The sequence below is a fragment of the Ruegeria sp. BHSB196 genome (assembly GCF_059613135.1).
This window is the reverse complement of sequence record NZ_JBXWRY010000022.1, coordinates 1-56,108: the sequence shown is the minus strand read 5'-3', so window position 1 is coordinate 56,108 and position 56,108 is coordinate 1. Positions and strand designations below refer to the sequence as shown.

The window sequence follows — 56,108 nt, the reverse complement described above, 5'->3', positions numbered from 1 at the left end:
AGGCGCTGATCCGCGCCGCCAACGGCCGCCCGCTGACCGTCATGTTCCCCTTCGTGGCCCAGGCCGAGGAATTCCGCGCCGCCCGGTGGGAGGTCGAAAAGACCATCGCACGGGAAAAGCGGCTCGGGCACGTGCTCCCGGAGTCGCTCGAAGTCGGCGCGATGCTCGAAACCCCCTCGTTGGCCTTCGCGCCCCAGAAATTCTTCGAAGAGGTCGATTTCATCTCGGTCGGCGGCAACGACCTGAAACAGTTCTTCTTCGCCGCCGACCGCGAGAACGAACTGGTGCGCCGCCGCTACGACACGCTGAACGTCAGCTTCCTGACCTTCATCGAACGCATCGTCGAGCGGTGCAACCTCTCGAACACGCCGCTCAGCTTCTGCGGCGAGGACGCCGGCCGCCCGATCGAGGCAGTCTGCCTCGCGGCCATGGGCATCCGCTGCCTGTCGATGCGCCCGGCCTCCATCGGCCCGGTCAAGAGCCTGCTGTTGCGCTCCGACCTCGGAGAAATCCGCAAGATCATCTCGGATGTCCGCCATCGCGGCGAACAAAGCGTGCGTCCGGCGGTGATGGAGTGGCTGCGAAACAAGCTCTGACACAACCCACCCCGGTTCCGGGCCGCCCGACATGTCCGAGACGTGCGCCTTCGGCGCGCTCTTTTTCTTTTTTTGTTGAGGGACGCTGTCCCTCAAACTCCCTGGGGTATTTGAAACCAGAAAGAAGCAGGAAAGAGACCGCTGCTTCTTTCTGGTTGAAAATACCCCGGGGTGAATTGCCCGCAGGGCAAGAGGGGCAGCGCCCCTTCGGGCGCGGAGTGCACCGTTCGCTAGCGGTTCGGCGATATGCGCTCCAGAAGCCACCGGCGAAACAGGCGGGATGGCGGGCGCAGCAGCGCGCGGTCGTCATAGACCAGGTGGTAGGATTCCCGCCCCGCGACTTCGACATCGGGCAGGCACCGGACCAGACCCGACCGCTGCATGATCCGGTCGCTGGCAGGCGCGCGGGCCAGAGCGACCCCCAGCCCTTCGGCCGCCAGCGACGCGGCCATGATCGTGTCGTCCACGAAAAGGAACTGCCCCGCACCCGGCGACAACCGCAGGGCCTCGAAGAGCTGTGGCCAGCCCGCGCGATGCGCGGAAACGTCGATCAGACGATGCTGCAGCAAGTCATCGGGCCGCGCGATCGTGCCGGCGAGATCGGGCCGTGCCACCGGATAGATGGTCTCGGACAGCAGGAAATCGCTCTCGGCCCCGAATTGCGCCGGATTGCCGAAGACGATCTGGAGATCGGCGAACTGGTTGGCGAAGTCCACCGCGTCGCTGCCGGTGTTCAGCACCAGGCTGACCGTGGGATGCGCCCGCAGGAACTCTCCCAGCCCCGGCGCCAGAATGCCCTGGGCAAAAAGCAGGACCGACTGCACGTAGAGCCGGCTTTCGCGGCTCTGCCCGAACAGCCCCGAGGTCGCGGTTTCCAGCATCAGCAAGGATTGCTGCACGCTGGGCAGATAGGCCCGTCCGGCCTCGGTCAGCGTCACCGCATGGGCGTGGCGCCGGAACAGCGGCGTTCCCAGCTGCGTCTCAAGCGCCTTGACCTGCTGGCTGACCGCCGCCGGCGACATGTTCAGCTGCGCCGCCGCGCGGGCAAAACTCTCGGTGCGCGCCGCGGCCTCGAAGACGCGCAACCAGTTGAGAGTGGGGATGCGAGACGCCATGCGATCAGGCTAAGCAAAACTTGCCCTGACCGGCAAGACTTACCGTTCTGACCCGTCCCAGACTGCGGTTACGGTCGCCAAAACCATTCAGGACGGAGCCGGCGATGACCACACCCCTGACCCTGACCGATGGCCGCCTGTCGGCCGGGCACGTCGCCCGGTATTGGGACGACGGGTTCCTGCACCCCGTCGACGTCATGACCGAGGCCGAGGCGCTGACCCATCGCGCCGAGCTGGAACGGATCGAGTCGGAATGGCGCGCCGCCGATCTGCCGCTGCCGCTCAACATGTACAAGCGGGTCAATTCCCACGTCGTCATGCCGCTGGCCGCCCGCATCGCGCTCGACCCGCGGATCCTCGATGTGGTCGAGGGCGTTCTTGGGCCCGATCTTCTGGTCTGGTCGGCCGAGTTCTTCATCAAGGAGCCGCACACCACCCACATCGTCGGCATGCATCAGGATCTGACCTATTGGGGCCTCGGCGAGACCCCGGACCAGGTGACCGCCTGGCTGGCCCTGTCGCCGGCCACGGTGGCCAGCGGCTGCATGGATTTCGTGCGCGGCAGCCACAAGAACCCCATCCTGCCGCACAACGACACGTTTTCCGAAACCAACCTGCTGTCGCGCGGGCAGGAAATCGCGGTCGACGTGGCCGAGAGCGACAAGACCCATATCGAGCTTTCGCCCGGCCAGATGTCGCTGCATCACGGCCTGACCATCCACGGCTCGGGGCCCAACCGCTCGGACGACAGGCGGATCGGCCTTGCGATCCGCTATCTCAACCCCAACGCCCGCCAGCAGGTGGCCGAGCGCGATTATGCCATGCCGGCCCGGGGTCGGGACGGCACCGGCAACTTCATCCACGTCGATCCGCCCAAGGCGCCTTTTGCTCCCGAGGCATTGACGCTCTATGACCGCATCCGCGCCGATCAGAGCAAGGCGCTGGCGCAGGGCGCGACCAGCGCGGTGCCATTGTACGACGCGCGCGGTTAGCGCAGGGACCGGCTCCGCGCGCCGGCTCGGGCCCGCCCATGCCGGAGCCCGGCAAGACCCCCCGTTCCGCCCGGTCGCGGCTTGGCGCCGCGCCTGCGCCTGCGGCGCAGATTGGGTATTTGTGACCAGAAAGAAGCAGGTCGAAGCGCCCCTGCCACGCGGCCGTCCATCCTCGGCGGGACAATCCTGCCACGGGTCAGGGGCGGCTTCTTCCTGGTGCGGTCATCGGCTCCCCAGCCTGTACCGCAAGGGCAGGGTGCCCCGATTCCGGTTAAGAAACCGTTGCGGCTTCTTTCTGGTCGAAAATACCCAAATCCCGCCGCCGACGCCCGCGCCGCCGCTCGGGGGCAAAGAAAACGCCCCTGCCGCCTTTTCCTTCGCGCCGGCATTGGGTAATTGGAGCCTCGATTGACGAAGGGATCATCACGATGGCGATGGATAAGACGTTCAACGCGGCCGAGGCCGAAGCGCGCCTCTACACGGCCTGGGAAGAGGCCGGTGCCTTCAAGGCGGGCGCGAACCGTTCGCGCGACGAAAGCTTCTGCATCATGATCCCGCCGCCCAACGTGACCGGCGCGCTGCATGTGGGCCACGCCTTCAACAACACCCTGCAGGACATCCTGATCCGCTGGCACCGGATGCGCGGCTTCGACACGCTGTGGCAGCCCGGACAGGACCACGCCGGCATCGCCACCCAGCTCCAGGTGGAAAGGATGCTGGCGGCGACCGGCAACAAGGGCCGACGGGAATTGGGGCGCGAGGCGTTTCTGGAAAAGGTCTGGGAATGGAAGGGCCAGTACGGTGGCACCATCGTCGAACAGCTCAAGCGCCTCGGCTCCTCCTGCGACTGGTCGCGCAACGCCTTCACCATGGCCGGCGCGCCGGGGGATCCGCGCACGGGGCATGAAAACTCGCCCAATTTCCACGATGCGGTGATCCGCGTCTTCGTGGACATGTATGAAAAGGGCTACATCTATCGCGGCAAGCGGCTGGTGAACTGGGATCCGCATTTCGAGACTGCGATCTCGGATCTGGAGGTCGAGAATATCGAGGTCGCGGGCCACATGTGGCACTTCAAGTACCCGCTGGCCGGGGGCGAGACCTATACCTATGTCGAAAAGGACGAGGATGGGAACATCGTGCTGGAGGAAGAGCGCGACTACATCTCCATCGCCACCACCCGCCCCGAGACCATGCTGGGCGACGGCGCGGTGGCCGTGCACCCCTCGGACGAACGCTATGCGCCCATCGTCGGCAAGCTTTGCGAAATCCCGGTGGGCCCCAAGGAGCATCGCCGCCAGATCCCGATCATCACCGATGAATACCCCGACCCGGATTTCGGATCGGGCGCGGTGAAGATCACCGGCGCGCATGATTTCAACGATTATGCCGTCGCCAAGCGCGGCAACATCCCGCTCTACCGCCTGATGGACACGCGCGGCCACATGCGGGCCGATGGCGCGCCCTATGCCGACGAGGCCGCCAAGGCGCAGGACTACGCCCGCGGACGCGCGTTCACCGAGAACGAGATCGACGCGATCAACCTGGTGCCCGACCATCTGCGCGGGCTGGACCGGTTCGAGGCGCGCGCCAGGGTGGTCGAGGAGATCACCGCCGAAGGTCTGGCCGTGATGACCCGCGCGGACGACCCGCGCCTGGGATCGACCGCGCTGAAGCCCGATGCCGAGGGCGCCGACGCGCTGGTGCCGCTGGTCGAGAGCAAACCGATCATGCAGCCCTTCGGCGACCGCTCGAAGGTGGTGATCGAGCCGATGCTGACCGACCAGTGGTTCGTCGATGCCGAAAAGGTCGTCGGCCCCGCGCTGGACGCGGTGCGCGACGGCCGGGTCAGGATCATCCCTGAATCGGGCGAAAAGACCTATTACCACTGGCTGGAAAACATCGAGCCCTGGTGCATCAGCCGCCAGTTGTGGTGGGGGCATCAGATTCCGGTCTGGTACGGGCTGGACCTGTCGGCCGAGGATTTCAAGGATGACGAAAACGACGGCGAGCTGGACCTGGTCGAGCTGGGCCGGCTGCTGAACGAAGGCGGCATGCTGCACCGGGGGGCGGTTATGGAATGCGCCGCCAGCTTCGAGGATGTCACCGCGAAATTCCTGGACGACAATGCCGACATCCCCAGCCCGCTCAGCCACGCCTCCGTGATCGAGGTGGCCGACAAGCACGCGGCGATCCACGCCTTTGCCGAAAGCCTGGCGCAATACGCGGTGGATCAGGATCCGACCAAGCTGGTCTACCCGGTCTGGCGCGACCCCGACGTTCTCGACACCTGGTTCTCCTCCGGCCTCTGGCCCATCGGCACGCTGGGCTGGCCGGAACAGACCGAGGAGTTGAAGCGCTATTACCCGACCGATGTGCTCGTCACCGGTTTCGACATCCTGTTCTTCTGGGTCGCCCGGATGATGATGATGCAGCTGGCCGTGGTGGATCAGATCCCGTTCCACACCGTCTATCTGCACCAGCTCGTCCGCGACGAGAAGGGCAAGAAGATGTCCAAGACCACCGGCAACGTCATCGACCCGCTGGAGATCGTGGACGAATTCGGCGCCGACGCGCTGCGCTTCACCAACGCCTCGATGGCGGCGATCGGCGGCGTGCTGAAACTGTCGCGCGAGCGGATCACCGGCTATCGCAATTTCGGCACCAAGCTGTGGAACGCCGTCCGCTTTGCCGAGATGAACGGCGTCTACGATGGTACAAACCGGACGATCGGCGATCTGGCGCAGGTACAAAACGCACAAAACGCGGTGAACCGCTGGATCATCGGCGAAACCGCCCGCGTCCGCGAAGAGGTCGACGCCGCGCTGGACAGCTACCGCTTCAACGACGCGGCGGGTGCGCTCTACGCCTTCGTCTGGGGCAAGGTCTGCGACTGGTACGTGGAACTCAGCAAGCCTCTGCTGCAGGGCGAAGATGCCGACGCCAAGGCGGAAACCCAGGCCACCATGCGCTGGGTGATGGATCAGTGCATGATCCTGCTGCACCCGATCATGCCCTTCATCACCGAGGAATTGTGGGGCCTGACCGCCGAGCGGCCCAAGATGCTGATCCACGCCGACTGGCCGGACTACAAGGCGGCCGATCTGGTCGATCCCGACGCGGATCGCGAGATGAACTGGGTGATCACGGTGATCGAGAACACCCGCTCGGCCCGCGCCCAGATGCGGGTGCCCGCGGGGCTTTATGTGCCTATGATCGTTACAGAAATCGACGATCACGGTCAGGCGGCCTGGGACCGCAACGAGGCCCTGATCAAGCGGCTGGCGCGGATCGACAGCCTGACCCGGGCCGAGGCGCTGCCCAAGGGCACGATCTCGATCTCCGCGCCGGGCGCCGCGTTCGGCCTGCCGCTGGCCGACATCATCGACATCGGGGCGGAAAAGGAGCGGCTCGAAAAGGCCAAGGGCAAGCTGGCCAAGGAGTTGGGCGGCCTGCGCGGGCGCCTGAACAACCCGAAATTCGTGGCCTCGGCCCCGGAGGACGTGGTGGAGGAAGCCAAGGCCAACCTGGCCGCCCGTGAAGAGGAAGAGGCCAGGATCGACGAGGCGCTGGCGCGTCTGGCCGAGATCGCCTGATCTTCCCTGCTTTCCAGACCAAGGGCTCCTGACCCCGCCGCCCACGGACCGGCGGGGTTTTCGGTTCCAGGCCAATCATTTGCCCTGTTCACAACAGCGCGCGGTTGCTAGCAAGTGCGGAACGAAGCCCCGAGGAGCCGATGGCGCAGACCTTTCCCCCCATGCAAACCGTCTCGACCGGGCTCGTCGTCGCGGTCGTGGGGTTCTTCAGCTCGTTCCCGATCGTATTGCAGGGGCTGGGCGCCATGGGGGCCTCACCGCAGGAGGCAGCCTCGGGCCTGATGACCGCCGCCATCGTCATGGGGCTGACCGCCATCGGGCTGAGCCTGTTCTACCGGCAGCCGATCAGCGTCGCCTGGTCGACGCCCGGCGCCGCGCTGCTGGCGGTGTCCGCGCTTCCGACCGCGGGATTTTCCGGCGCGGTCGGTGCGTTTCTGTGCGCCGGCGCGCTTACGGTGCTGGCCGGGCTCTGGCGTCCGCTGGGCCGTCTGGCCGCCGCGATTCCCACGACGCTGGCGCAGGCCATGCTGGGCGGCGTGTTGCTGCCGCTCTGCATCACGCCGTTCCGGGCCGCGGTGGACCTGCCCGGGCAGGCGCTGCCCGTCATCCTGACCTGGTTCATCGCGGGACGGATCAACCGGTTCTTCGCGGTTCCGGCCGCCGTCGTGGCCGCCGCCATCGTTGTGGTCGTGGCGTCAGGCGAGGCGCCGCTACGCCCCGACCGCCTGCTGGCCGCGCCGGTCTGGACGGTCCCGAGCTTTTCGCTGTCGACGGCCATCAGCATCGGCATACCGCTCTTCATCGTCACCATGGCCACCCAGAACATCCCCGGCGTGGCGATCCTGCGCAGCCATGGCTATGTGCCGAAATCGGGGCGCTTGTTCTCGTCGGTCGGCGTGGCCAGCCTGGTGTCCGCGCCCTTCGGTGCGCCGGCGACCTGCCTGGCGGCGATCACCTCGGCCATGTGCGCGAACGAGGACAGTCACCCAGACCCGGCACAACGCTATTGGTCCGCGGTCATGGCCGGCGTGTTCTACTGTCTCCTCGGTCTGTTTGCCGTGGCCATCACCGGCTTTGCCGCCCATGCCGACCCGCTGCTGATGGGCACCCTGACCGGCGTCGCACTGATCGGCGTCATGGCAAACGCCACTTTCGCGGCGCTCGAAGTGCCCGCCGAGCGCGAGGCGGCGATCCTGACCTTTGCCATCACCGCATCGGGGATCACGGTGTTCGGCCTTGGCGCGGCGGTATGGGGCCTGCTGGCGGGCGGGCTGGTTCACGTGATTTCGAACCGGACACGGTGACATCTTTCGCGCGGACACTTCAGCACGTAGAATGAACCTATGCGAAGATCCTTTGACAGACTGGTCGAGCGCCAGGTTCACAAGGCGCAGTCCCAAGGTCAGCTTGAGGGGCTGGAGGGGGCGGGAAAGCCGTTGCCGGACAGGTCAGGCGAGGCGCAAACCGATCCTGCCCTGGCCGCCGGCCACCGAATCATGGCGCAGGCAGGCGTGTTGCCCGAGGAATTTCGGATCAAGAAGGAACTGGATGAGGCGCGCCAACACTATGCAACGCTGACGGATCCGGCAGAACGAAAGGCCGCCATGGCGCGCCTGGCCGAAATCGAAATGCGTTACAACATGGCCCGCGACGCGAGGCGTGCCTTTCTTCGCTGATCACTTGAAGACCGGCTTGCGCCCCTGCATCTGGGCGGCGATCACTTCCATCTGGTCGGGCTTGCCGATCAGCTTGACCTGTTCGGCGGATTCCTCGATCAGCACCTCCTCGCGCGCCTTGGTTTCGGCCACGTCGATCAGGCGCTTGGCGGCCCGGATGGCCGAGGGGCTTTGGCCGGCGATCTCCTCGGCCTGGGCAACGGCCTCGGCCAGAGGATCGTCCGACAATTTCGTGACCAGCCCCCACTCGGCGGCCTGCTGCGCGCTGATCGGCCGGGCGGTGTAGGTCAGCAGGCGCAGAACGTCGGACCGGACCAGGTGCGGCAGCAGGACCATGCCGCCCATGTCCGGAATGATGCCCCATTTCATCTCCATCACCGCCCATCTGCTGTCGGGATGGGCGATGCGGATATCCGCGCCCAGCGCGATCTGCAGGCCGCCGCCATAGGCCACGCCCTGCACCGCGCAGATCACCGGCACCGGCACCCGACGCCAGACCATGGCCAGTTCCTGCATCTCGTTGGTGTCGCCATGGCTGCGCCCCATCAGCCACTCGGTGGGGTCCACATGCGCCATCTTGGCAAAGCTCGCCATGTCGAGACCGGCGCAGAAGCTCTTGCCCTCGCCCGACAGCACCACCACGCGGGCGTCCGAGGCCGCGACCTCCTGACCGGCGGACAGGATGGCCTTGACCATCGCATCGTCCAGCGCGTTCATCTTGTCGCCGCGGGTCAGGGTGACGTGAGCGATGTGATCCTTGTATTCGACTGATACGCGCGCCATGCGAACCTCCTGTTTCCGGTTTTTCTCATCTTGACCGGAACGCGATCGGGCTTCCACCGCAACGTCGGGGCAGATCAGGGAAGATCCGCAACCGGCATCCTGCCGAACCAGGGCGAGTCCAAGGTCATCACATAGAACCGATCGCCGACGATCCTGCCGCCGGTGGTGATCCCCAGACGCCCGTCGGGATCCTGCACCGTACGCAGAATGGTCCCGTCGCCGTCGAACTGAACCAGCATCCCGCGATGGATGGGAGCGGGGCGCACCATCGGGCCGAGCCGCCAGACCACCTTGCGCAGGAACGGATAGGGCATCAGCTTTTCCGACGGAACCCGGGGGCTGGCGAAGGCGACCCAGTAGGTGCCATCGCCCTGCGCTTCGAGGTTGTCGGGATAGCCGGGCAGGTTGTCCAGAAACACTTCGCGCTGTCCGGCCTTGTCGCCTGCGAGCCAGAGCTTGTGGATGCGCGCCCGGCCGGTTTCCGCGATCAGCAGAAAGTCCTCGTCCGGAGACAGCGCGACGCCGTTGGTATAGACGAACCCGTCGGCCACCTTTTCAACCGTCCCGTCCGGGGTCCGGCGCGCGACATAGCCGGTGTCGGACTGTTCCCAGATGGTCAGGATCGAGGTCGGCTTGGTCCCGCCCAGGGTCTCGGGATCGAACCGGTCCGAGGAGTTCGAGAAATAGACCGTGCCGTCCCGCCCCACGTCGAGCTGATTGGCATAGACGACCGGTGCGCCGTCGATGTCCTCGACCACCGTTTCCAGGCTGCCGGGCCCGGTCCAGCGCATGAGTCCCCGAAAGCTGTCCGCGATGTACAGGGCCCCGTCCGGCCCGGCCTTGAGGCCCAGCGGGCGGCCGCCGAGACGGTCGATCTCGACCGGTTCGGCGCCGTCGATGCGGTAGAGCACGCCGGACAGGCTGGTGGTATAGACCGTGCCATCCGGCATGACGGCCAGATCCTCCGGCCCGCTTTCGCCGTCGGGCAACGGGATGAGCTGTGTCTTGTCCAGAGTCCAGTTCTCGGCAAAGTCCCCGGTGAAGCCGGGCGGTTCAGGAGGTGTGTAGGCGACCGGATTGACAGGCACCGGCCAGAACAGCAGATAACCCAGGCCGGCCAGCAGCAGGATCAGCAGTATGCGCATGTATGTCCCCCTTGTTTCTCCGCGGCACCCTGCGATCCGGCGCAACAACTTGCAAGTCTTGCCGGGCCTCATGACTTGCGGTTATCTGCGCGCATGAAAGCTCCTCGATACACCCCGCTGGCCCGCTCGCTTCCCGCCACGGTGCCGTTCGTCGGCCCCGAAACCCAGGAACGGCAGCGCGGGGCGCCATTTGTGGCCCGGATCGGTGCGAACGAAAACGTCTTTGGCCCGTCCCCGAAAGCGGTCGAAGCCATGGCGCGGGCGGCCGGCGACCTCTGGATGTACGGCGATCCCGAGAACCACGATTTGCGCGCGGCCCTGGCCGACCATCACGGGGTGCGGCCCGAGAACATCGTGGTCGGCGAAGGAATCGACGGGCTGCTCGGTTATCTCGTGCGCCTCATGGTCGGTCCCGGCGATGCCGTCGTGACTTCCGAAGGGGCTTATCCGACCTTCAACTACCACGTCGCGGGCTTTGGCGGCGTGCTGCACAAGGTGCCTTATGTCGCGGATCGCGAAGACCCGGCGTCGCTGTTTGCCAAATCCGCCGAAGTCGGCGCGAAGCTGGTCTATCTCGCCAACCCGGACAACCCGATGGGCACCTGGCACACCGGCGCCGAGATCGTCGCCGCGCTGAAGGCGCTGCCCGAGGAAACTCTGCTGGTGCTGGACGAGGCCTATGTGGAATGCGCGCCGGATGGCACGGCGGCGCCAGTCGATGCCGACGATCCCCGCCTGGTCCGGATGCGGACCTTTTCCAAGGTCTACGGCATGGCGGGCGCGCGGGTCGGATATGCCATCGGCGCGCCCGACCTGATTTCGGCCTTCAACAAGGTGCGCAACCATTTCGGCATGAACCGGGCCGCGCAGACCGGGGCGCTGGCGGCTCTGGCCGATCAGGACTGGCTGAGGCAGGTGCGCGGCCGGATCGCCGACGCCCGCGACCGCATTGCCGGGATCGCGCGGCAAAACGGTCTGGAACCGCTGCCTTCGGCCACCAATTTCGTCGCGATCGACTGCGGTCGGGACGGCCCCCATGCGCAGGCGGTGCTTGCGTCGCTGGTCGAGCAAGGCGTTTTCGTGCGGATGCCCTTCGCCGCGCCACAGAACCGCTGCATCCGCGTCAGTTGCGGGACCGACGCGCATCTGGACGCGCTGGCAGCGGCCTTGCCAAAGGCTCTGTCCGCCGCCGGAGGGTGATCGCGCCGGATTTACCTGACTTTCGCGCCGAAACCGCTAGGATACCGGGGAAGGAGCTGTCAGGAGGGGCCGATGCGCGACCCAAAGATCGGAACGGCGCCGGATTACACGACCGCGGCCCTCACCATGCTGGGGGTAAACCTGTTGTGGATCTTCATCACCATCTGGGCGATCTGGGGATTTCTGGCCGCTCTCGGGCTGGCCCTGGTCCTGAATCACGGGATCACCCGGCTGTCGCGCAGAACGGGCTGAACGGATCGGGTCAGCCCCGACCGGCGAGAACGCGGGCGGCGGCCGCCAGTGCGCCGTGGCCATGCGGGATGTCGAGCGCCGCCAGCCCCGCCTCGACGCCGCCCAGCAGCGCCATCACCATCTGACCGTTCACATGCCCCATGTGACCGAACCGGAAGAACCTGTCGCGGTCCGAGCCATCCGGCGCGGCCATTCCCAGGCCGATCCCTAGAATCAGCCCAAGATGGGCCTCGGCCCAGTTCCGCAGCGCCGTGCCCTGGCCGTCGGCCAGGTGCAGCGCGGTGACGGCATGGCTGCGATGGTCGCGATCCGCCACGTTCAGGCGGAACACGCCGTCTTCGGCCCAGATCTCGCAGGCCGTCCAGATCGCCTCGGCCAGCCTCTGGTGCCGCGCCCAGACATTTTCGAGGCCCTCTGCCTCGATCATGTCCAGCGCGGTTCCGAGGCCGTAGAGGTGATGGGTGGGGGCGGTGCCGCCGAAATACTGATAGAACACCTCCGGATCGACCCGCGGCGACCAGTCCCAATAGCGCGAAACACGCGGCATCGCGGCGCGTTTGGTCCGGGCCTTGTCGTTGAAAAAGACAAAGGCGACACCCGGCGGCACCATCAGCCCCTTCTGGCTGGCCGCCACCATGACATCCACGCCCCAGGCATCCATCTCGAACCGTTCGCAAGCCAGCGACGCAATGCAATCGGCCATCAGCAGCGCCGGGTGCCCCAGTTCGTCCAGCACCTGACGCAGGGCGGGGATGTCGTTGCGGACCGAGCTGGACGTATCGACATGCACCGCCAGAACCGCCTTGATCCGGTGCGCGGTATCGGCGCGCAGCGCCTCGGCGATCCGGTCCATGTCCCACGGCGCGGACTTGCCGAAATCGATCAGTTCGACCTCGGCCCCCAGCCCCCTGGCGATCTCGGCCCAGCCATGGGTGAACAGCCCCGAGGCCGGCGCCAGAACCGCCTCGCTCGGGGCGATCACGTTGGACAGGGCGGCTTCCCACGCGCCGTGCCCGTTGGCGATGTAGATCGCCACCTGGTGCCGTGTCTTCGCGACACCGCGCAAGCCGTCGATGATCCGCGGCACCATATCGACCAATTCACCCGCATAGATGTTGGGCGCGGGACGGTGCATGGCCTGCAGGACCGCGTCGGGGATGACGGAAGGGCCCGGAATGGCCAGGTATTCCCGGCCCTGCGCCAGTTTGAGAGTGTCTTGCATCTGGTGTGCTCGCGTTCGCTTCGCGCCCACACTACCGGCCCCCCGCTGACGGTCAATGCCGCGATCACCGCCGTGGCGATGGCGCGTCCTGGCCGGTCAATCGGGACGCCTGCCGCGCAAGCTCCTCGATCCCCGCCCAGTCGCCTGCAGTGACCATCGCCCGTGGCGCGACCCAACTGCCGCCCGCACAGACCACGTTGGAAAGCGACAGATATTCCGCCGCATTGGCCGGTGACACGCCGCCGGTCGGGCAAAAGGAGATCTGTGGCAGCGGCGCGCCGATTGCCCGAAGGGCCGCCGCGCCGCCGGACGCCTCGGCCGGAAAAAACTTGAGCATGTCAAAGCCCTGCTCCAACAGCCGCATCGCCTCGGTCGCCGTCGCCGCGCCGGGCAGCAGCGGCAGGTCTTCGGCCGCGCAGGCCTCGATCAATGCCCGGGTCGCGCCCGGAGACACGCCGAACCGTGCCCCCGCCGCCTTTGCCGCGCGTACATCGTCCGGCGTCACCAGCGTTCCGGCCCCGACCACGCCGCCCGGAACCTCGGCCATCGTGCGGATCGCGTCCAGCGCCGCGGGCGTCCTCAACGTCACTTCCAATGCAGGCAAACCGCCGGCCACGAGCGCCTCGGCCAGCGGTCTGGCCTGCGAAGCATCCTCGATCACCAGAACCGGGACAATCGGGGCCAGCGCACAGATTTCCCGGGTACGGGTCGATTTCGACGTCATGGATTACCCTCCGAACACGCTGGCGCCCGACTCTGCCGACCCGACCGCCGACCGGAAGGTTGCAAACAGTTCCCGCCCGACGCCATGGTGATGCGCGGACAGGTCCGCAGTGACCGCAGGCCGCTCCAGCACGCCCTCGGTCAGGATCTCGAGCACGCCGGCCTCGGCATCCACCCGGACCAGGTCGCCATCCTGCAGACGTGCGATCGGCCCGCCGTCCAACGCCTCGGGGCAGACATGGATTGCCGCCGGAACCTTGCCCGACGCGCCGGACATGCGGCCATCGGTGACCAGGGCGACTTTCTGGCCGCGCCCCTGCAACACCGAGAGAATCGGCGTCAGCGAGTGCAGTTCCGGCATCCCGTTGGCTTTCGGTCCCTGAAACCGAACAACCACGACGACATCGCCGGTCAGCTCGCCCGCCTTGAACGCGGCCTTGACCGCGTCCTGGTCGTGAAAGACGCGAACCGGGGCTTCGACGCGGCGATGCTCGGGCGCGACCGCAGACACCTTCATCACCGCCGTGCCTAGCGAGCCGGTCAGCCGCGACAGCCCGCCGGTCGGCTGAAACGGCTCGGATGCGGGCCGCAGGATCTTTTCGTTCAGGCTGCGCCCCGCCCCCGGCTGCCAGACCAGTTCTCCTTCGATCAGCTTGGGTTCCTGCGTGTAGGTTTTCAGACCGCGCCCCGCCACGGTCAGCGTGTCGGGATGCAGCAGGCCCGCCGCCAACAAGGTGTCGATGGCATAGCCCAGACCCCCGGCGGCGTGGAAATGGTTCACATCCGCCAACCCGTTGGGATAGATGCGCGCGATCAGCGGCACCACTTCGGAAATGTCCGCAAAATCGCGCAGGTCGAGGACGATGCCGCCCGCCCGCGCCATCGCCACCAGGTGAATGAGCAGATTGGTCGATCCGCCGGTCGCCATCAGACCCACGATGCCGTTCACATAGGCGCGCTCGTCCAGAACCTGACACACCGGCGTGTAGGCGTTGCCGAGTGCGCTCAGCGACAGCGCCCGCCGCGCGGCCTCTTCCGTCAGCGCATCGCGCAGGGGCGTGTTGGGGGTGACAAAGCTCGACCCCGGCAGATGCAGGCCCATGAACTCCATCAGCATCTGATTGGTGTTCGCCGTGCCATAGAAGGTGCAGGTGCCTGGCCCGTGATAGGCGGCCATTTCGGCGGCCATCAACGCGTCCCGCCCGCACTCTCCGGCCGCAAACTGTTGACGCACCTTCGCCTTTTCGTCGTTCGGCATGCCGCTGGTCATGGGGCCGGCAGGTACGAAGACGGCCGGCAGATGGCCAAAAGCCTGTGCGGCAATCACCAGGCCGGGCACGATCTTGTCGCAAACGCCCAGGAAAACCGCCGCGTCGAACGTGTTGTGGCTGAGCGCCACGCCAGCCGCCATGGCGATCACGTCGCGGGAAAACAGCGACAGCTCCATCCCCGGCGCGCCCTGCGTGACCCCGTCGCACATGGCCGGGACGCCGCCGGCGACCTGCGCGGTCCCGCCGGCCCGGCGCACCGCGTCGCGGATCAACGCCGGATACCTCTCGAAGGGCTGGTGCGCCGAGAGCATGTCGTTGTAGCTGGTGACGATCCCCAGATGTCCGGCGCTGCCCCGTGCCAGCGCCGTCTGGTCCGGACCGGCGCCGGCATAGGCATGCGCCTGTCCGCTGCACGACAGATGCGCCCGTGCCGGTCCGGCGGACCGGGCCTGCGCCATGCGCTCCAGATAGGCGCCGCGCGGACCGGCGCTGCGGTCGGTGATCCGCTGCGTGACCTCGGCTATGACCTTGTGCACCATCTCACTCTCCGATCTGCCTCCATCGGCGCCCGTCGCGATGCATCAGCATCAGGGCTTCCTCGGGCCCCGAACTGCCCTGGTCATAGGGCGACGGACGGTCGCGGTGTTCTTCCCAGCCCTGGATGATGGGATCGACCCAGGCCCAGGCGGCTTCGGCCTCGTCGCCGCGCATGAACAGCGTCTGGTCGCCGCGGATGACATCCATGACCAGCCGTTCATAGGCGTCCTGCGGTCGCGAGTCGGCGCCCAGGGCCTCGGCAAAGCTCATGTCGAGCGACACGTCCGCCAGCCGGAACCCGCCCGGCCCCGGATCCTTGATCGTGGTGCGCAGCGTGATCCCTTCATCCGGCTGCAGACGGATCACCAGCACATTGCCGCGCAGGTGGCCGACATTGGGAAAGATCGTGTGCGGCGGGTCGCGAAACACGACGGCGATCTCGGAGACGCGGGCGCGCAGACGTTTCCCGGTGCGCAGATAGAACGGTACTCCGGCCCAGCGCCAGTTGCCCACATGCACCTTGAGCGCCACGAAGCTTTCGGTACGGCTGTCCGGGTCGCCGACATGGTCGAGATAGCCGTCGCCACCCTTTTCGGCCCGGTATTGTCCGCGGGCGATATCGCCGGGTTCGACCGGCTCGAGCGCCTCGATCACCTTGACCTTTTCATCGCGCACGGAGTTGGGCGCGAATTTCGACGGCGGCTCCATCGCGATGAGACACAGGAGCTGCACGAGGTGGTTCTGGATCATGTCCCGCATGGCACCCGACTGATCGTAATAGGCCTCGCGCCCTTCGATCCCGATGGATTCCGCCACGGTGATCTGGACATGATCGATATGGGTGGCGTTCCAGAGCGGCTCGAACAGCGAATTGGCGAAGCGCAGGGCCATGAGATTCTGCACGGTTTCCTTGCCGAGATAGTGATCGATGCGATAGATCTGGTGCTCCTCGAAACATGCGCGCAACCCTTCGTTCAGGGCGCGCGCCGAAGAAAGGTCGTGACCGAAAGGCTTTTCGACGACGATCCGGCTGTCCGGGGTGGCCAGACCATGATCGTGCAGGCGTTGCGCGATACCCGAAAAAAGCGCCGGTCCCACAGACAGATAGAAGGCGCGCACGACCTCCGGGCGCAGGCTCGAGGCAAGGGCGGACCACCCGGCATCGCCCAGAGCATCCACGGGGACATACTCCAGCCGTTCGAGAAACCGGGCCAGAACGTCCCTTTTGTACTCGGGCGCGAACTCCCTGATTGCGTTTTGTACCTGCTTCCGGAACGCCTCGTCATCCATTTCGGTGCGGGCCGACCCGATGATCCGCGCCGCGTCCGGCATCTGCCCGACCTCGAACCTGTGATACAACCCCGGCAGGATCTTGCGTTGTGCCAGATCGCCGGTGGCGCCAAAAAGGACCAGGTCGAACGGGTCAACCGGGATCACGCGCGAAACCATGTCCGGGTTCCTCCTCAGCTTGCTCCGACCACTCTAGCATAGCTGCCGGGTGTGGCATCGCATGCGAATTGTTATCGCTAACATTTCTTTCGCGCCTTTAATACGGCATTTGATGGGAAACGCAAGCCGCGAAAAGTGCACCGAACCCCCCAAACTCCACTCCGGGCGAGGAACGGTTTCTAGAGGGGCGCTGCCCCTCTTGCCCTGCGGGCAATTCACCCCGGGGTATTTGTGACCAGAAAGAAGCCGCGGAATTCTTTCCTGCTTCTTTCTGGTTGAAAATACCCCAGGGAGTTTGAGGGACAGCGTCCCTCAACAAAAGAAGAAAAAGAGCGCGCCGAAGGCGCACATTGGCGGGACTGGACAAGCCGTCGGTGCGGGCTAGGGTCGCAGGGCGGCAGGCAAGAGGGTGCGGGATGCGGAAATTCGGAAAGAGTCAGCCGGTGAAGCGGGTCGAAGACGTTCGGTTTCTGACGGGCCAGGGGCGTTACATGGAAGACGAGGGTCCGCGGGGGGCGCTGTTTGCGGCTTTCTTCCGGAGCCCGGTTGCACATGCGAGGATTACCGGGCTGGACCTGGGCGATGCGCGCGCCGGAGACGGGGTGCATCTGGTGCTGGCCCTGGACGATCTGAGAAAAGCCGGTCTCGACACCGTCATGAACGCCACTGTCGTCACCAATCGCGACGGCTCCAAGGGGGCGGCGCCGGCGCGGCATGTGCTGGCTGCCGAGCGCGTGCGCTTCGTGGGCGAGCCGGTCGCGGTGGTCATAGCCGAAACGCCGGTCCAGGCGCGCGATGCGCTGGAACGCATCACGATGGAGACCGAAGATCTGCCCGCCAAGATGGATGTCGGGCCGGGCGGCGAGCCGCTTCATCCGGAGGCGCCCGACAACCGGGCCTTCGACTGGGCCATGGGCGACGAGGCGGCGACCGAGGCCGCGTTCCGGGCCGCCGCGCACCGGGTGGTGCTGAGCGTGCATGACAACCGCATCATCCCCAATTCCCTCGAACCGCGCGGTTGTCACGCCGATTGGCGCGACGGGCGGCTGCATTTTGCCTATGGCGGGCAGGGCGTGTGGGGCATGAAGGCGCAGCTGGCCGAGAAGCTGGGGCTGGAGCCGGATGCGGTCCGGGTCACGACGCCCGATGTCGGTGGCGGCTTCGGCACCAAGGCGATGCCCTATCCCGAGTATTTCGTGGTCGCGGCTGCGGCGCGCCTGGCGGGCCGGCCGGTGCGCTGGATATCCGACCGGACCGAGGCGATGCTGACCGACAATCATGGCCGCGATCTGACCTCGCTGGCGGAGCTGGCCTTTGACGACGACCACAGGATCACCGCCTACCGGGTGCGCACGCGCTGCAATCTGGGCGCCTGCAACAGCCATTTCGGCCAGGCGATCCAGACCAACCTGTTCAGCCGCGTGCTGGCGGGCGCCTACGACATCCGGACCGTCTGGCTGCAGGTCGAGGGGTATTACACCAATACGACGCAGGTCGATGCCTATCGCGGCGCGGGGCGGCCCGAGGCGATCTATGTGCTGGAGCGGGTCATGGACCGGGCGGCGCGCGAGTTGGGCGTCGATCCCTGGGAGCTGCGGCGAAAGAACTTCATCCGTCCCGCGGCCTTTCCCTATGCCTCGGCGACCGGCGAGACCTATGATGTGGGCGATTTCGACATGGTCCTGAGCCGGGCGCAGGAGCAGGCCGACGGGTTCGCGGCGCGCAGGGCCGCGGATGCGCGGCGCGGGCTGCTGCGCGGGCAGGGGCTGTGTTACTATATCGAAAGCATTCTGGGCGACCCTTCCGAAGGCGCGCGAGTCGAATTCGATGCGGATGGAACGGTCAGCTTGTTCGTGGGAACGCAATCGAACGGTCAGGGGCATGAGACCGTGTTCACCCGGTTCCTGTCGGACCAGACCGGCATCCCGCCGGAGCGGATCTCGGTCATTCAGGGGGACAGCGACCGGATGGAGCGCGGCGGCGGCACCGGCGGGTCGCGCTCGGTCACGGTGCAAGGCCATGCAACACTTGTCACCGTCGATCGGATGATCGCCGCATTCATGCCCTATCTTGCGGGTAAGATGAGGGTCGAGGAGAGTGAAGTGCGTTTTGATCACGAGACCTTCCGCGCCCCCGGCTCGAACCTGACGCCGACCCTGCTGGAGGCCGCGGAGATGGCGCGGGCGGATGGCCGGGATGATCTGTTGCGGCACGAGGCGCGCGCCAGGCTGCCGGGGCGCAGCTATCCGAACGGGGCGCATGTTGCCGAGGTCGTGATCGATTCCCACACCGGCGCGGTCACCGTGGACCGCTATACGGTCGTGGACGATTTCGGCAATCTGATCAATCCGATGCTGGCCGAGGGGCAGGTGCATGGCGGGGTGGCGCAGGGGATCGGGCAGGCCCTGTGCGAACATGTGGTGCACGATGCGGATGGGCAACTGCTCACGGCAACGTTCATGGACTATGCCTTGCCGCGCGCGGGCGACGTTCCCATGATAAGGTTTACCTCGGCGCCGGTGCCGTCCACGGCCAACCCGATGGGTATGAAGGGCTGTGGCGAGGCCGGCACGGTCGGGGCGCTGGCGGCCGTGGCGAACGCGGTGCAGGATGCGCTCTGGGATTGCGGGGTGAGGCAGGCCGACATGCCCTTCACGCCGCACAAGGTTTGGGAATTGTTGACGCATGGTACTGTCGCGGCTGAGTAGGAAGATCCTGGGATGGCTTGGACGGCCCCTGCGGTCCGAGCATTCCGCCGAGACGCGGCATCGCGAACCGCAGGCGCATGTCATCATCCTGGACGGCACCATGTCCACGCTGGAGCCGGGCCACGAAACCAATGCCGGCCAGACCTATCGGATGTGCTGCGAAATGGGCGGGCGGGTGTCGGTTTTCTATGAATCGGGCGTGCAGTGGAAGAGCTGGAAGACCACGCTGGACGTGCTGATGGGCCGGGGCATCAACCGGCAGATCCGCCGCGCCTACGGGTATCTCGCGTCCCGATACAAGCCGGGCGACAAGATCTTTCTGATCGGCTATTCGCGCGGCGCCTATGGCGTGCGCAGCCTGGCCGGGGTGATCGACGCCATCGGGCTGCTCAAGGCCGAGCACGCGACCGAACGGAACATCAAGCAGGCCTACCGGCATTATGAATGCAACGCGCTGGGCACGCATGCCGCCGAGTTCCGGCATCTGTTCTGCCATGCGGAAGTCGAGATCGAGATGATCGGGGTCTGGGACACCGTCAAGGCCCTGGGCCTGCGCCTGCCGTTGCTGTGGCGCTGGGCCGAGGAGCGGCACGCCTTTCACAACCATCATCTGGGCCGCAGCATCCGGCACGGCTATCAGGCGCTTGCCCTGAACGAAACGCGCCAGGTGTTCGAGCCGGTGATCTGGGATACCGCCTCGGATGATGTGGGGCATGTCGAACAGGTCTGGTTCCGGGGCACCCATGGCGATGTCGGCGGGCAGCTCGGCGGGTTCGAGGCGGCGCGGCCGCTGGCCAACATCCCGCTGATCTGGATGCTGGAGAATGCGGAACGGCACGGGCTGCCTCTGCCGGAAGACTGGCAGGCGCGGTTTCCGACCGATCCCGCCGCGCCGTCGGTGGGAACCTGGCGCGGCTGGGGCAAGATCTTTCTGCTGCGGGGTCGCCGCACGGTCGGCGGGGACCGGTCGGAGCGGCTGCACGAAACGGTGCGGCCGGAAAACCTGCCGGAGTGGGTTCAGGTTCCGGAGATCCAGTCGCACCCGGCGCAGTGACCGGCGGTCAGCCGCGCGGCAGGTTCAGCACGATGCAGGTCGTGGACCCGGTTGCGTAGAGCTTGCCGTCCTCGACGCCGCGGATCTCGCCATGCGCGACCCCCGTGGACCGGCCCACGTGGTCGGCCACGCCCAGGCATTCCACCTCGGTTCCCAGCGGGATGCCCCGGAGGATGTTGATCTTGTATTCCAGCGTCGTATAGGCCGCGCCGCGCGGGACGCGGGACTGCACGGCGCAGGCCATGGCGCTGTCCAGCAGCGTGCCGTACCAGCCCCCGTGCACCGCGCCCAGCGGGTTGCAGACATCGAGCGTGGGAGCGCCGCGAAAGGCGACGCGCCCTTCCTCGACCGAGTGCAGATAGTAGGACAGCGTCCGTGCGATGGGCGGGGCGGGCAGGGTGCCGTCCAGAATGCCCTGCAGAAACTCCAGCCCCGACATGTTCGCCATGTCCGCCGGGCCGAGCAGCTCGTCGATTGCCTTGGCGTAATGCATGTGCGCGTCCCCTCGTCGTTTCGAGGGAACGCTATCAGCCAGGTCCGGCCGGGCAAGATTTACGCGACGTTCTGCAGCGCGACTTTCGGCGTGACGCCCAGCGCGTGGCAGACATCGCGCGTCAGGTCCGGGCGGTTCAGCGTGTAGAAGTGCAGCTTGTCCACGCCGCCGTCGATCAGATCGGTGCAAAGCTCGGTGCAGAGCACGGTCGCCAGCAGATCCTCGCGGCCGTCGCGCACGGCCTTGTCGAAGGCGCTTTCGACCCAGTCCGGGATCCGGGTGCCGCAGCGTCGGGCGAAGTTGCGCGCGCCCTTCCAGTTCTCGATGGGCAGGATGCCGGGCGTGATCGGCTTGTCGATGCCGGCCTTTTCGCAGGCGTCGCGGAACCGGAAGAAGGTTTCGGCCTCGAAGAAGAACTGGGTCAGCGCCTCGTCCGCGCCGGCGTCCATCTTGGCCTTGAGCCAGTCCACGTTGGCGTCGAAATTCTCGGCCTCGGGGTGCACGTCGGGATAGGCGCCGACGCGGATCGAGAACTTGCCGGTATCGGCCAGCGCCTCGATCAGTTCGACCGAATGGGCAAATCCGCCGGGATGTGGCTGAAAGCTGCCCTCGCCCTTGGGCGGGTCGCCGCGCAGGGCGACGATGTCGGTCACGCCGACCTCGGCAAAGCTGTCGGCGATCTCCATGGTTTCCTCTTTCGTCGCGCGCACGCAGGTCAGATGCGCGGCGACATTGAGGCCCGAGGTCTTGTGCAGCGTCGCCACCGCATCCCGCGTCAGTTCGCGGGTGGTGCCGCAGGCGCCGTAGGTGACGGAGACAAATCGCGGGTCGAGCGGGGCCAGGGCGTGCACGGTGTCCCAAAGGCGAAATGACGCCTCAAGGGATTTGGGCGGAAAGAACTCAAAGGAAATCTGGGGCGCGGTCATCGGGTTTCTCATCGCTAAGGAATTGATCCCTTGTCGCATGTTCGGCATTGTGAGACAAACTCATATTACTCAAGAACAACATGAGTCATTCGCAGGTATGCACATCGAATTTCGTCATCTTCGCACCATCAAGGCGATCCACGAATGCGGCGGACTGGCCCGCGCGGCCGATCAGCTCAACATCACCCAGTCGGCTTTGAGCCATCAGATCAAGGGGTTGGAGGATCAGGCCGGCGTGGAACTGTTCCTGCGCCGGTCGAAGCCGATGAAGCTGTCGGCGGCGGGGTTGCGGTTGCTGCGGCTGGCCGAGCAGATCCTGCCGCAGGTCGAGGCGATGCAGGCCGAGTTCACCTCGCTGCGCGACGGCAAGGCCGGCCGGATGCATATCGCCATCGAATGCCATGCCTGTTTCGAATGGCTGTTCCCGGTTCTGGAGGCGTTCCGCAAGTCCTGGCCGGACGTGGATGTGGACATCCGCCCCGGCCTGGCCTTCGACGCGCTGCCGGCCCTGCAGAAGGAAGAGGTGGATCTGGTGGTCTCGTCGGATCCAGAGGATCTGCCGGGCGTCGAGTTCGTGGAACTGTTCGATTACAACCCCGTGTTCGTGGCCGCCTCGTCGCATCCGCTGGCCCAGAAGGACTTTGTCGAGGCCGAGGATTTCCGCGGCCAGACCCTGATCACCTATCCGGTCGAGCGCACGCGGCTGGACGTGTTCAGCCAGTTGCTGATCCCGGCACGGGTCGAGCCGGCGGTCATCCGGCAGGTGGAACTGACGGCGGTGATCCTGCTGCTGGTGGCGTCCAACCGGGGGATTTCGGTGCTGCCGGATTGGGTGGTGCGCGAGGTGAAATACAACTCGGATTATGTGACCCGGCCGTTGACCAGGAACGGCATCACCCGGCGGCTCTATGCGGCGGTCCGGTCGGAGGATCTGGAAAAACCCTATGTTCAGGAACTGGTGACGCTGGCGCGGAGCGAGGCCCGCAAGCTGCAGGCGCAATAGGCCGCGCGACAGGGCGGGCTCCTGGGGGCGGCCATGCGAATCTTGCCCTTGGCAAGGCCGGGTTGCGCCAGTATACGCGCGGTCTGACCGGACAGGAGCCTCACAGATGATTGGCAGCGCGAATCTCAACATCATGATCAAGGCCGCCCGCAAGGCGGGCCGCTCGCTGGTCAAGGACTTTCGCGAGGTCGAGAACCTTCAGGTGTCGATGAAGGGCGCGGGCGATTTCGTGTCCAGGGCCGACATCGCCGCCGAAAAGATCCTGAAAGAGGAACTGACGGGCGCCCGTCCGACCTATGGCTGGCTGGCCGAAGAGGGCGGCGGCACGGATGGCGAAGACCCGACCCGCCGCTGGATCGTCGATCCGCTGGACGGCACCACCAATTTCCTGCACGGGCTGCCGCATTGGGCGATCTCGATTGCCCTGGAGCACAAGGGCAAGATCGTGGCGGGCGTCATCTATGACCCGGCCAAGGACGAGATGTTCTTTGCCGAAAAGGGCGAAGGCGCGTGGATGAACGAAAGCCGCATCCGTGTCTCCGGCCGCCACCGGATGATCGAATCGATCTTCGCGACCGGCCTGCCCTTTGGAGGCCGCGCCGATCTGCCGGAAACGCTGCAGGATCTGGCCCGGCTGATGCCGGTCTGTTCCGGGGTGCGGCGCTGGGGCTCGGCGGCGCTGGACATGGCCTATGTGGCGGCGGGCCGCTACGAAGGGTTCTGGGAACGCCGCCTGAACGCGTGGGATCTGGCCGCCGGCATCATCATCGTGCGGGAAGCGGGCGGGCTGTGCGAGCCGCTCGATCCGCAGGGTGGCATCCTGTCGGACGGCGAGGTGATCTGCGCCAACGAGCCGATCTTTGACAGTTTTGCCAAGGTGATCCGCGGCTGAGCCGCAACGGGGCCGCGATTTCCGGGCTGCGCAGCTAGCGGTCCGACGGGTGGTTGACCCCGTCGGTCCAGGGAATGTCGCCGTGGGTCCGGGGATTGCCGCCTTCGATGCAGCCCAGGTTCACACCGCATTCCGCCGGGTCGGAGCGGCGCTGATGATAGAGGTAGATGCCGCAGGTCTTGCAGAAATGGTGCCGGGCGGTGTGGGTGCCCCAGGTGTAGAGCGTCAGGTTCTCGGCGCCCTTCAGGATCTTCAATGACGCGGTTGTCGCGGTGACGGCCGCCGCGCCGCGCCTGAGGCAGAACGAGCAGTCGCAGCGCGCGGCCGATGCGAGGCCCTGCGGAAACTCGGCCTCGATCTCGACGGCGCCGCAGTGGCAGCTGGCCTTGAGCCGGGTCATCGGCGCGGCACCCTTGGAATGCGCGACTGCGAGAGCTTGTACTTGTGCTCGGGATGCGGCGGACGCCCGTGCGTGCGCTCCCAGAACCGCGGCCCGCCGCGGCGGAGCCAGAGCGGGATGCAGAAGACGATCCCGATGAGGAAGCCGCCGGAATGCGCCCAATAGGCCACGCCGCCTTCGTCCGGGTTCGACGCGACGCTGCCGAGGAACTGCATCCCCAGCCAGACGCCCAGCATGATGAAGGCGGGGATGGTGAAGATGCGGACATAGACGATGAGGATCAGCAGGATATCGACCCGCGCCTTGGGAAACAGCAGCAGATAGCCCCCCATCACTCCGGCGATCGCCCCGGACGCGCCCACGGTGGGAACGACCGAACCGGGGGCGGACAGGACATGCGCGAGGCCGGCCAGGATGCCGCAGGCCAGGTAGAAGACCAGAAAGCCGACATGGCCCATCTCGTCCTCCAGATTGTCGCCGAAGATCCACAGAAACAGCATGTTGCCGGCCAGGTGCATCCAGCCGCCATGCAGGAACATGGATGTGAGCAGGGTCTGCAGATCCACGCCATCCGAGATCCGCGCCGGGATCACCGCGTAGTCGAAGAAAAAGCGGTTGATCCTGGGGATGTCGTGCAGGATGCCGACATAGCTGAGGAAGATCAGGATGTTGGCCGCAATCAGCGCATAGACGACATAGGGCGTGCGCCCGGACGGGTTGTGATCTCGGATCGGTATCATGAGGCGACGCTGGGCCTTTCGAGGCCCGGCGTCAAGTCACGCTATGCCGCACCGCCCAACAGCGCCGCGTTGCCGCCGGCGGCGGTGGTATCGACGCAGACATGGCGCTCGGCCAGAACGCGGGCCCGGTCGGGTCTGCCGGGGATCAGCGGCAGGATCGGACCCTTGCGGCGGGCCAGGTGGCGTTCGATCTCGCGCCCGGTCTCGGCGTCGCCCCACCACAAAACGCCCGAGATCCCCTCGATGTTTTCGAGCTTGTGCGGATCCAGCCGGCCGGTGGCGCAGATCGCGGTTCCGCCCAGGGCAAAGACGCTTTCCGCCTGCTGGCGCGCGGCCTCGTCCCCCGGACCCATGCACAAGAGTGGCGCGCGGGGAATTTCGCTCAGCCGGTTGGACTCGCCGGTCGGGCCGGGCAGGGTGGTGGTCCGGACCGCGGCGGGGGTTCCGGCGGGCGCGGGCAGGTCCGCCATGGTCCCGTCCCACTCGCCGCTGGCCTTCCGGCGGTCGGGCGCACAGAACCGGGCCAGATAGTTCGGCCCGCCGGCCTTGGGACCGGTGCCCGACAGGCCCTCGCCGCCGAAGGGCTGGCTGCCGACGATGGCGCCGATCTGGTTGCGGTTGACATAGATGTTGCCGGCATGCACCGCCTCGGTCACATGCTGCACCCGGTCGTCGATGCGGGTCTGCAGACCGAAGGTCAGGCCGTAGCCGGTGGCGTTGATGTCGGCGATCACCTGGTCGATCCGGTGCGAGGCGAACCGGGCCACGTGCAGGACCGGGCCGAAGATTTCTTCCTCCAGCGCACCGATGCCGGGAATCTCGATCATGGTCGGCGCGATGAAGGTGCCGTGCGGCGGCGGGTTGAGTTCCTTGAGAACCCGCCCTTCGGCCCGCGCCCTGGCGACATGCGCGGCGATGTCCTGCTGCGCGGCCGCGTCGATGACGGGGCCGCAATCGGTGGACAGATGCCACGGATCGCCCACGGTCAGCGCGTCCATCGCGCCGGCGAGCATGGTCAGCACATCCTCGGCTATATCCTCCTGCACATAGAGGCAGCGCAGGGCCGAGCACCGCTGGCCCGCCGACTGGAACGCGCTTTCGATCACCGCCTGAACCGCCTGTTCCGGCAGCGCCGTGCTGTCCACGATCATGGCGTTGAGCCCGCCTGTCTCGGCGATCAGCGGCGTGCCGGGGCGCAGGTTTTCGGCCATGGCGCGGCGGATGCGCAGGGCGGTCTCGGTCGAGCCGGTGAAGGCGACGCCGTTGACCCGCGAATCGGAGGTGATCGCGGCCCCCACGATGCTGCCGCGCCCCGGAACCAGTTGCAGGGTCGCCGGCGGCACGCCCGCTTCGTGCATCAGCTGGACGGCGCGATGCGCGATCAGCGGGGTCTGGTCGGCCGGCTTGGCCAGCACCGCATTGCCCGCCGCCAGCGCCGCCGCCACCTGCCCGGTGAAGATGGCGAGCGGGAAGTTCCACGGGCTGATGCAGGAAAAGATGCCCGCCGGTTTGGCGTCCGGGCTGTTGGCGCCGTAGTAGCGCAGGAAATCCACCGCCTCGCGCAGCTCGGCCACCGCATCGGGAATGGACTTGCCGGCCTCGCGGGCCAGCAGGGCGAAGATCTCGCCGTAATTGGACTCGAACAGATCCGCCGCCTTGTTGAGGATCGCCGCCCGCTCGCTCGGCGGCGCTTCCCAGGTGTTGGCCAGCGCCAGAGCCATTTCGATGTCGTCCGGGCTGCACATCCGGACCTGACCGACCACGCTGCCGTCATTGGGGTTGGTGACGTCCCTGGCCGCCTCGGGCGCAGCCTCGCCGGCGAGCAGCGGGCCTGCCTCCCATCGATGATCCCGCCAGCGGCCCCGCGCCTCTTCGATCGCCGCCAGCGTCGGGGCGTGGTGCAGATCGAAACCCTTGGAATTGGCCCGTTCCGGCAGGAACAGTTCGGGTCCGGTCGGCAGCGGCCTGGCCGGTGTCGCGATCTGGTCGAACGGATCGGCGGCCACCGTTTCAGGCGGAACCTTTCCATCCACGATCTGGTTCACGAAGGAGCTGTTGGCGCCGTTTTCCAGCAACCGCCGCACCAGATAGGCCAGCAGGTCGCGATGCGCCCCCACCGGCGCATAGATGCGGCAGCGGGTGTTCTGGCGGTCCTTGACCAGCTGATGCAGCGTTTCGCCCATGCCGTGCAGGCGCTGGAATTCGAACGGCTGCCCGTCCGCCATGTGCAGGATCGCGCAGACGGTATGGGCGTTGTGGGTCGCGAATTGCGGATAGATCCGGTCGGTCATGCCCAGCAGCTTGCGGGCGTTGGCGATATAGGAAATGTCGCTGGCCGCCTTCTGCGTGAAGACCGGAAAGCCATCGACGCCGGCGACCTGCGCCCGCTTGATCTCGGTATCCCAGTAGGCGCCCTTGACCAGGCGCACCATCAGCTTGCGGTCGTAGCGTTCGGCCATGTCATGCAGCGTGTCCAGAACCAGCCCGGCGCGCGGGCCATAGGCCTGCACCACCACGCCGAACCCGTCCCACCCGGCCAGCGCCGGCTCGGCCAGCACCGCCTCGATCACCTGCAGCGACAGGGACAGGCGGTCGGCCTCTTCGGCGTCCACGTTCAGGCCCATGCCGGCGGCCTTGGCCAACAGCGCCAGCGCCCGCAGGCGCGGCACCAGCTCGTCCATCACGCGCTGTTCCTGCGCGACCTCATAGCGCGGGTGCAGCGCCGACAGCTTGACCGAGATGCCGGGGTTCTCGCGGATGTCCTGGTGCGTGCAGGCCTCGGCAATCGCGGCGATGGCGCGGGAATAGGACAGGTGATAGCGCGCGGCATCCGCCTCGGTGCGGGCCGCCTCGCCCAGCATGTCGTAGGAGTAGGTATAGCCCTTGGCCTCCATCCCGGCGGCGCGCTTCATGGCCGACTGGATTGTTTCGCCCAGAACGAACTGACGCCCCATTTCCTTCATCGCGCGGCCCACGGCGGTGCGGATCACCGGTTCGCCCAGGCGCTTGATCGCTCCGCGCAGGGCACTGACGGGCGAGGACTGATCGTCGTCCAGAACCTTGCCGGTCAGCATCAGCGCCCAGGTCGAGGCATTGACCAGCGGCGACGAGGAATGGCCCAGATGCTTGCCCCAGTCGGACGGCGCGATCTTGTCCTCGATCAGCGCGTCGATGGTGTCGGCGTCGGGCACGCGCAAGAGCGCCTCGGCCAGGCACATGAGCGCGACGCCTTCGTCGGTCGAAAGCCCGTATTCCGCCAGAAACACCTCCATCAGCCCCGGCGCGGTGCTGGAGCGGATGTCGCGCACCAGTTGCGCGGCCTCGGCGCAGATGGCGGCGCGGTCCGATGCGGACAGGGCGGCCTGTTCGATCAGCGCATCCAGGGTGGCGGTCTGATCGGCATAGGTCTGTGCGTCGATCTTCATGCGTAGCGCGTGGGTCATGGTCACTCCGGTCTTTTTGCGCACTATATCGCGAAAATTGCGGGACAATCGCCTGAATTTGGTAATAGTTGGGGTGTTCGTCCCGAAAACAAGAGCAAATGAGGTGCAAATGGACTCCCCGGATCTGGATCGCTTCGACCGTGCCATTCTCAGGGTTCTGGCCGAGGACGGGCGACTCTCGATCGCCGATCTGGCGCGGCGGATCGGCCTGTCGAAATCGCCGACTCAGACGCGGCTGCGGCGGCTGGAAAAGGAAGGGATCATCACCGGCTACCGCGCCCTGATCGACCCGATCCGGTTGGGGCTGGACCATGTCGCCTTTGTCGAGGTGAGGCTGACCGACACCCGCGAAAAGGCCCTGGCCGAGTTCAACGCCGCCGTCCGCCGGATCGGTGAGGTCGAGCAAGCCCATATGATCGCAAGCAATTTCGACTATCTGCTCAAGGTGCGCACCCGTTCGATGTCGGAATACCGCGCGGTGATGGCCGAAAAGATCTCGTCCCTGCCGCATGTGGCGAACACCTCGACATTCGTCGCGATGGAGGCGGTCAAAGAGGCCGGGCTGCTGGGCTCGCTCGAAAATGTGAGTTGACCGGCGGCGCGGAAGCGTCAGCATTGGGGCATGAAACCTGTCGCTGCCCTTGTCGTTGCGCCGATCCTGGCCGCTGGCGCTGCTTTGGCCGAACCCTGTCCCGAGGCGCCGGACCATTCGGCAAGTCTGGAACGTCTGATCACCGACATCCAGAAGGCGCAGACCGAGCAGGAGGCGCGGGTCATCTCGAACCAGATGTGGGAGTTCTGGGCGGATGCGCCGGACGAGCAGGCCCAGGCGATCCTGGACCGCGGCATGTCGCGCCGCGAAGCCTGGGATCTGCTGGGCGCGTTGCAGGATTTCGACAAGCTGGTCGAATACTGTCCGGATTATGCCGAGGGCTACAATCAGCGCGCCTTCGTCAATTTCCTGCGGCAGGACTTTCCGGCCGCGCTCGAGGATCTCGACCGGGCGCTGGAGCTGTCGCCGCGCCACATCGCGGCAATGAGCGGACGCGCCCTGACCCTGATGGGGCTCAAGCGGTTCGACGAGGCCCGCGATGTTCTGGCCGAGGCGCTGGAGCTGAACCCCTGGCTGCCCGAACGCGGCCTTGCGGCGCCCGGCGGCCCGCTGGCGCCCCGCGGGCAGGACATCTGAACGTCACACCCGAGAAATCCGCACCATCCGGCGGATAACGCGTTGAGCATCTTTTCCTGACTGAGTAGAGCTTGTGGAGCCACCGGCGCGATGCGGGCGTGATGGAATGGTAGACATATCGGACTTAAAATCCGAAGGGCCTAAGCCCGTGTGGGTTCGAGTCCCACCGCCCGCACCAGCCGGACACGGCTTTCCGGCTTTCCGGCTTTCCGCGCGCCGCCGGGTGCGGGTGTGCCGGGGAGCGCATGGCCGGCTTTCACGCCGATCTTGTCCACTCTGGTCCCCATCCCCATGAAAGAACCTTACCCGGCACCGCACCGAAGCTGGCGATCGCACCGGGCGACGGCTTGCGATTCGCGGCCAGGCTCTTGTGCGCCGGCGCCAATCCGCGATGCGCCGGTGCGGTCGCCGGCCGGAATGGGCGGAACCTGCGTCGATGAGGGCACCGACCGCGCCGGCGTTTTGTCGATCTCGTGAAACGCGCTATGCTTTTCGGCGTCGTTCGGGGTTCTTTTGGGGTGGCGCAATGGAAATCGACATGGCCCGCATCCGGCTGTTGCTGAGATGCCTCGAAAACGCCGGAGCCCCATCGGACAAGGTTGCGGGCGTTCTGGAACAATGCGGGCTGACCGAAACCGATCTTGCGCCATCGGTCAGCCGGGCCAGCGCAAAGACCGAGGCGCTGCTGGTCCGGGCGGCCTGTGACGCGCTTGGGGACATCACCTTCGCCGCACGGGCGGGCCTGACCTTTTCGCACTCCTCGACGCTCAACGCCTATATCAGCAAGTACTCCCGCAATCTGCGCGAGGCCATCGAATACACGTCCCGGTTTCACGACATCGTCGATCCGGCGCTCGCCTTCAGCCTGCGGATCTCGGGCAACTGCGCGTCCTTCGAGGCGGACTGGAAGGACGCCGGCTTTGCGCGCTATCACCGGCGCACCGAATTCCTGATGTTCACCGCGCTGGCCCGGATGCGGGAGGTCACGCAGACCGGTTTCTATCCGCTCGAAATGCGGTTTCAGCATCAGGTCGGCAGCGCCGCGGGGGCGTTCCAGAAGATCGGGGGATTCCCGGTCATCTTTGGGGCGGAGAAGATGGAGATCATGCTGTCCCATGCCTGTCTCGACCTGCCGATTCCCACATATGACATCAGCCTCAGGGAGCACCTGGTCGAATATGGCGAACGGCTGGTCGCGGATCAGAGGTCGCAGAAACAGTCGCTGCGGGCGCGGGTCGAGGGCCTGATCACCGCGTCGATGCCCGGACAGGTGATCTCCGCCGACGAGGCCGCGGCCAATCTGGGGATGAGTCCGCGCACCTTCGCCCGGCGCTTGCAGGCCGAGGGCGTCACCTTTCGCGACATCGTGGATGACCTGCGCTGCGATCTGGCCCAGACCTTCATCAAGGACGGCATGAGCCTGTCCGAGATCGCCTTTGCGCTGGGTTATGCCGATCAGGCCGCCTTTTCGACCGCGTTCAAACGCTGGACGGGCCAGCCCCCCAGCGCCTTTCGGGACCGGGTGGCGCAGCCGCTTGGCTGAAACCATCACGGGTGCGGTGTTTGCGGTGGCCGGGGGTCGTCGGTGTCGCCACCTCGCCCCGGCCTGTCCGCGAGTGGACAGGAGGCAAATGAGGACTGACTGGGTCTGGGGCTTGCGAATTCCCGCCAATCCCATGCGCGGGGGCGCCAACCGGACCGATCCGGCCGGGTCCGGGTTTCCGGCCTACACCTTCCAAAACCCGCATGTTATGGTGCCGCCGAAACTTCAGGGAGAGCAGGGTCATGCCATTGACGGTCAAGGACATGATGGACGCCGCAAATGCCGTCGTCGAACGCATCGACGGTGCCCGTGCGCAGGAGCTGGTGGCGGCGGGGGCGCTGTTGCTGGATGTGCGCGACGCGCCCGAGCTGGAGCGCACCGGGCGCGCCGCCGGGTCGCACCACATTCCGCGCGGCATGCTGGAATTCCGCGCCGATCCGGCCTCGCAATACCACGATCCCGAATTGCGGACGGATCGGGCGATCGTCCTGCATTGCGCCTCGGGCGGGCGCGCGGCGCTGGCGGGCAAGCTGCTCAAGGACATGGGCTATGCGCAGGTCTACAATCTGGGCGGTTTGAACGACTGGCGACAGGCCGGCGGTGACGTGATCGAGCCGGTCGATCCCGGCATGGGCGCGGCGTGATCTGACACAGGTCAAAGTCCGACATGTTCCAAAAGGGCTACAGAGCGGCCGGACACTAAGAAGAGGTTGACCGGCCATGATTCGACTTGCCGCCATTCTGTATTCCCTGATCGCAACCGCGCTGGCGGGATCGGGCGTGATCGCCGTCCTGGCCGCCGGTCTGGTGACGCTGCCGGCGATTCTGTGGGCGGCGGGGCTTGGCGCGCTGGTGGCCGCGCCGACCGCGTGGCTGGTGGCCAGACGGCTGTATCAGGGCTGACCGGTCGCCTCAGGCGTCGAGGAAGGTTCGGACCGCGGCTTCGAACTCACGGGGCTTTTCGGCATGCAGCCAATGGCCCGCGCCGGGGATTCGGGCGAATCGCGCACGGGGGAACAGCGCCCGTATCCCGTCCCGGTGTTCGGCCCGGACATAGTCCGAGGCCGCCCCCGACAGGAACAGGGCGGGGCCGTTCCAGTCCGAGTCGAACTGCGGAAAGCCCATGATCCGGGGCATTTCGGCGGCCAGACCGTCGAGGTTCAGACGCCAGCGCCTGCCGGTCAGGTCGAGGGATTGGGTGAAGAAGCTCTGGAGCGATTTTTCCACGCCCAGTTCGGCCAGCTGGGCCTCGGCGTCCGAGCGGCGCTCGACCCGGCCCAGATCGACGGCGCGCATCGCTTCGATATAGGGCATCTGGCTGTGCCCATAGGCCACCGGGGCGATGTCGGCCACCACCAGCTTGCGCACCAGCGCGCCATGGTTCAGGGCCAGCGCCATCGCCGCCTTGCCGCCCATCGAATGCCCCACCACATCCGCAAGACCGCCATGTTCCGCGATGACCTCGGCCAGATCTTCGGCCAGCGACGGATAATCGTGCCGGTCCGACCACGGGCTGAGCCCGTGGTTGCGCATGTCCACGGCGATCACGTGGCGCGCGTCCGAAAGGCGTTTGGCGATGACGCCCCAGTTGCGCGCCGACCCATAGAGGCCGTGCGCGATGAGAAGCGGGGGCGTGCCGCCGGGTGTCCCGTGATGAACCGTGTTCAGCATGATGCGGTGATACCCCTGTCCGTCGGCAACGGCCAGCCCCATTGAGGCCGGATTGCCCAGCGGTTAGACTGGCCCGTCAGGAGGCGAGACGTGAGCGACAAGACCCCGATCCAGGACCAGATTGCCGAAACGATCGGATTGCTGCGGGCCAAGCTCGGCGTCCGAGGCAAGACGCTGGCGGCATCGCTGAAACGCGCCCGGCACCGGCTGCCGCGCCGCATCTACGGTCAGGCCATGATTCTGGCGCGGGCCGAGCCGCTGGCGACCCATCCCAAACTGCGCCTGACCTTGGACACGCCCGCGTTGATGGGCGCGGCGCGCGAGGTGCAGGCGCATCTCAGGGCCATCGACCTGGCCGACCGGCGCAAGGGCTGGCTGCTTGGTATGCTGGGCGGTCTGGCCTTCAACATCCTTCTCTTGCTGGCCCTGCTCTTCGCCTTTCTCCGCTGGCAGGGTCTGATCTGAGCCGGCGTGTCCGGGGGGCCGGACCCCCCGAAAGGCAAAGAGGCGCCCGAAGGCGCCTCCGCGACCGTCGCGCGTTGCGACCTCAGAGGTTCGGATAGATCGGGAACCTCTGGCACAGCTCGGCCACTTCGGCGCGCACCTTGTCCTCGGCCGCGCTGTTGCCGTCCTCGCCATTGGCGGCGAGACCATCCACCACCTCGATGATCCAGTCCGCGATCTGGCGGAACTCAGTCTCGCCGAAGCCGCGCGTGGTGCCGGCGGGCGAGCCCAGACGGATGCCGCTGGTGACGGTCGGCTTTTCCGGGTCGAACGGAACGCCGTTCTTGTTGCAGGTGATATGCGCGCGGCCCAGCGCCTTTTCGGTGGCGTTGCCCTTGACGCCCTTGGGGCGCAGATCGACCAGCACCACATGGGTGTCGGTGCCGTGGGTCACGGTGTCCAGCCCGCCCTTGATCAGCTGATCGCTGAGCGCCTGCGCGTTGGTGACGACGTTCTTGATGTAGGTCTTGAACTCGGGGCGCAGCGCCTCGCCAAAGGCCACCGCCTTGGCGGCGATCACATGCATCAGCGGGCCGCCCTGGATGCCGGGAAAGATCGCCGAGTTGATCTTTTTCGCGATGGCTTCGTCATCGGTCAGGATCATGCCGCCGCGGGGGCCGCGCAGCGTCTTGTGCGTGGTGGTGGTGGCCACATGCGCGTGCGGGAAGGGCGAGGGGTGTTCGCCCGCCGCCACCAGACCGGCGATATGGGCCATGTCCACATGCAGGTAGGCGCCCACCATGTCGGCGATCTCGCGCATGCGGGCAAAGTCGATGACGCGCGGGATGGCCGAGCCGCCGGCGATGATCAGCTTGGGCTGGTGCTCTTTCGCCAGGGCTTCGATCTGGTCATAGTCGATCAGGTTGTCTTCTTTCCGCACGCCGTAGTGGATGGCGTTGAACCACTTGCCCGACTGGTTGGGCGCGGCGCCGTGGGTCAGGTGGCCGCCGGCATCCAGGCTCATGCCCAGAATGGTGTCGCCGGGTTTGATCAGCGCCTGGAACACGCCCTGGTTGGCCTGCGAGCCGGAATTCGGCTGGACGTTGGCAAAGCCGCAGCCAAACAGCTGCTTGGCCCGGTCGATCGCCAGATTCTCGGCGATATCGACGAACTGGCAGCCGCCATAATAGCGCCGGCCGGGATAGCCTTCGGCATATTTGTTGGTCATCACCGATCCCTGCGCCGCCATCACGGCGGCCGAAACGATGTTTTCCGAGGCGATCAGTTCGATTTCGTCGCGCTGACGGCCGAGTTCGGCGGTGATCGCGTTGAAGATCTCGGGATCCCGGTCCGCAAGGGACTGGGTGAAGAAACCGGTGTCACGAAGGTTGGCGTTCATGGGGGCTCCAAATGCTGGGGTCGGTTTGGCGGATTTCCTATAGGAAACCATCGCCCCGAGAAAGGCCGTAAAGCGACGATTTGGCCAACTGCGGCGTCAAGTCTGGCCTCTTGCGGAAAGGTATGTTTGTTTCGGAACCAAATGCGCAGCACCGGAAACCCGAAAAGATGAGCAAGAGAATCGCCTTTCTGGCCAGCGATGCCCCGGTGGCGCAGACCGCGCGGGCCGCCCTGATCGGCCGTTACGGAAACGCCGCGCCGCGCGACGCGGATGTGATCGTGGCCCTGGGCGGCGACGGCTACATGCTGCGGACGTTGCACAGCACGCAGCATCTGAACATTCCGGTCTACGGCATGAACCGCGGCACCATCGGATTCCTGATGAACGAGTACAACGAAACCGGGCTGCTGGAGCGGCTGGAGGCGGCCGAGGAAGAAATCATCAACCCGCTTGCGATGACGGCGATGGATCAGTCCGGCAAGCTGCACGAGGCGCTGGCGATCAACGAGGTTTCGCTGCTGCGGGCCGGTCCGCAGGCGGCGCGGCTCAAGATCACGGTGGACGGGCGGCTGCGGCTGGCCGAGCTGGTCTGCGACGGGGCGTTGCTGTCCACGCCCGCCGGCTCGACCGCCTACAACTATTCCGCCCATGGGCCGATCCTGCCCATCGGCTCGGACGTTCTGGCGCTGACCGCCATCGCCGCCTTTCGCCCGCGCCGGTGGCGCGGCGCCCTGTTGCCCAAGACCGCCCATGTGCGCTTCGATGTCATGGAGGCGGACAAGCGCCCGGTGATGGCCGATGCCGACTCGATCTCCATTCCCGACATCGACTGGGTCGAGATCCGCTCCGAACCCGCGATTTCCCACCGTATCCTGTTCGATCCGGGGCACGGGCTGGAGGAGCGTCTGATCTCGGAACAGTTCACATAAAGGTGAAGATTGCAGAAAATTTTCCGCCTATGTGAACCAGATCACAGGAAACCGCCGCGATTTCCTCTAGTTTGGAACTTGCCCGGAGTACACGTCCCGGTGGGAGTGAGTGGCCACCGAAACGACGTTGTTGAAGACGATTGCGCATGTTTCGCGCTGGCGGGGGTGGCTTTCTGACACGCCCGTCATGAAACTCCGGGAATATTTTATGACGGCAGGCCCCGGGCGCATGTCCCGGGGCTCATTTTTTGGCGCCTGTCCCTGGCTTGGGCCGGAACGGCCGCTCAGCCCATGACCTTCCACAGCGACTCGCACATCCGGCCGACCCGGGCCTCGATGGCCGCCGCGGCGTCCACCGCCAGATCCTCGCGCCAGCGCCGGGCCACGATCTGGACGCTGATCGGTTGCCGACCCGTCGGCAGTTCCGCCAGGCGCGCCGGGACGCAGGCCGCCGGAAGGCCGACATAGTTCATCGCATAGGAATAGACCGCGCAGCCCAGCACTTCGTGCACGCCTTCGGCGCCTTCCGTGTCGCGATCGGGTCCGAAGAACGGGTGCGGCAGGAACGGTGTCAGCACCAGCGGATAGTCCTGCGTGAACAGCGACCACTGGCGGGCATGGTGGCTCCGCTCGGCCATCGTCCGCAGCAGTTCAGGGCCGGTGAACGGGGGAAATTCCTGAAAATAGGTCTCGAACACCTTGCGGATCGTGTCCGAGCCATGCGCGTCCACGTCCGATTTCATCAGGGTCCAGACCTCGCCCATCAGCGCGCGGTACCCGGTGCGCCCGCAGTCGAACACGTCGGGCGGCTCGATCTCCTCGACCGCATAACCCGCGTCGGCCAGCGCATCGCGCGCCGTGTCCAGCGCCGCCTCGACCTCGGGGTGGAGATCGTAGCCGAACGTGTTTTTGGTGAACGCCACTTTGAGCGGCCCCTCCAGCGCCTCGCCGCGCCAGGGCAGGGGCACGTGGAACGGGTCGCGCGGGTCGGGGGCGATCAGGCTGGGCATGGACAGATGCAGGTCGCCGGCCGCGCGTGCGATCAGGCCCTGCACCGACATCGACTGCGCCAGCAGGCCGCGTTCGGCGGATTGGCTCGGGTTCCAGGCCGGGACGCGCCCCAGACCCGGCTTGACCGTGACCGCGCCGTTCGCCGCCGCCGGAAAGCGCAGGCTGCCGCCGATGTCGTTGCCATGGGCCAGCGCGCCGATCCCCGCCATCACCGCCGCGCCGGCGCCGCCCGACGATCCGCCCGCCGAGATGTGCCGCCCCCAGGGATTGTGGGTGCGTCCGAAAAGCGGGTTGTCGGTATCGGCGCGGAACGAGAATTCCGGCGTGTTGGTGCGCCCGATCACCACCGCCCCCGCCCGTTCCAGGTTGCACACCACCGGCGCGTCGTCGGGCGCGATCAGATCCTTCAGCGCGGCAACGCCGTTCGACGTCGCATATCCCTTCTGATCGACGTTGATCTTGATCGTCACCGGCACCCCGAAGAGCGGCCCGAGCGGCGCGCCGCCCGCCCTCAGCCTGTCGAGATGGCGGGCCCGGTCCAGCGCCGCGTCGGCGCAGCTGTCCACCACCGCGTTCAGGGCCGGGTTCACCGCCTCCATGCGGGCGACGGCCGCCGAAACGGCCGCCTCGGCGGTCACGTCGCCGGAACGGGTCGCGGCAGCCAGTTCGGTGGCGCTGAGCCGCCAGATATCCTGTGTGGTCATGATCGAAAGCTCCCGCGGTCAGGTTAGGACCGAGCGCCGTGAAATGCCAAGCGTTTGGACGTTTCCGACGCTGCGTCAACCGGGAATCGTGCTATTCTGCCGCCGGGCGATCCAGGGAGGGGAAGATGGCTCAGAACGACACCGCCTTTGCCGGCAGCATTCCCGACATCTACGACAGGTTTCTCGTCCCGCTGATCTTCGAGCACTACGCCGACGACATGGCGCGGCGCGTCACGGCACGGCCGGTCGCGGACGTGCTTGAGACGGCCGCGGGCAGCGGCGTGGTCACGCGCGCGCTGGCGCCGCTCTTGCCGGACACGGCGCGCTATGTGGTGACGGATCTCAACCCGCCGATGCTGGACCGGGCCAGGGCGGTGCAGGGCGCGGATGACCGCATCACCTGGCAGCCGGCGGATGCGCTGGACCTGCCGTTCGAGGACCGGAGTTTCGATGTCGTATGCTGTCAGTTCGGGGTGATGTTCTTTCCCGACCGGGTGCGCGGCTATGCCGAGGCGCGGCGGGTGCTGCGGCCGGACGGGCGGTTCGTGTTCAACGTCTGGGACGGGATCGAGCACAACGAGTTCGCCCAGGTCGTCACGCAGGTTGCTGCGACCCTGCTGCCCGCGGCGCCGCCGCATTTCCTGGCGCGCACGCCGCACGGGCACGGCAACCCCGAGCGGATACGGGCCGAACTGCAAAAGGCCGGATACCGGCAGATCGACATCGAAAAGGTCACCGCCACCAGCCGGGCGCCCGACCCGTCGCATCCGGCCATCGCCTATGTCCGGGGCACGCCGCTGTACGGAGAAATCGCGCCGCACGGCGAAAAGATGGTGGACAGGGTCGTGAACGCCGCCACCGAGGAAATCCGCGCCCGCTTTGGCGCGGGCGAGGTTGCGGCCCGGATGCAGGGCTATGTGGTCACGGCAAGCTGACCTTGCCTATTTCGCGTAGCCGATGGTCTGCAGCGCCGTTCTGATCTCGTCCAGGATGGCCGGGTCGTCGATGGTGGCGGGCATCTTGTAGTCCTTGCCATCCGCGATCGACACCATGGTGCCCCGCAGGATCTTGCCCGAGCGGGTCTTGGGCAAGCGGTCCACCACCACGGCCAGCTTGAACGCGGCCACCGGTCCGATCTTTTCCCGCACCAGCTTGACGACCTCCTGTGCGACCTCGCCGTGGTCCCGGTCGCACCCGCTGTTGAGACACAGGAAGCCGACGGGCAACTGACCCTTGAGATCGTCCGTCACCCCGATCACCGCGCATTCGGCGACATCGGGATGGCCGGCCAGAACCTCTTCCATGCCGCCGGTGGACAGCCGGTGACCGGCGACGTTGATCACGTCATCGGTGCGCGCCATGATGTAGAGATAGCCGTCCTCGTCGATCATCCCTGCATCGCCGGTCTCGTAATAGCCCGGGAACTGCTGCAGATAGGATTTCCGGAACCGCTCCTCGGCGTTCCAGAGCGTCGGCAGCGTGCCCGGCGGCAGCGGCAGCTTGACCGCGATCGCCCCCAACTCGCCCGGTTTCATCGGATGGCCGCCTTCGTCCAGGATCTGCACGTCATAGCCCGGCATCGGCTTGGCGGGCGAACCCAGCTTGGTCGGCAGTTCCTCGATCCCCAGCGGGTTGCCGGCGATGGCCCAGCCGGTTTCGGTCTGCCACCAGTGGTCGATCACCGGAACGTTCAAAGCCTTCTGCGCCCAGGTGATCGTGTCGGGATCGGCGCGCTCGCCGGCAAGAAAAAGCGCCTTGAGGCAGCCCAGGTCGTATTTCGCCAGCATCTCGGCCTTGGGATCCTCGCGCTTGACCGCGCGGATGGCGGTGGGGGCGGTGAAGAAGCTCTTGACCTTGTGCTCGGAGATCACCCGCCAGAAGGTACCGGCGTCGGGCGTGCCGACCGGCTTGCCCTCGAACACGATGGTGGTGTTGCCGTGGATCAGCGGCGCATAGCAGATATAGGAGTGACCGACGACCCAGCCCACATCCGAGGCCGCCCAGAACACGTCGCCGGGATCGACGTTGTAGATGTTCTTCATCGTCCAGTTCAGCGCCACCAGGTGCCCCGCCGTGGGCCGCACCACGCCCTTGGGCGCGCCGGTCGTGCCCGAGGTGTAGAGGATGTAGGCCGGATCGTTGCCCGCGACCGGCACGCATTCGGCCGGTTCCACGCCGTACTGGAAGCCGTGCCAGTTGAAATCGCGCCCCTCGACCAGCTTGGCCACTTCCTGTTCGCGCTGGAAGATGACGCAGAAATCGGGCTTGTGCCGGGCCATTTCGATGGCGCCGTCCAGCAGCGGTTTGTAGTGTACCACGCGCCCCGGCTCCATCCCGCAGGAGGCGGCGATGATCGCCTTGGGCTTTGCATCGTCGATCCGCACCGCCAGTTCGCTGCTGGCAAAGCCGCCGAACACCACCGAATGCACCGCCCCCAGCCGCGCGCAGGCCAGCATCGCCTCAAGCGCCTCGGGGATCATCGGCATGTAGATGATGACCCGGTCGCCTTTCTCGACGCCCTTGGCGCGCAGCGCGCCGGCCAGGGTGGCCACGCGGTTGCGCAGCTCGACATACGAAATTTCGCGCTTGGTATGGGTGATCGGGCTGTCGTAGATGATGGCGGTCTGCTCGCCGCGGCCGTTTTCCACATGCCGGTCCACGGCGTTCCAGCAGGTGTTCACCTCGGCATCGCAGAACCATTCGTAAAGCGGCGCGTTGTCGTCGAACAGCGCCTTGGACGGCGGCTTGACCCAGTCGATCCCTCTTGCGGCTTCCATCCAGAAGCCTTCGGGGTCGGCCCTCCAACCCTCATAGACGTCCTGATATCCCATGGCCTCCTCCTCGCGTTCGGGTTGCCGGTTGTGTTAGGCATCCCGGCCCGACCGGGCAAGCGGGACGAATGACGGCGCGTCAGTTTATCGCGAAAGAATTTGCATCCCTGCCCGGATCGGCCTGCAAATTTTTGCAAACACCCAGAAAATGCAGGGTGACGTGGAAAATGGTGCGGAGTTTGCAAAACTGCAAACCGATACCATGCAAATCCCCTCCCGCGGGATTCGGCGTCATCCCGACCGCTTGGCGTATCGCGGCAGCGTATCCTCGATGTTCAGCCAGTGCAGATGCTCGGAGTGGAACACGTGGAACTTGGGGGGCAGCGCATCCGGGTCTTCGGCGGTCGCGGTGTAGAGGTGGATGTTCACCGTGTCGCGCGCGGTGCGAAAGGCCATCTGCGTGCCGCAGGCGCCGCAGAACAGCCGTTCGACCCCGTCCGATGAATTGTAGATGCGCGGCTCTTCGCCCTGCCAGGTCACCGCGTCATGCGGCAGACCGAAAAACGCCGTGACCGGGGACGCGCAATTGCGGCGGCAGTCGGAACAATGGCAATAGCAGCTCCAGGCCACTTCGCCATCGCTTTCCCAGCGCACCGCACCACAGTGACAATGCCCCTTCATTCTGACCTCCCTCACAGGGCGGCCACCCAACCGGCCGCCTGGGTCAACCGTAATGCGCCACCGGCGTTCCGGCAATGGCGGCCATGTTCAGCAGGCCGCGCGCGGTGATCGACGGCGTGACGATGTGGGCCTTGTTGCCCATCCCCATCAGGATCGGCCCGACCTCGATCCCGTTGGCCTTGACCTTCAGGACGTTGCGCACCCCGCTGGCCGCGTCGGCATGGGCGAAGATCAGGATGTTGGCGGCCCCGTCCAGCCGGGAATTCGGGAAGATCCGCGCGCGCAGTTCCGGGTCCAGCGCGGTGTCCAGGTTCATCTCGCCCTCATAGGTGAAGTCGCGCGGCTTGCTGTCCAGAATGGCGATGGCATCGCGCAGGCGCTTGCCCGAGCCCTCGTTCTGGTTGCCGAACTGCGATTGCGAACAGAACGCGATCTTGGGCTCCAGGCCAAAGCGGCGCGCGTGCCGGGCGGCGCCCAGGGTGATCTCGGCCAGTTCCTCGGGATTGGGCAGTTGCCGCACATGCGTGTCGGCGATGAACAGCGGGCCGTCTTCGAGAATCATCAGCGACAAGGCGCCATGCGGGCGCAGGTCGCCGTCGTTCAGAACCTGTTCGACGTAGTTCAGATGCCAGCGGTACTCGCCGAAGGTGCCGCAGATCATGCTGTCGGCCTCGCCCCGCTGCACCATGATCGCGCCGATCGCGGTCGTGTTGGTGCGCATGATCGCCTTGGCCAGGTCCGGCGTCACCCCGCGCCGCTCCATGATCTGGTGGTACGACGTCCAGTAATCGTAGTAGCGCGGGTCGTTTTCCGGGTTCACGATCTGAAAATCGCGTCCGGGGCGCACGACCAGGCCGATCCGCTCGCACCGCGCCTCGATCACTTCGGGGCGGCCGATCAGGATGGGGGTTTCGGTGGTTTCCTCCAGGATCGCCTGCGCCGCCCGCAGCACCCGCTCGTCCTCGCCCTCGGCAAAGACGATGCGGCGCGCGGCGGCCGCGGCGGCTTCGAACACCGGGCGCATCAGCAGGGCCGACTTGAACACCGTCTGGTTGAGCTTTTCCTTGTAGGCTTCCAGATTGGCGATCGGCCGCCGCGCCACGCCGCTTTCCATGGCCGCCTTGGCGACCGAGGACGACACGACGCCGACCAGCCGCGGATCGAAGGGCTTGGGGATCAGATAGTCGGGTCCGAAGGTCAGCTGTTCGCCCTTGTAGGCCGCCGCCGCCTCGGCGCTGGTGGTGGCGCGGGCCAGGTCCGCGATTCCGTCCACGCAGGCGATCTGCATGGCGTCGTTGATCTCGGTCGCGCCGACATCCAGGGCGCCGCGGAAGATGAACGGGAAGCACAGCACGTTGTTGACCTGATTGGGCACGTCGCTGCGTCCGGTGGCGATGATCGCGTCCGGCGCGACCGCGCGCGCGGCCTCGGGCAGAATCTCGGGGGTCGGGTTGGCCAGGGCGAAGATGATCGGCCGATCCGCCATCTTCTTGACCATGTCGGGCTTGAGCACGTTGGGGCCGCTGAGACCCAGAAACAGGTCGGCGCCGTCGATCACCTGATCCAGCGTGCGCAGGTCGGTGTCCTGCGCAAAGGTGTCCTTGTGCGGGTTCATGTCCTCCTTGCGGCCGGCATAGACCAGCCCGTGAATGTCGCACAGCCAGATGTTCTCGCGCTTGACCCCCAGCTTGACCAGCATGTTGAGGCAGGCGATGCCCGCCGCGCCGCCGCCGGTCGAGACCACCTTGATCTGCTCAAAGGACTTTCCGGCCACGTGCAGCGCGTTCTTGGCCGCCGCGCCGACCACGATGGCGGTTCCGTGCTGGTCGTCGTGGAACACCGGGATGTTCATCCGCTCGCGGCACAGTTTCTCGACGACAAAGCAGTCGGGCGCCTTGATGTCTTCCAGGTTGATCGCGCCGAAGGTCGGCTCCAGCGCGCAGACGATATCGGCCAGCTTTTCGGGGTCGGGTTCGTTCACCTCGATGTCGAAACAGTCGATGCCCGCGAACTTCTTGAACAGGACCGCCTTGCCTTCCATCACCGGCTTGGCGGCCAGCGCGCCGATGTCGCCCAGGCCCAGCACCGCCGTGCCGTTCGAGACCACCGCCACCAGGTTGCCGCGCGCGGTATACCGTTCGGCATTGGCGGCTTCGTCCTTGATCTCGAGGCAGGCTTCGGCCACGCCGGGCGAATAGGCGCGCGACAGGTCGCGCCCGTTCGCCAACGGCTTGGTCGCCCTGATCTCCAGCTTGCCCGGCTTCGGAAACTCATGGTAGTCGAGAGCGGCCTGGCGCAGGCTTGAATTGTCGGACATCGCTGATTTCCCCCGGAAGATTTAGTTTAGTATTAAACTAGTTTTGACGGCGGGGAAACAGCCGAATTGGGGCCACGAGGACGCAGGCAGTTTCTTGCAAATCCGACCGCCCGGGGCCACTGTCCCGGCAACAGGAGGCCGCGATGACCGAAACCATAGCCGAGATGCGCCTGCCGACCAGGGAACTGCGCGACGACATTCCGTTCTTCACCGGGGTTCTGGGGATGCGGATGGACATGATCTATCCCGCCGACGATCCCCGGACGGCGGTGTTCTCGGGCCACGGTCTGCGCCTGCGCATCGAAAGGGACGCCCCCGAAGCGCCCGGCACGATCCGGATCCTGACCGATGATCCGGATGCCTTCGCCGGCGGCCGGCGCAGCCTCGTGGCCCCGAACGGCACGCGGGTCGAGATCGAAGAGCGCAACCCGCCGCTGGTCATGCCCGAAACGGTGCATTCCTTCGTGGTGCGCCGGCTCAAGGACCAGGCGCCGTGGATCATCGGGCGGGCGGGCATGCAGTACCGGGATCTGGTGCCCGACCGGCTGGGCGGATCGATCATCGCCAGCCACATCCGCATTCCCGACGGCGGCCCTGTCCCGGACGTGGTGCATTTCCACAAGGTCGGGTTCCAACTGATCTTCTGCATCCACGGCTGGGTCGATGTGGTCTACGAGGATCAGGGCGACCGGATGCGCCTGACGCCGGGCGACTGTTTCATCCAGCCGCCCGAGATCCGCCACCGCGTGCTCGAGGCCAGCGACAACGTGCAGGTGATCGAGATCGGCGTTCCGGCGGAACATGTCACCGAGATCGACCACGACATGGCGCTGCCCACGCCGCATCTCCGGCCCGAGCGGGAATGGCAGGGGCAACGGTTCGTCTATAACCGGGCCGCCGGAGCGGAGTGGAAGCCGTTCCGCCTGCCGGGATATGTCTGCCGCGACACCACGATCGCCGAGAACACCAGGGGCGTGGCCGGTGTGCAGGTCGTCCGGCGGGGCGAGGGGGAGCCGCAATGGGCCACCCATGACGCCGACATCCATTTCACCTTCGTCATGAGCGGCGCGGTGACGCTCGAGGGCGAGGGGCGCGACCCCTATCGCCTGGAACAGGGCGACGCCTTTGTCATCCCGCCGGGGATGCGCACCCGGCTGGCCAGCCCGTCAGACGACATCGAACTGCTGGAGGTGACGTTGCCGGGCGGCTTCCGGACCACCGTGGGACAGGCGGAAACCGGCTGTGGATAAGCCGTTTCGGGGGCTTCAATTTCCCCGCCCGTTTCCCTTACTCTAGGCCATTCTGACCAAGTGATCAAAAATCGGGAATCGCCATGGAACTCAAAGACGCCGCCCTCAAGGTCCGCGAAAACGCGCATGCGCCCTATTCCAACTTCAAGGTCGGGGCCGCGCTCCGCGCCGCCTCGGGCGCGGTCTATGCCGGGTGCAACGTCGAAAACGTGGCCTATCCCGAAGGCACCTGCGCCGAGGCCGGAGCGATTGCCGCCATGGTGGCGGCGGGCGAGCGCGAACTGACCGAAGTCTATGTGGTGGCCGAGTGCCCCGAGCCGGTGACGCCCTGCGGCGGATGCCGCCAGAAACTGGCGGAATTCGGCAAGGGCGACGTGGTCGTGACCATGGCGACGGTACAGGGCGCCGAACTCAGGATGACCATTTCCGAGCTTCTCCCCGGCGCTTTCGACACCTCGCACATGGCCGGGCGCTGACCCGATGGATGCCCGTTCGATCATCGCGAAACTGCGCCGGCACGAGGTGCCGACGGCCGACGAGTTGCACTGGTTCGCCCGGGGCCTGGCCGATGGCGGCGTCAGCGACGCGCAGGCCGGCGCCTTTGCCATGGCGGTCTGCATGGGCGGGCTGGGGCCGGAAGGCCGCGCCGCGCTGACGCTGGCGATGCGCGACAGCGGCGATGTGCTGCGCTGGGATCTGGACGGCCCGGTGGTGGACAAGCATTCGACCGGCGGGGTGGGCGATTGCGTCAGCCTGGTGCTGGCCCCGGCGCTGGCCGAATGCGGGGCCTATGTGCCGATGATCTCGGGGCGCGGGCTGGGCCATACCGGCGGCACGCTGGACAAGCTGGAATCCATTCCGGGCGTGACCACGCAGGTGTCGCAGGACCGCCTGACCCAGATTCTGCGCGACACCGGCGCGGCGATCGTCGGCGCGACGGCGCAGATCGCCCCGGCCGACAAGCGGCTTTATGCGATCCGCGACGTGACCGCGACGGTGGAGAGCCTCGACCTGATCACCGCCTCGATCCTGTCCAAGAAACTGGCGGCCAGCCCCGAGGCGCTGGTGCTGGATGTCAAGGTCGGCTCGGGCGCGTTCATGAAAACCATCGAGGAGGCGCGCAAGCTGGCCCTGGCGCTCAGCGAAACCGCAAACGCCGCCGGATGCCGGACCTCGGCCGTGGTCACGGACATGCATCAGCCGCTCGCCCCCGCGCTGGGCAACGCGCTGGAAGTGGCCGAGGTGATGAAGGTTCTGACCGGCAACGCGGATGCGCCGCTGGCCGAGCTTTCGGCGCATCTCGGCGGAGTCGTTCTGGCCGATGCCGAACTGGCGCCCGACGCCAGGGCCGGGCAGGAGAGGATCATCGACGTGATCCGCGACGGCCGCGCCGCGGACCGTTTTGGCCGGATGCTGGCCGCCGTGGGCGGGCCGGTCCGCTTCGTGGAGACCTGGGAGCGGTTCCTGCCAGAAGCGACGGTGATTCAGGAGGTGCCGGCCGAGCGGGCCGGGTACGTGACCGAAATCGACGGCGAGGCGCTGGGCCTTGCCGTCGTCGCGCTGGGCGGCGGGCGGCAGGTCGAAACCGATGTCATCGACCCCGCCGTCGGGCTTTCCGGCATCGTCCGGCTGGGCGACAGGATCGCCAAGGGGGCGCCGCTTGCGGTCGTGCACGCCGCGCGCGAGGACGCGGCCCGGCAGGCGGCCGCGGCCGTCCGCAACGCGATCCGGATCGGGGCCAAGCCCGCCGCCGCCGCGCAACTCGTTCACGAAAGGATCGGATCGTGACCCGCGCCTTTCTTGTGGTGATGGATTCCGTGGGCATCGGCGGCGCGCCCGATGCCGACCGGTTCTTCAACGGCGCCACGCCGGACACCGGGGCCAACACCGTGGCGCATATCGCGCAGGCCTGCGCCGAGGGGCGCGGCGACGACGGGCGCGCGGGGCCCCTGCGCCTGCCCAATCTCGATGTGCTGGGCCTTGGGGCGGCCACGCGGCTGGCCTCGGGCGAGGCCACGCCGGGCCTCGACGCAACGCCTTCGGGCCTCTGGGGCTGCGCCCGCGAGCACAGCCTGGGCAAGGACACGCCCTCGGGCCACTGGGAACTGGCCGGGCTGCCCGTGCCCTGGGACTGGCACTATTTTCCCGACACCCACCCCGCCTTTCCCGAGGATCTCAGCCGCGCCGCCGCGCAAGCCGCCGGAACCGACGGCATCCTCGGCAACTGCCACGCGCCCGGCACCGCCATCATCGAGCGGCTGGGCGCGGAACACCTGCGCACCGGCTGGCCCATCTGCTACACCTCGGCCGACAGCGTGTTCCAGATCGCCGCGCATGAGGAGCGTTTCGGCCTCGACCGGTTGCTGGAGATGTGCAGGGCGCTGGCCCCGCGCCTGCACGCCATGAAGGTCGGCCGCGTCATCGCCCGCCCCTTCGTGGGCACGCCCGAAACCGGCTTCACCCGCACCACCAACCGCAAGGATTTCGCCATCGTGCCGCCGGCGCCCGTCCTGACCAACTGGGCGCAGGATTTGGGGCGGCGGGTCCATGCGGTGGGCAAGATCGGCGACATCTTTTCGATGCAGGGGATCGACACCACCTGCAAGGGCGCGGATGCCGAACTGATGCAACACCTGTCCCGGCTGGTGGACGAGGCCGAGGACGGCAGCCTGACCTTTGCCAACTTCGTCGAATTCGACAGCGTCCATGGCCACCGCCGCGACATCGCCGGATACGCGCGCGCGCTGGAATGGTTCGACCGCGAAATCGGCGCGGTCCTGTCAAGGCTGCGGCCCGGCGACATGCTGCTGCTGACCGCCGATCACGGCAACGATCCGTCCTGGGTCGGCACCGACCACACGCGCGAACAGGCGCCGGTCCTGATCGCAGGGCGCGGGACCGGCGCGATCGGGCAGGTCGATTTCGCCGACGTGGCCGCCAGCGTCGCCGCCCATCTGGGCATCCCGTCGCAAGGGCCGGGGAGGAGCTTTCTGTGACCGTCGCCGACCTGCCCAAGATAGAATTGCACCTGCACCATGAAGGCGCGGCGCCGCCTGGGTTCATCCGCCAGCTGGCATTCGAAAAGCGCATCGACCTCAGCGGCATCTTCAAGCCCGACGGCACCTACGATTTCCGCGACTTCGCGCATTTCCTGCGCATCTACGAGGCCGCCTGCCAGGTGCTCACCACGCCCGAGGACTACCGCCGCCTGACGCTGGCCGTGCTGGAGCAGAGCGCGGAAAACGGCGTGGTCTATTCCGAAACCTTCCTCAGCCCCGATTTTTGCGGCGGCGGGGATGTGCGGGCCTGGCGCGACTATGTGGACGCGATCCGGGACGCAGCGGACGAGGCCGAGCGCAAGCTGGGCGTCACCCTGCGCGGCGTCGTCACCTGCGTCCGCCATTTCGGCCCCGACCAGGCCAAGCGCAGCGCCCTGTGCGCCGCCGAAACCGCCGGCGACTGGATCGTGGGTTTCGGCATGGGCGGCAACGAAACCTGCGGGCGCCAGGGCGACTTTTCCTGGGCCTTCGACTGCGCGCGCGAGGCCGGGCTGCGGCTGACCGCCCATGCCGGCGAGTTCGACGGCCCCCAAAGCGTGCGCGACGCAGTGCGCGCGCTGGGGGTCGAGCGCATCGGGCATGGCGTGCGGGCGGTCGAGGATGACGATCTGGTGCGGGAACTGGCGGATCGCGAGATCACGCTTGAGGTCTGCCCCGGCTCGAACGTGCGGCTGGGGCTCTACAAGGATTTCGCCGCGCATCCGATTGCCGCGCTGCGCGAGGCGGGCGTCAAGGTCACGGTTTCCACCGATGATCCGCCGTTTTTTCATACCACCCTGCGGCGCGAGTATGAGAAGCTGCACGCGGCGTTCGGCTGGCAGGCCGAGGATTTTGCCGCGCTCAACGCGACCGCGCTGAACGCAGCCTTTTGCGACGAAGACACCCGCAAGCGGGTCAAGAAGAGACTGGAGAAGACATGAGCGAACACCTGACCGTCGTCGATCACCCCCTGGTGCAGCACAAGCTGACGCTCATGCGGGACAAGAGCACCTCGACCGCCGGGTTCCGGCAGCTTCTGCGCGAAATCACCCTGCTTCTGGCCTATGAGATCACCCGCGAGATGCCGCTGACCACGCGCGCCATCGAAACCCCGCTGGAAGAGATGGACGCGCCGATCCTGGCCGGCAAGAAGCTGGCGCTGGTTTCGATCCTGCGGGCGGGCAACGGGATGCTCGACGGAGTGCTGGAACTGATTCCCTCGGCCCGGGTCGGGTTCGTCGGGCTCTACCGGGACGAAGAGACGCTGCAACCGGTGCAGTATTACTTCAAGGTGCCCGAAGGGCTTAAGGACCGGCTGGTGATCGCGGTCGATCCGATGCTGGCCACCGGCAACAGTTCCGCCGCCGCCGTGGACCTGCTGAAACAGGCCGGGGCGACCGACATCCGCTTCCTCTGCCTGCTGGCCGCGCCCGAGGGCGTGGCGCGGATGAAAGAGGCGCACCCGGACGTTCCGATCGTCACCGCCGCGCTCGACCGCGAACTCAACTCCAAGGGTTACATCATGCCCGGACTCGGCGATGCCGGCGACCGGATGTTCGGCACCAAGTGAGTGCGGCCGCTGGCGCGCCGGGTCAGCCGCCGCAGATGCTCTGCAACAGCACCCAGTCACGGTCCGGCAGCACCTGCTCCAGGCTGCGCCCGGCCATCGGGTCGGCTTCGATCAGTCCCAGAACCGTTTCGCCGGTCACGTCGCGCGCATAGGCGTAGGGCGTCGAGGGCAGGGCGGTCTGGGCAAAGACCGCCAGCAGGTCGTCGTCGGCCAGGCCGGGGCGGGGTTCGGCCAGCACCTGCTCGGCATAGCGGTCGAGGCTGTCGGGCGTCAACTCGCCGGTCGTCAGCAGCCGGAAGGCCGCCAGGGTGCCGGCCCGGTCCAGCAGATCGGCCAGCGGATCGGTTTGCGCGGCGCGGGCGCGTTCCGCCAGAACATAGCCCGCCGCCACCGCCGGATCCTCGTGATCTTCGATCAGCGCCCGGTTCAGCAGCACGACGCGCCCGGGCAGGATCAGGCTTTCCGCCAACCCGCCGGGCAGGATCACGATACGGCGCACGCCGGTCCGCTGCGCCAGCCGGTCAAGCACCGGCTGCGCGTCCTCGGACCGGCAGGCCCGGCCCGAGACCCGCTCGATCCGGCTCAGGATGGCGTTGCCGATTTCCTGCCGCTTGATCTCGGGCACGACCGAGACCGCGTGGCGCTGCATGGCCCCCGGCGCCCAGAGCGCCAGCACCGCCACCACAGCCAGGATCACCCCGGTCACGCTGACCCAGCGCAACCGGCCGGGATGCGGGCGCGCGCGTTCGATGGCGCGCTGCAGCCGGTCGATGGCCTCGATCATCGTGGTTTCCGAAGCCGCCAGTTCCAGCGTCTCGCCCGGATCGCCGTCGGGGTTGTAGATGGCCGGATAGGCGCCGGGATTCTGCCGTACCAGCGCCGCCAGCGACCAATGCGTCAGGGCGCGGTCGTTGAAGTCCGAAATCGTCAGGGTCGCCTCGCCGATCGACACGACGACCTCACGCCGCTGGTCTTCCGGCGTGGGCCGCCACAGACCGGTGGCCTCGATCCGTTGATACTGTTTCAGCGCCGTCATGCGGATGGATGATGCTCGTCTTCGTTTTTCTTTCAGGTTAGCACGGGATGCGCGAAGCCGGCAAACCGGTAGAAACCGTTGCGCCGCCGAAATTTTCGCGTACAGGTCAGATTCCGGCATCTGGTGTCGCGGCCCCTCCACCGCCGCGCCCGCAGGCAGGATAGCAAGGGACCATGCAGGCCATGGAAGTCAAGACCTCGCCGGTTGCGGCGTCGATGCTGATGGTCGCGGCGATGGCGATCATCGGCGTGATCGACAATTTCGTGATCCGGCTGGCCGAAACCATCGGGCTGTGGCAGTTCCACTTCACCCGCGCGCTGCTGATGCTGCCGCTGGTCGGCGGCCTGTCCCTGCTGGGCTTCGGCCACATCCGGCCGATCCGGCCCGGCATGGTCGCCCTGCGCAGCGTCCTGATCGCCACCGCCATGCTGTTCTATTTCAGCGCCCTGGCGTTCATGCCCATCGCGCAGGCGCTGGCCGGGCTGTTCACCTCGCCGATCTTCGTCCTGCTGATCTCGTCCGTCGCCATGGGGCAGCGGATCGGGCCCTGGCGCATTCTGGCGGTTCTGCTGGGATTCGCCGGCATCCTGTTCGTGCTGCAGCCCGATCCCGACGCCTTTGATGCCAAGGTTCTGATCCCCGTCGCCGGTGGGTTGTTCTACGCGCTGTCGGCGGTCGTGACCCGCGCCTATTGCGCCGGCGAAAGCACCGTGGCCCTGCTGGGCGCGATGGTCCTGACCCTGGGCGGCGCCGGGGCGTTGGGACTGGTGGGGTTCACCCTGTTCCCGGTCGAAGCCGCCGCAGGCCCGGCGGGCTTCGTGCTGCGCGGCTGGGTCTGGCCGATGGATCAGGCCGCGCCCTGGGTGGTGCTGCAGGCGGTCGGCTCGTCCATCGCCGTGTTCATGCTGATCAAGGCGTATCAGCTGGGCGAGCCGTCCTATGTCGCGGTGTTCGAGTATTCGGTGATGATCTTCGGCCCGCTCTTCGCCTGGGTCGCGCTGGGTCAGACCCTGGGCGTGCCGCAGATCGTCGGTGTCGGCCTGATCGCGGCGGCGGGCACGATCATCGCGCTGCGCTCGGGTTGAGGGTTCAGCTTGCGCCAAAACCGGGCTAGCGTGCCGCCATGATCATCTCGACCGGGCGCTCCTATGTCTTTGTCCATATTCCCAAGACCGGCGGCACTTCGCTGGCGCGGGCGCTGGAAGACCGGGCGATGAAGGATGACATCCTGCTGGGCGACACCCCCAAGGCCAAACGGCGCCGCAAGCGGGTCAAGGGCGTGCAGGCCCGCGGCCGGCTGTGGAAACACGCGACCCTTGCCGATATCGACGGGCTGGTATCGCTGGATACGCTGAAGGGCTTGTTCGCCTTCACGCTGGTGCGAAACCCCTGGGATCGCCTGGTCAGCTACTATCACTGGCTCAGGGTGCAGAGCTTTGACCATCCGGCGGTCGCATTGGCGCAGAGGCTCGATTTTCCTGCCTTCGTCCTGCATCCACAGACGCGCGAGTCGTTCCGGGCCAGCCCGGCGCGGTCCTACATGCTGCGGGCCGACGGGGTCGAGCAGTGTTCGGCCTATATCCGGCTGGAGCATTTCGACGAGGACGCCCAGCCGTTGATCCGCCATCTGGGCTTTGCCGTCGAGATGCCGCGCCTCAACGCCTCGGACCGCGGCACCGATTACCGCCGGTACTATTCATCGGCCACGGTGGACGCGGTTGCGGCGGCCTGCCGGGAAGACATCGCGCGGTTCGGATACCGGTTCGAGTGACCGGCGCGCGAACGCGCGCCGGTCCGAAGTGTCATGCGGCCTTCGCTTCGGGATCGAAACGGCCATAGAAGCTCTGGCCCTTCTCCGCCATCTCGCGCAGCAGCGGCGGGCAGGCGAACCTGTCGCCATATTTCGCGGCCAGCTGGTCGCACCGCTCGGCGGCATAGGGCGTACCGATGATGTCGAGCCAGCTCAGCGGGCCGCCCGACCAGGGGGCAAAGCCCCAGGCCAGGATCGCGCCCACATCGCCTTCGCGGATGTCTTCCAGCACGCCTTCCTCCAGCGCGCGGACCGCTTCCAGCACCTGCGCGAACATCAGGCGTTCCTGCACCTCGATCAGGTCGGGCTGATCCTCGGCCAGCGGGTATTTCTCCTGCAGGCCCTTCCAGTAGCCGACGCGCTTGCCCTTCTCGTCATAGTCGAAGAATCCCGCATTGGCCTTGCGGCCCAGACGGCCCTGTTCCTCCATCCAGAAGATCAGGTCGTCGGCCGGGCTTTCGGGATAGGCATCGCCCATCGCCGCCTTGGTCGCCCGCGCGATCTTGGCGCCAAGGTCGATCGAGGTCTCGTCGGTCAGCTGGATCGGCCCCACAGGGAAGCCGAGCTGGCGCGCCGCGTTGTCGATCAGCACCGGCGACACGCCTTCGGTGATCATCCGCGCGCCTTCGTTGACATATGGGATGATGCAGCGGTTGCAGTAGAAGAACCGCGCGTCGTTGACCACGATCGGCGTCTTGCGGATCTGGCGCACATAGTCCAGCGCCTTGGCCACCGCCCGGTCGCCGGTCTTCTTGCCCTTGATGATTTCCACCAGAAGCATCTTTTCCACCGGCGAGAAGAAGTGGATGCCGATGAACTGCTCGGGCCGCACCGACGCTTCGGCCAGACCGGTGATCGGCAGGGTCGAGGTGTTCGAGGCAAAGATGCAGTCCTCGGGAATGATCGCCTCGACCTTCTGGGTCATCTCGGCCTTCACCTTGGGATCTTCGAACACCGCCTCGATGATCAGGTCGCACCCGTCCAGCTTTTGCAGGTCGGGCGTGGCGGTGATGAGGTCCAGCATCGTCTCCTTCTTTTCCGCCGTGACCTTGCCGCGCTTGATGCCCTTGTCCAGATAGGCTTCGGTATAGGCCTTGCCCTTGTCGGCGGCGGCCTGATCGCGGTCGATCAGGATCACTTCCATACCGGCCTGGGCGCTGACCAGCGCGATGCCCGCGCCCATCATGCCCGCGCCCAGCACGCCGAGTTTCTTCACCCGCTGATCGGGGATGCCCTTGGGCCGCACCGCGCCCTTTTCCAGCGCCTCCTTGTTCAGGAACAGCGACCGGATCATCGCCGACGAGGACGGGTTCATCAGGATCGACGTGAACCACCGCGCCTCGATCCTCAGCGCGGTGTCGAAATCGACCAGCGCGCCTTCATAGATCGCGCTCAGCAGCGCCTTGGCGGCGGGGAACGCGCCCTGCGTCTTGCCGTTGACCATGGCATTGGCGCCGACGAAGGTCATGAACCCGGCCGGATGATACGGCGCGCCGCCCGGCATCTTGTAGCCTTTGGCGTCCCACGGCTTGACCAGGTCGGCATCCTTGGCGTTCAGCACCCATTCTTTGGCCGCCGCCACCGGATCGTCCGCCACGGCGTCGATCAGCTGCGCCCCCTTGGCCTTGGCCGGGTCCAGCATCTTGCCCTCCAGCAGGACCGGGGCCGCCGCCATCGCGCCGACCATGCGCGAAAAGCGCGTGGTGCCGCCGCCGCCGGGGAAGATTCCCAGCAGGATTTCCGGCAGTCCGATCTTGGATTTCGGGTTCGAGGTCATCACCCGATGGTGGCAGGCCAGCGCGATCTCGGTGCCGATGCCGGCACAGGTGCCGTTGATGGCGCAGGCCACGGGCTTGCCGCCCTTCTTGGTCTTGGGGTCCATGCCGGCCAATTCCAGCTTGCGCAGGATGTGGTGGCCGCCCATGACGAAGTTGAACAGCGCCTCGGCCGGGTTGTCGCCGGCCTCCTCGCGGATGGTCGCCAGCGTGTTCAGGTCCATGCCGCCGGCAAACGACCCTTCCTTGCCGCTGGTGATGACGATGCCCTTCACCTCGTCATCTTCCAGCGCCTGATCGACCAGCGCGCTCACCAGTTCGAACGCCTCGCGGGTCATGACGTTCATCGACTTGCCCTGGGCGTCCCAGGTGATGAAGGCGACGCCGTCGGCGTCCTTGGTCAGTGTGAAATCAGTCATTGTCATCTCCGATCTGATCAGCCGTCAGGGGGCTGCCGTCCTTGCGGGTAAAGCGCGCGCCATCGGCGTCCATCTTCACCATCATGTCCATGTCGCTGTAGTAAGCGGTTTCGGTCGGGGTGCGCGTGCCCACCACCAGAAAGGCGGCGGGCGCGTCGGTCTTGTTGATCAGGTGGTGACCGTTCGGATCACCGGCCGGAAAGGCGGCGCAGTCGCCGGGCGCCATCGGGTGTTCGCCTTGGTCGTCCACCAGCGCCAGCGCGCCTTCGGTGACCATGACGAACTCGTCCTGCTGCATGTGGTAGTGCCGCAGCGACGATTTCGCCCCCGGTTCCAGCCGCACCAGGTTCACGCCGAACTGGTTGAGTCCCCCGGCATCGCCCAGACGCAGGCTGCTGCGCCCCTCCATGGCGGCGCTCAGCTTGCCGGGATAGATCGAGCCGGTGCGGCGTTCGATCCGCGCAAGATCCAGTTTCGGCATCAGCTTGCCTCCTGCACCCTGGCGTGATCCCAGGGCTGCGCCTGCTCGGCAAAAAAGATGCGGTCGGGCGTTACCTGCGACGGGTCGTCCAAGGCACCTGCCAGAGCCATCACGATGCCCGGCGCCCGTGTCGTCGCGCCGTAGAGCGGCGATCCGCAGACCGGACAGAACACCTTGGTCACCGTGGTTCCGGCATCCGAGGCGCGGGTCCATTCCGCCGTTTCTCCGCTGACCTCGAACGCAGCGGCATCATGGCAGAACTGCACCGCGTGGCCCGAACCCGACATATGCTGGCAGGCGCGGCACTGGCAGAGGAAGGCGAAGTTCGGACTGCCCGACGCAGTGAACCGCACCCGTCCGCAAGCACAGCCGCCTGTCAGTCGCTCGGCCATGGTCAGACCCGCTCGACGATCGTCGCCGCGCCCATGCCCGACGCGATGCAGAGCGTGGCCAGACCGATTTCCTTGTCCTGCCGCTCCAACTCGTCCAGCAGGGTGCCGATGATCATCGCACCGGTGGCGCCCAGCGGATGGCCCATGGCGATCGAGCCGCCGTTGACGTTGACCTTGTCGGTGTCCACGTCGAACGCCTGCACGAAGCGCAGCACGACCGAGGCAAAGGCTTCGTTCACCTCGAACAGATCCAGATCGCCGATCTTCATGCCGGTTTCGGCCAGAATCTTTTCGGTCACAGGAACCGGGCCGGTCAGCATGATGGTCGGATCGGTGCCGATCTTGGCGGTGGCCTTGATGCGGGCGCGCGGTTTCAGGCCGTATTTCTCGCCGAATTCCTTGTTGCCGATCAGCACGGCCGCCGCCCCGTCCACGATGCCCGAGCTGTTGCCGGCATGATGGATGTGGTTGATCCGTTCCAGGTGCGGGTATTTCAGCATCGCGACCTTGTCGAAGCCCGGCATCTGCTCGCCCATCATCTGGAACGAGGGGTTCAGCGCGCCGAGGCTCTGCATGTCGGTCTCCGGCCGCATGTATTCGTCGCGGTCCAGAATGGTCAGCCCGTTCTGATCCTTGATGGTGATGACCGACTTGTCGAACCGGCCTTCCTCCCAGGCTTTGGCGGCGCGTTTCTGGGATTCAACCGCCAGCGCGTCGGCATCGTCGCGGCTGAAGCCGTATTCGGTGGCGATGATGTCGGCCGAGATGCCCTGCGGCACGAAATAGGTCTCCATCGCCAGCGACGGATCGACGGCGATCGCCGCCCCGTCGCTGCCCATGGCCACGCGGCCCATCATCTCGACCCCGCCGGCGATATAGGCCTCACCCGCGCCGCCCTTGACCTGGTTCGCGGCCAGGTTCACGGCCTCCATGCCGCTGGCGCAGAACCGGTTGATGGCGAGGCCGGGGATCGACTCGTCCAGGTCCGAGGCCAGCACCGCCGAGCGCGCCAGGCAGCCGCCCTGTTCCATCACCTGGGTGACGTTGCCCCAGATCACGTCCTCGACGGCGTGACCTTCCAGGTTGTTGCGCTCTTTCACCGCGTTCAGCGTCAGGGCCGACAGGCGCACCGAGGTCACCTCGTGCAGGCTGCCATCCTTGCGGCCCTTGCCGCGCGGGGTGCGCAGGGCGTCATAGATATAGGCTTCGGTCATCATGCTCTCCTTAAGCTCGATCCGACGGGTTGCCGGGCATCAGGTCATAGGGGGATTTCCAGCCGGGCTGCTCGGACAACCGTGTCAGCCAGGCGTCGATATTGGGCCACTCGGCGCGGTCGAAACCGAAGGGCTCGGGATAGTACAGGTATCCGCAACAGCTCAGATCGGCGTTGGTCACGCCATCGCCCACGATCCAGTCGCGGCCCTGAAGATGCGCGTCCAGCACCTGATAGGCCGCCTTCAGC

At 66.6% G+C, this 56,108-nt stretch carries 51 protein-coding genes and 1 tRNA gene (1 of these 52 running past the window's edge); 28 read left to right on the top strand and 24 right to left on the bottom strand.

Annotated elements, in window-relative coordinates; all coding sequences use genetic code 11:
• Positions 1-596, top strand: partial view of a phosphoenolpyruvate--protein phosphotransferase gene (gene ptsP, locus AC2FNJ_RS12315; RefSeq protein ID WP_496764544.1) — the 3' end only. It extends 1,648 nt beyond the left edge of the window; 596 of the gene's 2,244 nt are visible here — the last part of the coding sequence; the start codon falls outside the window, past its left edge; it ends in the stop codon at positions 594-596.
• A 230-nt stretch (positions 597-826) separates the two neighbouring features.
• On the opposite strand, the gene AC2FNJ_RS12310 is transcribed toward ptsP, so the two are convergent.
• A complete protein-coding gene (locus AC2FNJ_RS12310) occupies positions 827-1,711 on the bottom strand; it encodes a LysR family transcriptional regulator (RefSeq protein ID WP_496764542.1) in 885 nt (294 codons plus the stop codon).
• A 104-nt stretch (positions 1,712-1,815) separates the two neighbouring features.
• Between AC2FNJ_RS12310 and AC2FNJ_RS12305 the strand changes: the two genes are divergently transcribed.
• The 4 genes from AC2FNJ_RS12305 to AC2FNJ_RS12290 all read left to right on the top strand — a co-directional run bounded on the left by AC2FNJ_RS12305 (position 1,816) and on the right by AC2FNJ_RS12290 (position 7,975).
• Positions 1,816-2,703: a phytanoyl-CoA dioxygenase family protein gene (locus AC2FNJ_RS12305; protein ID WP_496764540.1), complete on the top strand. Its 888-nt coding sequence runs from the start codon at positions 1,816-1,818 to the stop codon at positions 2,701-2,703.
• 428 nt (positions 2,704-3,131) lie between these two features.
• Positions 3,132-6,299 carry a valine--tRNA ligase gene (locus AC2FNJ_RS12300; RefSeq protein ID WP_496764539.1) on the top strand — a complete coding sequence of 1,056 codons (3,168 nt, stop codon included), beginning with the start codon at positions 3,132-3,134 and terminating at the stop codon, positions 6,297-6,299.
• Between the two features lie 140 nt (positions 6,300-6,439).
• The gene (locus AC2FNJ_RS12295; protein ID WP_496764537.1) at positions 6,440-7,603 is read left to right on the top strand and encodes a benzoate/H(+) symporter BenE family transporter; all 1,164 of its coding nucleotides are present in this window, start codon (positions 6,440-6,442) and stop codon (positions 7,601-7,603) included.
• A gap of 39 nt (positions 7,604-7,642) precedes the next feature.
• Complete coding sequence (locus AC2FNJ_RS12290) at positions 7,643-7,975, top strand: DnaJ family domain-containing protein (RefSeq protein WP_496764535.1); 333 nt, start codon at positions 7,643-7,645, stop codon at positions 7,973-7,975.
• On the opposite strand, the gene AC2FNJ_RS12285 is transcribed toward AC2FNJ_RS12290, so the two are convergent.
• Positions 7,976-8,758 carry a crotonase/enoyl-CoA hydratase family protein gene (locus AC2FNJ_RS12285; RefSeq protein ID WP_496764533.1) on the bottom strand — a complete coding sequence of 261 codons (783 nt, stop codon included), beginning with the start codon at positions 8,756-8,758 and terminating at the stop codon, positions 7,976-7,978.
• A 74-nt stretch (positions 8,759-8,832) separates the two neighbouring features.
• The gene (locus AC2FNJ_RS12280) at positions 8,833-9,903 is read right to left on the bottom strand and encodes an SMP-30/gluconolactonase/LRE family protein (protein WP_496764532.1); all 1,071 of its coding nucleotides are present in this window, start codon (positions 9,901-9,903) and stop codon (positions 8,833-8,835) included.
• 93 nt (positions 9,904-9,996) lie between these two features.
• Here AC2FNJ_RS12280 and AC2FNJ_RS12275 point away from each other — a divergent pair, with 93 nt between their 5' ends.
• The gene (locus AC2FNJ_RS12275) at positions 9,997-11,103 is read left to right on the top strand and encodes a pyridoxal phosphate-dependent aminotransferase (RefSeq protein ID WP_496764530.1); all 1,107 of its coding nucleotides are present in this window, start codon (positions 9,997-9,999) and stop codon (positions 11,101-11,103) included.
• Positions 11,104-11,175: 72 nt separating this feature from the next.
• Complete coding sequence (locus AC2FNJ_RS12270) at positions 11,176-11,355, top strand: hypothetical protein (RefSeq protein WP_496764528.1); 180 nt, start codon at positions 11,176-11,178, stop codon at positions 11,353-11,355.
• Positions 11,356-11,365: 10 nt separating this feature from the next.
• Here AC2FNJ_RS12270 and AC2FNJ_RS12265 read toward each other — a convergent pair whose 3' ends face one another.
• From AC2FNJ_RS12265 to zwf, 4 genes are all read right to left on the bottom strand, one after another.
• On the bottom strand, positions 11,366-12,577 hold the full coding sequence (locus tag AC2FNJ_RS12265) for a pyridoxal-phosphate-dependent aminotransferase family protein (protein ID WP_496764527.1): 1,212 nt from the start codon (positions 12,575-12,577) through the stop codon (positions 11,366-11,368).
• A 64-nt stretch (positions 12,578-12,641) separates the two neighbouring features.
• Positions 12,642-13,301, bottom strand: coding sequence for a bifunctional 4-hydroxy-2-oxoglutarate aldolase/2-dehydro-3-deoxy-phosphogluconate aldolase (gene eda / locus AC2FNJ_RS12260; protein WP_496764526.1), 660 nt, complete (start codon positions 13,299-13,301; stop codon positions 12,642-12,644).
• A gap of 3 nt (positions 13,302-13,304) precedes the next feature.
• The gene (edd, locus tag AC2FNJ_RS12255) at positions 13,305-15,110 is read right to left on the bottom strand and encodes a phosphogluconate dehydratase (protein WP_496764524.1); all 1,806 of its coding nucleotides are present in this window, start codon (positions 15,108-15,110) and stop codon (positions 13,305-13,307) included.
• Between the two features lies 1 nt (position 15,111).
• Positions 15,112-16,557 (bottom strand): glucose-6-phosphate dehydrogenase, encoded by a 1,446-nt coding sequence (gene zwf / locus AC2FNJ_RS12250; RefSeq protein ID WP_496764522.1) that lies wholly within the window; start codon positions 16,555-16,557, stop codon positions 15,112-15,114.
• Positions 16,558-16,973: 416 nt separating this feature from the next.
• On the opposite strand from zwf, the gene AC2FNJ_RS12245 reads away from it, so the two are divergent.
• Together AC2FNJ_RS12245 and AC2FNJ_RS12240 are read left to right on the top strand one after the other, a co-directional pair.
• Positions 16,974-19,265, top strand: coding sequence for a xanthine dehydrogenase family protein molybdopterin-binding subunit (locus tag AC2FNJ_RS12245; RefSeq protein ID WP_496764521.1), 2,292 nt, complete (start codon positions 16,974-16,976; stop codon positions 19,263-19,265).
• A complete protein-coding gene (locus AC2FNJ_RS12240; protein WP_496764519.1) occupies positions 19,243-20,319 on the top strand; it encodes a T6SS phospholipase effector Tle1-like catalytic domain-containing protein in 1,077 nt (358 codons plus the stop codon). Before AC2FNJ_RS12245 ends, AC2FNJ_RS12240 begins: the two co-directional genes overlap by 23 nt.
• 7 nt (positions 20,320-20,326) lie before the next feature.
• On the opposite strand, the gene AC2FNJ_RS12235 is transcribed toward AC2FNJ_RS12240, so the two are convergent.
• Both AC2FNJ_RS12235 and metF read right to left on the bottom strand, forming a co-directional pair.
• Positions 20,327-20,812: a PaaI family thioesterase gene (locus tag AC2FNJ_RS12235; RefSeq protein WP_496764517.1), complete on the bottom strand. Its 486-nt coding sequence runs from the start codon at positions 20,810-20,812 to the stop codon at positions 20,327-20,329.
• 59 nt (positions 20,813-20,871) lie between these two features.
• The gene (gene metF / locus AC2FNJ_RS12230) at positions 20,872-21,738 is read right to left on the bottom strand and encodes a methylenetetrahydrofolate reductase [NAD(P)H] (RefSeq protein WP_496764515.1); all 867 of its coding nucleotides are present in this window, start codon (positions 21,736-21,738) and stop codon (positions 20,872-20,874) included.
• A gap of 97 nt (positions 21,739-21,835) precedes the next feature.
• Here metF and AC2FNJ_RS12225 point away from each other — a divergent pair, with 97 nt between their 5' ends.
• On the top strand, positions 21,836-22,741 hold the full coding sequence (locus tag AC2FNJ_RS12225) for a LysR family transcriptional regulator (RefSeq protein WP_496764513.1): 906 nt from the start codon (positions 21,836-21,838) through the stop codon (positions 22,739-22,741).
• 106 nt (positions 22,742-22,847) lie between these two features.
• The gene (locus AC2FNJ_RS12220) at positions 22,848-23,633 is read left to right on the top strand and encodes an inositol monophosphatase family protein (protein WP_496764511.1); all 786 of its coding nucleotides are present in this window, start codon (positions 22,848-22,850) and stop codon (positions 23,631-23,633) included.
• Positions 23,634-23,667: 34 nt separating this feature from the next.
• Here AC2FNJ_RS12220 and AC2FNJ_RS12215 read toward each other — a convergent pair whose 3' ends face one another.
• From AC2FNJ_RS12215 to putA, 3 genes are read right to left on the bottom strand one after another with little or no spacing between them, the layout of a single operon-like run.
• Positions 23,668-24,033: a GFA family protein gene (locus AC2FNJ_RS12215; protein ID WP_496764509.1), complete on the bottom strand. Its 366-nt coding sequence runs from the start codon at positions 24,031-24,033 to the stop codon at positions 23,668-23,670.
• Entirely contained in the window at positions 24,030-24,773 is a 744-nt protein-coding gene (locus tag AC2FNJ_RS12210; protein WP_496764508.1) for a rhomboid family intramembrane serine protease, read from the bottom strand. The genes AC2FNJ_RS12215 and AC2FNJ_RS12210 overlap by 4 nt, the downstream gene beginning before the upstream one ends.
• 41 nt (positions 24,774-24,814) lie before the next feature.
• Positions 24,815-28,216: a bifunctional proline dehydrogenase/L-glutamate gamma-semialdehyde dehydrogenase PutA gene (gene putA, locus AC2FNJ_RS12205; RefSeq protein WP_496764507.1), complete on the bottom strand. Its 3,402-nt coding sequence runs from the start codon at positions 28,214-28,216 to the stop codon at positions 24,815-24,817.
• A gap of 109 nt (positions 28,217-28,325) precedes the next feature.
• Here putA and AC2FNJ_RS12200 point away from each other — a divergent pair, with 109 nt between their 5' ends.
• From AC2FNJ_RS12200 to AC2FNJ_RS12175, 6 genes are all read left to right on the top strand, one after another.
• Positions 28,326-28,808 carry an Lrp/AsnC family transcriptional regulator gene (locus AC2FNJ_RS12200; RefSeq protein WP_496764505.1) on the top strand — a complete coding sequence of 161 codons (483 nt, stop codon included), beginning with the start codon at positions 28,326-28,328 and terminating at the stop codon, positions 28,806-28,808.
• Between the two features lie 30 nt (positions 28,809-28,838).
• The gene (locus AC2FNJ_RS12195; RefSeq protein WP_496764503.1) at positions 28,839-29,405 is read left to right on the top strand and encodes a tetratricopeptide repeat protein; all 567 of its coding nucleotides are present in this window, start codon (positions 28,839-28,841) and stop codon (positions 29,403-29,405) included.
• A gap of 92 nt (positions 29,406-29,497) precedes the next feature.
• A tRNA-Leu gene (locus tag AC2FNJ_RS12190) sits at positions 29,498-29,583 on the top strand.
• Between the two features lie 348 nt (positions 29,584-29,931).
• Positions 29,932-30,948 carry a helix-turn-helix domain-containing protein gene (locus AC2FNJ_RS12185; RefSeq protein WP_496764501.1) on the top strand — a complete coding sequence of 339 codons (1,017 nt, stop codon included), beginning with the start codon at positions 29,932-29,934 and terminating at the stop codon, positions 30,946-30,948.
• A gap of 242 nt (positions 30,949-31,190) precedes the next feature.
• On the top strand, positions 31,191-31,592 hold the full coding sequence (locus tag AC2FNJ_RS12180) for a rhodanese-like domain-containing protein (protein ID WP_496764499.1): 402 nt from the start codon (positions 31,191-31,193) through the stop codon (positions 31,590-31,592).
• A 76-nt stretch (positions 31,593-31,668) separates the two neighbouring features.
• Entirely contained in the window at positions 31,669-31,851 is a 183-nt protein-coding gene (locus tag AC2FNJ_RS12175; RefSeq protein WP_496764498.1) for a hypothetical protein, read from the top strand.
• A 9-nt stretch (positions 31,852-31,860) separates the two neighbouring features.
• Here AC2FNJ_RS12175 and AC2FNJ_RS12170 read toward each other — a convergent pair whose 3' ends face one another.
• On the bottom strand, positions 31,861-32,661 hold the full coding sequence (locus AC2FNJ_RS12170; RefSeq protein WP_496764496.1) for an alpha/beta fold hydrolase: 801 nt from the start codon (positions 32,659-32,661) through the stop codon (positions 31,861-31,863).
• A 48-nt stretch (positions 32,662-32,709) separates the two neighbouring features.
• Between AC2FNJ_RS12170 and AC2FNJ_RS12165 the strand changes: the two genes are divergently transcribed.
• Positions 32,710-33,084, top strand: a complete 375-nt coding sequence (locus tag AC2FNJ_RS12165) for a hypothetical protein (RefSeq protein WP_496764494.1) — start codon at positions 32,710-32,712, stop codon at positions 33,082-33,084.
• 82 nt (positions 33,085-33,166) lie between these two features.
• Here AC2FNJ_RS12165 and glyA read toward each other — a convergent pair whose 3' ends face one another.
• The gene (glyA, locus tag AC2FNJ_RS12160) at positions 33,167-34,462 is read right to left on the bottom strand and encodes a serine hydroxymethyltransferase (protein ID WP_496764492.1); all 1,296 of its coding nucleotides are present in this window, start codon (positions 34,460-34,462) and stop codon (positions 33,167-33,169) included.
• A gap of 167 nt (positions 34,463-34,629) precedes the next feature.
• Here glyA and AC2FNJ_RS12155 point away from each other — a divergent pair, with 167 nt between their 5' ends.
• The gene (locus AC2FNJ_RS12155) at positions 34,630-35,391 is read left to right on the top strand and encodes an NAD kinase (RefSeq protein ID WP_496764490.1); all 762 of its coding nucleotides are present in this window, start codon (positions 34,630-34,632) and stop codon (positions 35,389-35,391) included.
• Positions 35,392-35,675: 284 nt separating this feature from the next.
• Here the strand turns inward: AC2FNJ_RS12155 and AC2FNJ_RS12150 are convergent, their stop codons facing one another.
• Positions 35,676-37,106 (bottom strand): amidase family protein, encoded by a 1,431-nt coding sequence (locus AC2FNJ_RS12150; RefSeq protein WP_496764488.1) that lies wholly within the window; start codon positions 37,104-37,106, stop codon positions 35,676-35,678.
• Between the two features lie 125 nt (positions 37,107-37,231).
• Here AC2FNJ_RS12150 and AC2FNJ_RS12145 point away from each other — a divergent pair, with 125 nt between their 5' ends.
• A complete protein-coding gene (locus AC2FNJ_RS12145; protein ID WP_496764486.1) occupies positions 37,232-38,041 on the top strand; it encodes a class I SAM-dependent methyltransferase in 810 nt (269 codons plus the stop codon).
• 6 nt (positions 38,042-38,047) lie between these two features.
• Here the strand turns inward: AC2FNJ_RS12145 and prpE are convergent, their stop codons facing one another.
• The 3 genes from prpE to AC2FNJ_RS12130 all read right to left on the bottom strand — a co-directional run bounded on the left by prpE (position 38,048) and on the right by AC2FNJ_RS12130 (position 42,875).
• Positions 38,048-39,937 (bottom strand): propionate-CoA ligase PrpE, encoded by a 1,890-nt coding sequence (gene prpE / locus AC2FNJ_RS12140; protein WP_496764484.1) that lies wholly within the window; start codon positions 39,935-39,937, stop codon positions 38,048-38,050.
• A gap of 231 nt (positions 39,938-40,168) precedes the next feature.
• Positions 40,169-40,558, bottom strand: a complete 390-nt coding sequence (locus AC2FNJ_RS12135) for a GFA family protein (protein ID WP_496764482.1) — start codon at positions 40,556-40,558, stop codon at positions 40,169-40,171.
• 43 nt (positions 40,559-40,601) lie between these two features.
• A complete protein-coding gene (locus AC2FNJ_RS12130) occupies positions 40,602-42,875 on the bottom strand; it encodes an NADP-dependent malic enzyme (RefSeq protein WP_496764480.1) in 2,274 nt (757 codons plus the stop codon).
• A gap of 143 nt (positions 42,876-43,018) precedes the next feature.
• Here AC2FNJ_RS12130 and AC2FNJ_RS12125 point away from each other — a divergent pair, with 143 nt between their 5' ends.
• The 6 genes from AC2FNJ_RS12125 (at position 43,019) to upp (ending at position 48,733) form a co-directional block, all read left to right on the top strand.
• Positions 43,019-44,125, top strand: coding sequence for a cupin domain-containing protein (locus AC2FNJ_RS12125; RefSeq protein WP_496764479.1), 1,107 nt, complete (start codon positions 43,019-43,021; stop codon positions 44,123-44,125).
• A gap of 83 nt (positions 44,126-44,208) precedes the next feature.
• A complete protein-coding gene (locus AC2FNJ_RS12120) occupies positions 44,209-44,601 on the top strand; it encodes a cytidine deaminase (protein WP_496764478.1) in 393 nt (130 codons plus the stop codon).
• Between the two features lie 4 nt (positions 44,602-44,605).
• Positions 44,606-45,913, top strand: coding sequence for a thymidine phosphorylase (locus AC2FNJ_RS12115; RefSeq protein WP_496764476.1), 1,308 nt, complete (start codon positions 44,606-44,608; stop codon positions 45,911-45,913).
• Positions 45,910-47,121, top strand: a complete 1,212-nt coding sequence (locus tag AC2FNJ_RS12110) for a phosphopentomutase (RefSeq protein ID WP_496764474.1) — start codon at positions 45,910-45,912, stop codon at positions 47,119-47,121. The genes AC2FNJ_RS12115 and AC2FNJ_RS12110 overlap by 4 nt, the downstream gene beginning before the upstream one ends.
• The gene (locus tag AC2FNJ_RS12105; RefSeq protein WP_496764473.1) at positions 47,118-48,104 is read left to right on the top strand and encodes an adenosine deaminase; all 987 of its coding nucleotides are present in this window, start codon (positions 47,118-47,120) and stop codon (positions 48,102-48,104) included. Before AC2FNJ_RS12110 ends, AC2FNJ_RS12105 begins: the two co-directional genes overlap by 4 nt.
• Positions 48,101-48,733 (top strand): uracil phosphoribosyltransferase, encoded by a 633-nt coding sequence (gene upp / locus AC2FNJ_RS12100; protein ID WP_496764472.1) that lies wholly within the window; start codon positions 48,101-48,103, stop codon positions 48,731-48,733. Before AC2FNJ_RS12105 ends, upp begins: the two co-directional genes overlap by 4 nt.
• Positions 48,734-48,755: 22 nt before the next feature.
• Here upp and AC2FNJ_RS12095 read toward each other — a convergent pair whose 3' ends face one another.
• Complete coding sequence (locus AC2FNJ_RS12095; protein ID WP_496764471.1) at positions 48,756-49,769, bottom strand: hypothetical protein; 1,014 nt, start codon at positions 49,767-49,769, stop codon at positions 48,756-48,758.
• A gap of 173 nt (positions 49,770-49,942) precedes the next feature.
• On the opposite strand from AC2FNJ_RS12095, the gene AC2FNJ_RS12090 reads away from it, so the two are divergent.
• Positions 49,943-50,854 (top strand): DMT family transporter, encoded by a 912-nt coding sequence (locus AC2FNJ_RS12090; RefSeq protein WP_496764470.1) that lies wholly within the window; start codon positions 49,943-49,945, stop codon positions 50,852-50,854.
• A gap of 38 nt (positions 50,855-50,892) precedes the next feature.
• Positions 50,893-51,540, top strand: coding sequence for a sulfotransferase family 2 domain-containing protein (locus AC2FNJ_RS12085; RefSeq protein ID WP_496764469.1), 648 nt, complete (start codon positions 50,893-50,895; stop codon positions 51,538-51,540).
• Positions 51,541-51,571: 31 nt separating this feature from the next.
• Here the strand turns inward: AC2FNJ_RS12085 and AC2FNJ_RS12080 are convergent, their stop codons facing one another.
• The 5 genes from AC2FNJ_RS12080 to AC2FNJ_RS12060 form a co-directional block, all read right to left on the bottom strand.
• Complete coding sequence (locus tag AC2FNJ_RS12080; RefSeq protein WP_496764468.1) at positions 51,572-53,773, bottom strand: 3-hydroxyacyl-CoA dehydrogenase NAD-binding domain-containing protein; 2,202 nt, start codon at positions 53,771-53,773, stop codon at positions 51,572-51,574.
• Positions 53,766-54,254, bottom strand: a complete 489-nt coding sequence (locus tag AC2FNJ_RS12075) for a cupin domain-containing protein (RefSeq protein WP_496764467.1) — start codon at positions 54,252-54,254, stop codon at positions 53,766-53,768. The genes AC2FNJ_RS12080 and AC2FNJ_RS12075 overlap by 8 nt, the downstream gene beginning before the upstream one ends.
• On the bottom strand, positions 54,254-54,646 hold the full coding sequence (locus AC2FNJ_RS12070; RefSeq protein ID WP_496764466.1) for a GFA family protein: 393 nt from the start codon (positions 54,644-54,646) through the stop codon (positions 54,254-54,256). Before AC2FNJ_RS12070 ends, AC2FNJ_RS12075 begins: the two co-directional genes overlap by 1 nt.
• A gap of 2 nt (positions 54,647-54,648) precedes the next feature.
• Positions 54,649-55,860 (bottom strand): acetyl-CoA C-acetyltransferase, encoded by a 1,212-nt coding sequence (locus tag AC2FNJ_RS12065; protein ID WP_496764464.1) that lies wholly within the window; start codon positions 55,858-55,860, stop codon positions 54,649-54,651.
• 10 nt (positions 55,861-55,870) lie between these two features.
• On the bottom strand, positions 55,871-56,108 hold a 238-nt coding region (locus AC2FNJ_RS12060; RefSeq protein WP_496764462.1), incomplete at its 5' end, for a glutathione S-transferase family protein.

Bases quoted from the DNA above. Each gene is read 5' to 3' on its own strand.
- AC2FNJ_RS12085 (WP_496764469.1), top strand. From the start codon at position 50,893: ATGATCATCTCGACCGGGCGCTCCTATGTCTTTGTCCATATTCCCAAG.
- AC2FNJ_RS12125 (WP_496764479.1), top strand. From the start codon at position 43,019: ATGACCGAAACCATAGCCGAGATGCGCCTGCCGACCAGGGAACTGCGC.
- AC2FNJ_RS12310 (WP_496764542.1), bottom strand. From the start codon at position 1,711: ATGGCGTCTCGCATCCCCACTCTCAACTGGTTGCGCGTCTTCGAGGCC.
- AC2FNJ_RS12275 (WP_496764530.1), top strand. From the start codon at position 9,997: ATGAAAGCTCCTCGATACACCCCGCTGGCCCGCTCGCTTCCCGCCACG.
- AC2FNJ_RS12235 (WP_496764517.1), bottom strand. From the start codon at position 20,812: ATGCATTACGCCAAGGCAATCGACGAGCTGCTCGGCCCGGCGGACATG.
- AC2FNJ_RS12240 (WP_496764519.1), top strand. From the start codon at position 19,243: ATGGTACTGTCGCGGCTGAGTAGGAAGATCCTGGGATGGCTTGGACGG.
- edd (WP_496764524.1), bottom strand. From the start codon at position 15,110: ATGGTGCACAAGGTCATAGCCGAGGTCACGCAGCGGATCACCGACCGC.
- AC2FNJ_RS12215 (WP_496764509.1), bottom strand. From the start codon at position 24,033: ATGACCCGGCTCAAGGCCAGCTGCCACTGCGGCGCCGTCGAGATCGAG.
- AC2FNJ_RS12135 (WP_496764482.1), bottom strand. From the start codon at position 40,558: ATGAAGGGGCATTGTCACTGTGGTGCGGTGCGCTGGGAAAGCGATGGC.
- AC2FNJ_RS12095 (WP_496764471.1), bottom strand. From the start codon at position 49,769: ATGACGGCGCTGAAACAGTATCAACGGATCGAGGCCACCGGTCTGTGG.
- AC2FNJ_RS12130 (WP_496764480.1), bottom strand. From the start codon at position 42,875: ATGTCCGACAATTCAAGCCTGCGCCAGGCCGCTCTCGACTACCATGAG.
- AC2FNJ_RS12170 (WP_496764496.1), bottom strand. From the start codon at position 32,661: ATGGGGCTGGCCGTTGCCGACGGACAGGGGTATCACCGCATCATGCTG.
- AC2FNJ_RS12080 (WP_496764468.1), bottom strand. From the start codon at position 53,773: ATGACTGATTTCACACTGACCAAGGACGCCGACGGCGTCGCCTTCATC.
- AC2FNJ_RS12120 (WP_496764478.1), top strand. From the start codon at position 44,209: ATGGAACTCAAAGACGCCGCCCTCAAGGTCCGCGAAAACGCGCATGCG.
- eda (WP_496764526.1), bottom strand. From the start codon at position 13,301: ATGACGTCGAAATCGACCCGTACCCGGGAAATCTGTGCGCTGGCCCCG.
- AC2FNJ_RS12065 (WP_496764464.1), bottom strand. From the start codon at position 55,860: ATGACCGAAGCCTATATCTATGACGCCCTGCGCACCCCGCGCGGCAAG.
- AC2FNJ_RS12290 (WP_496764535.1), top strand. From the start codon at position 7,643: ATGCGAAGATCCTTTGACAGACTGGTCGAGCGCCAGGTTCACAAGGCG.
- AC2FNJ_RS12090 (WP_496764470.1), top strand. From the start codon at position 49,943: ATGCAGGCCATGGAAGTCAAGACCTCGCCGGTTGCGGCGTCGATGCTG.
- AC2FNJ_RS12155 (WP_496764490.1), top strand. From the start codon at position 34,630: ATGAGCAAGAGAATCGCCTTTCTGGCCAGCGATGCCCCGGTGGCGCAG.
- AC2FNJ_RS12265 (WP_496764527.1), bottom strand. From the start codon at position 12,577: ATGCAAGACACTCTCAAACTGGCGCAGGGCCGGGAATACCTGGCCATT.
- AC2FNJ_RS12220 (WP_496764511.1), top strand. From the start codon at position 22,848: ATGATTGGCAGCGCGAATCTCAACATCATGATCAAGGCCGCCCGCAAG.
- AC2FNJ_RS12075 (WP_496764467.1), bottom strand. From the start codon at position 54,254: ATGCCGAAACTGGATCTTGCGCGGATCGAACGCCGCACCGGCTCGATC.
- AC2FNJ_RS12305 (WP_496764540.1), top strand. From the start codon at position 1,816: ATGACCACACCCCTGACCCTGACCGATGGCCGCCTGTCGGCCGGGCAC.
- upp (WP_496764472.1), top strand. From the start codon at position 48,101: ATGAGCGAACACCTGACCGTCGTCGATCACCCCCTGGTGCAGCACAAG.
- AC2FNJ_RS12150 (WP_496764488.1), bottom strand. From the start codon at position 37,106: ATGACCACACAGGATATCTGGCGGCTCAGCGCCACCGAACTGGCTGCC.
- putA (WP_496764507.1), bottom strand. From the start codon at position 28,216: ATGACCCACGCGCTACGCATGAAGATCGACGCACAGACCTATGCCGAT.
- AC2FNJ_RS12200 (WP_496764505.1), top strand. From the start codon at position 28,326: ATGGACTCCCCGGATCTGGATCGCTTCGACCGTGCCATTCTCAGGGTT.
- metF (WP_496764515.1), bottom strand. From the start codon at position 21,738: ATGACCGCGCCCCAGATTTCCTTTGAGTTCTTTCCGCCCAAATCCCTT.
- zwf (WP_496764522.1), bottom strand. From the start codon at position 16,557: ATGGTTTCGCGCGTGATCCCGGTTGACCCGTTCGACCTGGTCCTTTTT.
- AC2FNJ_RS12210 (WP_496764508.1), bottom strand. From the start codon at position 24,773: ATGATACCGATCCGAGATCACAACCCGTCCGGGCGCACGCCCTATGTC.
- AC2FNJ_RS12285 (WP_496764533.1), bottom strand. From the start codon at position 8,758: ATGGCGCGCGTATCAGTCGAATACAAGGATCACATCGCTCACGTCACC.
- AC2FNJ_RS12145 (WP_496764486.1), top strand. From the start codon at position 37,232: ATGGCTCAGAACGACACCGCCTTTGCCGGCAGCATTCCCGACATCTAC.
- AC2FNJ_RS12070 (WP_496764466.1), bottom strand. From the start codon at position 54,646: ATGGCCGAGCGACTGACAGGCGGCTGTGCTTGCGGACGGGTGCGGTTC.
- AC2FNJ_RS12175 (WP_496764498.1), top strand. From the start codon at position 31,669: ATGATTCGACTTGCCGCCATTCTGTATTCCCTGATCGCAACCGCGCTG.
- AC2FNJ_RS12185 (WP_496764501.1), top strand. From the start codon at position 29,932: ATGGAAATCGACATGGCCCGCATCCGGCTGTTGCTGAGATGCCTCGAA.
- AC2FNJ_RS12245 (WP_496764521.1), top strand. From the start codon at position 16,974: ATGCGGAAATTCGGAAAGAGTCAGCCGGTGAAGCGGGTCGAAGACGTT.
- AC2FNJ_RS12295 (WP_496764537.1), top strand. From the start codon at position 6,440: ATGGCGCAGACCTTTCCCCCCATGCAAACCGTCTCGACCGGGCTCGTC.
- AC2FNJ_RS12180 (WP_496764499.1), top strand. From the start codon at position 31,191: ATGCCATTGACGGTCAAGGACATGATGGACGCCGCAAATGCCGTCGTC.
- AC2FNJ_RS12280 (WP_496764532.1), bottom strand. From the start codon at position 9,903: ATGCGCATACTGCTGATCCTGCTGCTGGCCGGCCTGGGTTATCTGCTG.
- AC2FNJ_RS12300 (WP_496764539.1), top strand. From the start codon at position 3,132: ATGGCGATGGATAAGACGTTCAACGCGGCCGAGGCCGAAGCGCGCCTC.
- AC2FNJ_RS12270 (WP_496764528.1), top strand. From the start codon at position 11,176: ATGCGCGACCCAAAGATCGGAACGGCGCCGGATTACACGACCGCGGCC.
- AC2FNJ_RS12195 (WP_496764503.1), top strand. From the start codon at position 28,839: ATGAAACCTGTCGCTGCCCTTGTCGTTGCGCCGATCCTGGCCGCTGGC.
- prpE (WP_496764484.1), bottom strand. From the start codon at position 39,937: ATGGGATATCAGGACGTCTATGAGGGTTGGAGGGCCGACCCCGAAGGC.
- AC2FNJ_RS12115 (WP_496764476.1), top strand. From the start codon at position 44,606: ATGGATGCCCGTTCGATCATCGCGAAACTGCGCCGGCACGAGGTGCCG.
- glyA (WP_496764492.1), bottom strand. From the start codon at position 34,462: ATGAACGCCAACCTTCGTGACACCGGTTTCTTCACCCAGTCCCTTGCG.
- AC2FNJ_RS12225 (WP_496764513.1), top strand. From the start codon at position 21,836: ATGCACATCGAATTTCGTCATCTTCGCACCATCAAGGCGATCCACGAA.